The organism is Sphingopyxis sp. (assembly GCF_016463645.1).
Classification (GTDB): Bacteria; Pseudomonadota; Alphaproteobacteria; order Sphingomonadales; family Sphingomonadaceae; genus Sphingopyxis.
This window is the reverse complement of the sequence record NZ_JAEMQX010000013.1, coordinates 1-52,981: the sequence shown is the minus strand read 5'-3', so window position 1 is coordinate 52,981 and position 52,981 is coordinate 1. Positions and strand designations below refer to the sequence as shown.

34 protein-coding genes and 2 tRNA genes are annotated in these 52,981 nt (G+C 65.7%); 18 read left to right on the top strand and 18 right to left on the bottom strand.

Features of this window, described 5'->3' with window-relative positions; all coding sequences use genetic code 11:
- Positions 1-86 precede the first annotated feature (86 nt).
- The gene (locus JHC57_RS05380) at positions 87-1,610 is read right to left on the bottom strand and encodes a sulfatase-like hydrolase/transferase (RefSeq protein ID WP_294028975.1); all 1,524 of its coding nucleotides are present in this window, start codon (positions 1,608-1,610) and stop codon (positions 87-89) included.
- 143 nt (positions 1,611-1,753) lie between these two features.
- Here JHC57_RS05380 and JHC57_RS05375 point away from each other — a divergent pair, with 143 nt between their 5' ends.
- Positions 1,754-2,479 carry a FadR/GntR family transcriptional regulator gene (locus JHC57_RS05375; protein ID WP_294028977.1) on the top strand — a complete coding sequence of 242 codons (726 nt, stop codon included), beginning with the start codon at positions 1,754-1,756 and terminating at the stop codon, positions 2,477-2,479.
- Position 2,480: 1 nt separating this feature from the next.
- Here JHC57_RS05375 and JHC57_RS05370 read toward each other — a convergent pair whose 3' ends face one another.
- Both JHC57_RS05370 and JHC57_RS05365 read right to left on the bottom strand, forming a co-directional pair.
- Positions 2,481-3,416: a family 43 glycosylhydrolase gene (locus JHC57_RS05370; RefSeq protein ID WP_294028976.1), complete on the bottom strand. Its 936-nt coding sequence runs from the start codon at positions 3,414-3,416 to the stop codon at positions 2,481-2,483.
- Positions 3,416-4,567: a cellulase family glycosylhydrolase gene (locus JHC57_RS05365; protein WP_294028974.1), complete on the bottom strand. Its 1,152-nt coding sequence runs from the start codon at positions 4,565-4,567 to the stop codon at positions 3,416-3,418. The genes JHC57_RS05370 and JHC57_RS05365 overlap by 1 nt, the downstream gene beginning before the upstream one ends.
- A gap of 175 nt (positions 4,568-4,742) precedes the next feature.
- On the opposite strand from JHC57_RS05365, the gene JHC57_RS05360 reads away from it, so the two are divergent.
- From JHC57_RS05360 to JHC57_RS05350, 3 genes are read left to right on the top strand one after another with little or no spacing between them, the layout of a single operon-like run.
- Positions 4,743-6,047 carry an MFS transporter gene (locus JHC57_RS05360; protein WP_294028973.1) on the top strand — a complete coding sequence of 435 codons (1,305 nt, stop codon included), beginning with the start codon at positions 4,743-4,745 and terminating at the stop codon, positions 6,045-6,047.
- 32 nt (positions 6,048-6,079) lie between these two features.
- Entirely contained in the window at positions 6,080-8,083 is a 2,004-nt protein-coding gene (locus JHC57_RS05355) for a glycoside hydrolase family 2 protein (protein ID WP_294028972.1), read from the top strand.
- Between the two features lie 15 nt (positions 8,084-8,098).
- On the top strand, positions 8,099-9,577 hold the full coding sequence (locus JHC57_RS05350) for a sulfatase-like hydrolase/transferase (protein WP_294028971.1): 1,479 nt from the start codon (positions 8,099-8,101) through the stop codon (positions 9,575-9,577).
- 44 nt (positions 9,578-9,621) lie between these two features.
- Here JHC57_RS05350 and JHC57_RS05345 read toward each other — a convergent pair whose 3' ends face one another.
- Positions 9,622-12,447: a TonB-dependent receptor gene (locus tag JHC57_RS05345; protein ID WP_294028970.1), complete on the bottom strand. Its 2,826-nt coding sequence runs from the start codon at positions 12,445-12,447 to the stop codon at positions 9,622-9,624.
- Between the two features lie 238 nt (positions 12,448-12,685).
- On the opposite strand from JHC57_RS05345, the gene JHC57_RS05340 reads away from it, so the two are divergent.
- Positions 12,686-14,398 carry an arylsulfatase gene (locus tag JHC57_RS05340; RefSeq protein WP_294028969.1) on the top strand — a complete coding sequence of 571 codons (1,713 nt, stop codon included), beginning with the start codon at positions 12,686-12,688 and terminating at the stop codon, positions 14,396-14,398.
- Positions 14,399-14,480: 82 nt separating this feature from the next.
- On the opposite strand, the gene JHC57_RS05335 is transcribed toward JHC57_RS05340, so the two are convergent.
- The 6 genes from JHC57_RS05335 to JHC57_RS05310 all read right to left on the bottom strand — a co-directional run bounded on the left by JHC57_RS05335 (position 14,481) and on the right by JHC57_RS05310 (position 20,573).
- Positions 14,481-14,555, bottom strand: a tRNA-Glu gene (locus JHC57_RS05335).
- Positions 14,556-14,604: 49 nt separating this feature from the next.
- Positions 14,605-14,680 (bottom strand) — tRNA-Glu (locus tag JHC57_RS05330).
- A 92-nt stretch (positions 14,681-14,772) separates the two neighbouring features.
- Positions 14,773-16,539, bottom strand: coding sequence for a single-stranded-DNA-specific exonuclease RecJ (recJ, locus tag JHC57_RS05325; protein ID WP_294028968.1), 1,767 nt, complete (start codon positions 16,537-16,539; stop codon positions 14,773-14,775).
- Positions 16,536-18,056 carry a PH domain-containing protein gene (locus tag JHC57_RS05320; protein ID WP_294028967.1) on the bottom strand — a complete coding sequence of 507 codons (1,521 nt, stop codon included), beginning with the start codon at positions 18,054-18,056 and terminating at the stop codon, positions 16,536-16,538. The genes recJ and JHC57_RS05320 overlap by 4 nt, the downstream gene beginning before the upstream one ends.
- Positions 18,053-18,583, bottom strand: a complete 531-nt coding sequence (locus tag JHC57_RS05315) for a PH domain-containing protein (protein WP_294028966.1) — start codon at positions 18,581-18,583, stop codon at positions 18,053-18,055. The genes JHC57_RS05320 and JHC57_RS05315 overlap by 4 nt, the downstream gene beginning before the upstream one ends.
- Before the next feature lie 25 nt (positions 18,584-18,608).
- Complete coding sequence (locus tag JHC57_RS05310) at positions 18,609-20,573, bottom strand: alkyl sulfatase dimerization domain-containing protein (protein ID WP_294028965.1); 1,965 nt, start codon at positions 20,571-20,573, stop codon at positions 18,609-18,611.
- Between the two features lie 62 nt (positions 20,574-20,635).
- Between JHC57_RS05310 and JHC57_RS05305 the strand changes: the two genes are divergently transcribed.
- On the top strand, positions 20,636-21,121 hold the full coding sequence (locus tag JHC57_RS05305; RefSeq protein WP_294028964.1) for an NAD(P)H-dependent oxidoreductase: 486 nt from the start codon (positions 20,636-20,638) through the stop codon (positions 21,119-21,121).
- 35 nt (positions 21,122-21,156) lie between these two features.
- On the opposite strand, the gene JHC57_RS05300 is transcribed toward JHC57_RS05305, so the two are convergent.
- Complete coding sequence (locus tag JHC57_RS05300) at positions 21,157-21,966, bottom strand: hypothetical protein (RefSeq protein WP_294028963.1); 810 nt, start codon at positions 21,964-21,966, stop codon at positions 21,157-21,159.
- Positions 21,967-22,030: 64 nt separating this feature from the next.
- Entirely contained in the window at positions 22,031-23,308 is a 1,278-nt protein-coding gene (gene purD / locus JHC57_RS05295; protein WP_294028962.1) for a phosphoribosylamine--glycine ligase, read from the bottom strand.
- Here purD and xseA point away from each other — a divergent pair.
- The 4 genes from xseA to JHC57_RS05275 all read left to right on the top strand — a co-directional run bounded on the left by xseA (position 23,307) and on the right by JHC57_RS05275 (position 29,304).
- Positions 23,307-24,731, top strand: a complete 1,425-nt coding sequence (xseA, locus tag JHC57_RS05290) for an exodeoxyribonuclease VII large subunit (RefSeq protein ID WP_294028961.1) — start codon at positions 23,307-23,309, stop codon at positions 24,729-24,731. The genes purD and xseA overlap by 2 nt on opposite strands.
- Positions 24,732-24,819: 88 nt before the next feature.
- A complete protein-coding gene (locus JHC57_RS05285) occupies positions 24,820-25,032 on the top strand; it encodes a DUF2093 domain-containing protein (protein ID WP_294028960.1) in 213 nt (70 codons plus the stop codon).
- Complete coding sequence (locus JHC57_RS05280) at positions 25,029-25,952, top strand: M23 family metallopeptidase (protein WP_294028959.1); 924 nt, start codon at positions 25,029-25,031, stop codon at positions 25,950-25,952. Before JHC57_RS05285 ends, JHC57_RS05280 begins: the two co-directional genes overlap by 4 nt.
- A 268-nt stretch (positions 25,953-26,220) precedes the next feature.
- Complete coding sequence (locus tag JHC57_RS05275; RefSeq protein ID WP_294028958.1) at positions 26,221-29,304, top strand: TonB-dependent receptor; 3,084 nt, start codon at positions 26,221-26,223, stop codon at positions 29,302-29,304.
- Positions 29,305-29,412: 108 nt separating this feature from the next.
- Here JHC57_RS05275 and JHC57_RS05270 read toward each other — a convergent pair whose 3' ends face one another.
- Entirely contained in the window at positions 29,413-30,420 is a 1,008-nt protein-coding gene (locus JHC57_RS05270) for a hypothetical protein (RefSeq protein WP_294028957.1), read from the bottom strand.
- 61 nt (positions 30,421-30,481) lie between these two features.
- On the opposite strand from JHC57_RS05270, the gene JHC57_RS05265 reads away from it, so the two are divergent.
- The 4 genes from JHC57_RS05265 (at position 30,482) to JHC57_RS05250 (ending at position 32,832) form a co-directional block, all read left to right on the top strand.
- The gene (locus JHC57_RS05265) at positions 30,482-31,666 is read left to right on the top strand and encodes an aspartyl/asparaginyl beta-hydroxylase domain-containing protein (RefSeq protein WP_294028956.1); all 1,185 of its coding nucleotides are present in this window, start codon (positions 30,482-30,484) and stop codon (positions 31,664-31,666) included.
- Between the two features lie 65 nt (positions 31,667-31,731).
- Positions 31,732-32,103, top strand: coding sequence for a hypothetical protein (locus tag JHC57_RS05260; protein WP_294028955.1), 372 nt, complete (start codon positions 31,732-31,734; stop codon positions 32,101-32,103).
- A gap of 34 nt (positions 32,104-32,137) precedes the next feature.
- Entirely contained in the window at positions 32,138-32,497 is a 360-nt protein-coding gene (locus JHC57_RS05255; RefSeq protein WP_294028954.1) for a hypothetical protein, read from the top strand.
- 17 nt (positions 32,498-32,514) lie between these two features.
- Positions 32,515-32,832 carry a hypothetical protein gene (locus JHC57_RS05250; RefSeq protein ID WP_294028953.1) on the top strand — a complete coding sequence of 106 codons (318 nt, stop codon included), beginning with the start codon at positions 32,515-32,517 and terminating at the stop codon, positions 32,830-32,832.
- Positions 32,833-32,882: 50 nt separating this feature from the next.
- Here the strand turns inward: JHC57_RS05250 and clpB are convergent, their stop codons facing one another.
- On the bottom strand, positions 32,883-35,462 hold the full coding sequence (gene clpB, locus JHC57_RS05245; RefSeq protein WP_294028952.1) for an ATP-dependent chaperone ClpB: 2,580 nt from the start codon (positions 35,460-35,462) through the stop codon (positions 32,883-32,885).
- 132 nt (positions 35,463-35,594) lie between these two features.
- Here clpB and JHC57_RS05240 point away from each other — a divergent pair, with 132 nt between their 5' ends.
- The 4 genes from JHC57_RS05240 (at position 35,595) to JHC57_RS05225 (ending at position 42,439) form a co-directional block, all read left to right on the top strand.
- The gene (locus tag JHC57_RS05240) at positions 35,595-37,748 is read left to right on the top strand and encodes an acylase (RefSeq protein ID WP_294028951.1); all 2,154 of its coding nucleotides are present in this window, start codon (positions 35,595-35,597) and stop codon (positions 37,746-37,748) included.
- A gap of 96 nt (positions 37,749-37,844) precedes the next feature.
- Positions 37,845-40,724 (top strand): pitrilysin family protein, encoded by a 2,880-nt coding sequence (locus JHC57_RS05235; RefSeq protein ID WP_294028950.1) that lies wholly within the window; start codon positions 37,845-37,847, stop codon positions 40,722-40,724.
- A gap of 26 nt (positions 40,725-40,750) precedes the next feature.
- Positions 40,751-41,053: a hypothetical protein gene (locus JHC57_RS05230; RefSeq protein WP_294028949.1), complete on the top strand. Its 303-nt coding sequence runs from the start codon at positions 40,751-40,753 to the stop codon at positions 41,051-41,053.
- 141 nt (positions 41,054-41,194) lie between these two features.
- On the top strand, positions 41,195-42,439 hold the full coding sequence (locus JHC57_RS05225; protein ID WP_294028948.1) for a multidrug effflux MFS transporter: 1,245 nt from the start codon (positions 41,195-41,197) through the stop codon (positions 42,437-42,439).
- Between the two features lie 235 nt (positions 42,440-42,674).
- Here the strand turns inward: JHC57_RS05225 and JHC57_RS05220 are convergent, their stop codons facing one another.
- The 4 genes from JHC57_RS05220 to JHC57_RS05205 form a co-directional block, all read right to left on the bottom strand.
- Positions 42,675-44,213: an amino acid permease gene (locus tag JHC57_RS05220; RefSeq protein WP_294028947.1), complete on the bottom strand. Its 1,539-nt coding sequence runs from the start codon at positions 44,211-44,213 to the stop codon at positions 42,675-42,677.
- 125 nt (positions 44,214-44,338) lie between these two features.
- Positions 44,339-46,468, bottom strand: a complete 2,130-nt coding sequence (gene pbpC, locus JHC57_RS05215; protein WP_294028946.1) for a penicillin-binding protein 1C — start codon at positions 46,466-46,468, stop codon at positions 44,339-44,341.
- 171 nt (positions 46,469-46,639) lie between these two features.
- A complete protein-coding gene (locus tag JHC57_RS05210) occupies positions 46,640-52,483 on the bottom strand; it encodes an MG2 domain-containing protein (RefSeq protein ID WP_294028945.1) in 5,844 nt (1,947 codons plus the stop codon).
- Between the two features lie 136 nt (positions 52,484-52,619).
- Positions 52,620-52,981 (bottom strand): histidine triad nucleotide-binding protein (locus tag JHC57_RS05205; RefSeq protein WP_294028944.1); only part of this gene is annotated, 362 nt, incomplete at its 5' end.

Genomic DNA, 52,981 nt, shown 5'->3' with positions numbered 1-52,981 from the left:
GGGCGGGGGCAGGGGGGGCGCGGCGCGATACGGCGTTCATGGTCGGGGATTCATCTCGTTCAGGGTGGCTCGGATTGGCTGCACGCTCATTTTGGCAGCTGGGCAAGCCATTTCCTGAGCTTGGCGAGCAACCGTCCGCGCACTTCGGGCTCGCTTGCCGCCAGATCCCGCTTTTCTAGCGGATCGCGCGCAAGGTCATAAAGCTCCACATCGGCGCCGCCGTCGTTCGCGAGCAGTTTCCAGTCGCCCTCGCGCACCGCGAAGCGCGGCGATACGTCGATGGGCTGGCTCGGCTTGCCCAGCATGGGTCGGCCTTCCTTGCCATAAGCCCAGAACAGGTCGGGTCGCCCGGTGACGGGCTGCCCCTTCAGCGCCGGCGACAGATCGATCCCTGCGCTGCCCGCAGGAATTTTCGCGCCGATGATGCTGGCCAAGGTCGGCAACAGGTCGACACCCTGTGCCACCGTCCGCTCGTCGCGCGTCCCCGCTGTCATATGGCCGCGCCAGTGCATGATCAGCGGCTGGCGGATGCCGCCTTCGTAGAGGCTGAGCTTGCGCCCTCGCAGTCCTTCGGTGCTCCCGGGCGCGGTTTCCCCGCGTTCGTGATAGCGCGCGAGCGACGAGGGGCCGTTGTCTGATGTGAAGATGACCAGCGTGTTGTCCATTTCGCCCATCTGGTCGAGGCGGTCGATCAGGCGGCCGAGCGTCTTGTCCATCTTGACCAGCGAGGCGAGCATCCGGTCGTCGTCGGACGATGCACCCTTGCCCATGACGTCCGAGAGGCTTTCGTCGTCGGGTGCCCAGGGATCATGGATGTCGTTGAGCCAGAGGTTCACGAACCACGGCTTGTCCGAATTCTGCGCGACGAAATCGACCGTCATGTCGGCGTAAAGTCCGGTAAGGTTGGTCTTGAGTTCCCAGAAGCGTGGGCCTTGGCCAAGCTTGTCCGACTGCTGCGCAAGGAAGCGCTCCTCGTCCGAGACGAGCACGCGCGGGCCGAGCCCCTCGAAGGTCGTGAAACTCTTGTCGAAGCCATAAGCGGTCGGCCACGGCGCATCGCCGACGTCGCGCCCGCCGCCCAGATGCCATTTCCCGATATGCGCGGTCTTGTAACCATTTTGCTGAAGCAGGCGCGCGATCGTAGGCAGCTTGGGATCGAGCCAGTCGACCTGCCCGATTTCGGCATTGCGCGCGCGCGCTGCGGTGATGCCGACGAAGCCGACGTCCGCCGGGAAGCGCCCGGTGAGGAAACCGGCGCGCGAAGAGGAACAGATCGGCGCCGCGTCATAGAATTTGGTGAGCAGCACGCCTTCCTTCGCCAGCCGGTCGAGGTTCGGTGTCTGCACCTTCCGGTTCCCCATCACCGACAGGTCGCCGAAGCCCATGTCGTCGACGAGGATGAAGAGGATGTTGGGCCGGCGTTCGGCCTGCCGGGCGGCCTCGGGCGCGCGGGACGATGTCTGCGCCAGGACCGCCGTCGAGGGCACGGTCGCGATCGCCGCCAAACCCATCGCCGCCGTCGCGAAAAAACGCCAGCTGGCGGGAGCGCCGAGCGGGCCGCGCCGCTTCAAGGCGGCTGACATCGGGGCGGTGGATGGCCGATCGAACATATTCTCTCCCAGCCTCCGGACTCTTGCCGCGGCAGATTATGTATATTTATCGTATTAATTAGGCTTGTCTAGTTTTCTGTTGGGCTTACCATTGGCGTGAGGGCCGGTTTGCGGCCGCGCATAAGGAGGCGATCGCCGTGTCGTTGGAACAATCGGGACTGGATCATGACGATGCACCGGCTTCGCTCGGGCGCAACCTGACCTATGGCCTGCTCGACAGTCTCGGGCGCGCGATCGTCACCGGCCAGTTCGACGAAGAAGCCTTCCCGACCGAGGCCGAACTGACCAAGCGCCATGGCGTCAGCCGGTCGGTGACGCGCGAGGCGGTGAAGATGCTGACCGCCAAGGGATTGCTCAGCGCGCGGCCGCGGCAGGGAACGGTGGTGCAGCCGACGTCGTCGTGGAACCTGTTCGATACCGACGTGCTGCGCTGGCTGCTCGAGCGGCAATTTTCGATCGAGCTGCTCAAGCAGTTCAACCAGCTCCGCGTTGCGATCGAACCCGAGGCGGCGGCGCTCGCGGCGCAGTTCGGGCGGCCGGAGGAACTGAAACGCATCGGCGACGGGCTCGACCGCATGGCGGCGGCCGAGCGCGGCGAGGACGATACGCTGGAGGCCGACATCGCCTTTCATGTCGCCGTGCTGCGCGCGTCCAACAATCCGTTCTATGCGCAGTTTCGTGATGTCGTCAGCACCGCGCTCAGAACCTCGATCCGCTTCACGAACCGGATCAAGGGGCGCAGCGCGAGCGTCGCCGACCATGCCGCGGTTCGCGACGCGATCGCGGCGCACGACCCCGATGCGGCGCGGAGTGCGATGCGCCACCTGATCGGCGATGTGCTGACGCTGATCGACGACGCGGAGAAATAGCCTAGCGCATCTCCAGCGGGACGATTGTGCCGTCGGCGCGATAGGCGATCGGCTGCACGGTGAATTTGCGGCTGCCCTTGTACGGGCCGGGGCCGGTCTGTCCTTCCCAGCGGTGATAGGCGATATACCAGCGGCCATCGGCGGGATCGTGAAGGAAGGCATGGTGGCCGGGGCCCTTGAAGCGCGCGTCGCTCTCGACGACCTTGCCGCGCCAGGTCCATGGGCCGGTCGGCGAGGGCGCGGTCGCATAATGCACCTGATAGCTGTCGTGGCGATAGCTGCCCGACGAATAGGACAGATAATAAGTCCCGCCGCGTTCGTGCATGAACGCGCCTTCGGTGAAATGGGGCGGCGTTTCGACCGGTATTTCGCGGTCGATCGTCACCATGTCGGGTTTGAGCACCCAGGTACGCAGCTTCGCGCCCGCACTGCCGCCAGCATAGAGGTAAGGTGTCTTGCTCGCGGGGTCGACGAAGACCGCGGGGTCGATCGCCTCGAACCCGTTGCCGCCGGTGATCAGCGGTTTGCCGCTGTCGGTGCACGGTCCTTCGAGACCGACGCAGGTCGCGACCCCGATCCGGCTCGGCGTCGGATTTTGCGGGCCGACCGAGAAATAGAGATAATGACGACCGTTCGCCGCGACCATGTCGGGGGCCCACAGCGCATGGCGCGGCGCGCCGTCGTCGCCGATCCAGCCGATCCGGTCGAGCCGGATCAGTTCGGCGCCCTTTTGCCAGTGGCGCCGGTCGGACGAGGTCCAGACGTGCAGTTGCCCCGTCCCGCCCGAATTGGTCGGATAGATATAATAGCGCCCGTTCGCCGCCTCGATATCGGGATCGGCGCCGTCGAACGAAAGCGGGGCCGGCGCCTCCGCCGCCACCGCCGCCACGCTGACGAGCAGCATGGAGAGGAGGGCAGGGCGCGCCGGCCGCCGCATCACTTGGCGTTCGCCATCGGGACCACGCCCTTGGGCGCGGCGGCAAGGCGCTTGATCAGGTCGACCTCGGCCTGGCGATAGGGCTTGCCGTCGGCGCGGAAGACCTCGTGGAACCAGATCGTCGGTTCGTCATAGGTGTAGGGCTTTTTCCAGCTGTCCCACGGCAGGCGCGTCTGCGTCTTGCCGTCGGCGAAACCCCAATTGTACATGCCGATGTTATATTTCTTGCCGAGCGGCAGCGAGCCGTCGAAGGTCGATCCGTTGCCGCGCGCCATATATTCCGTGCACAGCACCGGGCGACCATAGCTCAGCATCTGCTTCGCGCGCTTTTCGAACGTTTCGGGCCAGCTGTAATCGTGAAAACTGTTGATGTCCGACTGGGTCAGCTGCGTCCGCTCGACCGCATCGACCTTGTCCAGATTGTCCCAATCCTGCCCGATCCAGACACCGGAGGTCAGCGGCTGGCTGGGGTTCGCGCTGCGCGCCCATTCGAAGACCTGCGGCAGCAGCAGCGCGACATATTTATTCTTGTCGGGAATGTGCTCGTAATTGCCGCCGCCCTTGTTGTTCGGTTCGTTCCACACGTCCCACGCGATGATGCGCGGATCATTGGCGAAGGTGCCGACGATGTCCTTCACATAGCCTTCGAGCTTGCCGTACTGGCTCGCGTCCTTCAGCCGCGCCTCGCCCGGCGCCTGCACCCAGCGCGAATTGTGGACGCCGGGGATCGGCGGGCTTTGCAGGCCATAGACCGGATTCGGATCCCATACGCTGTCGAACAGCACGAACATGATCTTGATCTTGTGCTTGTCGGCGATGGCGAGAAATTCGTTCATCCGCTTTTTCGTGCCCTCGGGGTCGTTTTCCCACAGCAGATTGTGCAGGAAGACGCGCATCGTGTTCATGCCGATGCCTGCCGCCCAGCCGAGCTCCTTGTCGATCGTCGCGGGGTCGAAGGTGGGTTCATGCCACATTTCGAGCTCGTTCACTGCCGAGCCGGGATTATAGTTGGCACCGATCAGCCACGGCTGTTTGTCGTACCATTTGTTCGCCTGTTCCTTCGTCCACTGCTCGCGCGCCATGGCGGGCTGGGCGGCGGTGGCAGCGATGGTGAAAGCGGCGGCGGTGAGCAGGAAGCTCCGGCGGATCATCTCTCTTCTCCCTCTTCTGGTGTCTCTGGCGGGAGTTCGGTCCGCCCCCGCGTCACAACCGATGCACCTTGATAGATTCGATTCGCCTCGATAGGAAGCATATATATCGTATAATTAATTTGAAGGCGGCCAACCGCCTCGACGGCCCGCAATTCGGCGACGGGGAGAGGCGGATATGAACAACATCGGCGCGGCGACGGTGCGGCGCATAACCTGGCGGCTGATGCCGCTTCTCTGCCTGCTCTATCTGGTCGCCTATATCGACCGGCAGAATGTCGCTTATGCCAAACTCCAGATGGTCGGCGACCTCGGCCTCAGCGAAGCCGCCTATGGATTGGGGTCGGCGCTGTTCTTCCTCGGCTATTGCCTCTTCGAGATTCCCAGCAACCTGATCCTCGATCGCGTCGGCCCGCGGCTGTGGTTCGCGCGGATCATCGGGGCGTGGGGTCTTGTGACGCTCGCCCTCGGCTTTGCGTGGACGCCGACCAGCTTCTACATCCTCCGCTTCCTGCTCGGGGTGGCCGAGGCGGGCTTCTTCCCCGGCGTTCTCTATCTGCTCACCCTGTGGTTCCCGCAGGCGGAGCGCGCGCGGGCGATCGGGCTGTTCCTGATCGCCAGCGCGTTCGCAAATGCGGTGGGCGCGGCGCTCGGCGGGCTGCTGCTCGAACTCGACGGCACCGCCGGCCTGCGCGGATGGCAGTGGGTGTTCATCGTCACCGCGATCCCGGCGCTGCTGCTCGTCCCCGTCGTGCTCGCGCGCCTGCCGCGGGGGCCGGCCGAGGCGCGCTGGTTGAGCGACGATCAAAAGGCGTGGCTCGCGGCAACCCTCGCCGAAGAGGGCGGCACGCGCGAACATGCCAATCCGTTGCGCGCGCTTGGCGATCTTCGCGTGTTGCTGCTCTGCGTCGCCTTTCTCGGCTTTCCGCTCTCGGCTTATGGGCTCAGCTACTGGCTCCCGACGATCGTTCGCGGTTTCGGCGTGAGCGATGCGACGAACGGCCTGCTCAATATCATCCCCTGGCTCGCGGTAGCAGCCGCCTTGTGGTGGCTCCCGCGTCTCGCGGCGCGCAGCGCCGGGTCGCGGCGCTTCATGGTGGGGCCCGCGCTGGTCGGCGCCTTCAGCCTGATGCTGGCCGCGGCGCTGCCGTCGCCCGCGCTGCAGTTCACCGCGCTATGCATCGCCGCCGCAGCGATCTTTGCCGGCCAGCCCTTTTTCTGGGTACTCCCGGGGCGCTTCCTGACCGGCGCAGCGGCGGCGGCGGGCTTTGCGGCGATCAATTCGGTCGGCAATCTCGGCGGATTCGTCGCGCAGGCGATCGTACCGAAAATCCATGATGCGACGGGCAGCGATCTGGCGCCGATGATCTTCCTCGCCGCGATGCTCGCTTTTTCGGCGACCGCGATCTTTCTGATCGAACGCCATATTCCGCGCGCAGGTCGCGACAGATTTCCGGTTGCCACATCCAGCGACTCTTTATAAAACACATTGATCATATAAATTGGGAGGGTCCGATGAAGTCTGTTTCGAAGCTGCTCGTGGTTGCCGCGCTTTTGGCGGGGAGCGCCAGCGTTGCGGCCTATGCGCAGACCGCCGCGCCGCCGCCCAAGAAGCCCGCCAATTCGACCGCCAACACCGCAGGCTATACCACGCCGGGCAGCACCGAGGGCGGGCCTGCCTATGTCGGCCCGATCATGACCGAGTGGGGCCGCAAGGTGACTCCTGAGAACGCGTGGCGCAGCTATCCGCGCCCACAGATGGAACGCGACACGTGGATGAACCTCAACGGGCATTGGGATTACGCGATTCGCCCCGCGAACGAGCCGCAGCCCGCGGCGATGGACGGCAAGATCCTCGTCCCCTTCGCGGTCGAATCGAAGCTGTCGGGCGTCGCGCGCAAGCTGATGCCCGACGACCGGCTCTGGTACAAGCGCAGCTTCACCCTGCCCGCGAAATGGCCGGGCCAGCGCACTTTGCTTCACTTCGGCGCGGTCGATTTCGAATCGACCGTGCTCGTCAACGGCGTGGTCGTCGGCAGCCACAAGGGCGGCTCCGACCCGTTCAGCTTCGACGTCACCCGCTATCTGCGTGCGGGGGCGAACGAACTCGTCGTGCAGGTCACCGACCCGACCTCGACCGGCGACCAGCCGCGGGGCAAGCAGACGCTCGAACCGCGCGGGATCTGGTACACCGCGGTCAGCGGCATCTGGCAGACGGTGTGGCTCGAGCCCGTCGCCGACCTCCACATTGCCGACCTGCGCGCGGTGCCCGATATCGACAAGGGCGAGCTGACCGTCGATGTCGCGCTCAGCAATACCGCGACGCCGAGCGATGCCGTGCGCATCACTGCGCGCGACAAGGGCAAACTGGTCGCGAGCACGATCATCCGCGGCAACCGGCAGGGCGTGCTCAAGATTCCGAACGCGCGGCTCTGGTCGCCCGACGATCCCTATCTTTACGACCTCACCGCCGAACTGGTGAAGGTGACGCCGCCAACGGGTGCGGGCAATGATCGCACCGGGTTGCCGCCGATGACCGGGCGCGAGGCGCAGGCCTATGCCGCCGCGACGGTCACCGGGGCGCCCAGCGACAGCGTCAAAAGCTATTTCGGCATGCGCAAGATCTCGACCGGCATCGATCCCAAGACCGGCAAGATGGCGCTGCTGCTCAACAACAAGCCGCTCTTCCACAACGGCACGCTCGACCAGGGTTGGTGGCCCGAAAGCCTGCTGACCCCGCCTTCGGAGGAAGCCGCGCGCAGCGATATCGTTTTCCTGAAAAAGGCCGGCTTCAACATGCTTCGCAAGCATATCAAGGTCGAGCCCGCGCAATATTATCACGACGCCGACCGCCTCGGCATCCTGATCTGGCAGGATATGCCCTCGGGCGCGTTCGGCGATCAGGCGGTGCGGCGACCCAGCGACCGCGAGGCGACCTTCACCTCGGGCGGCATGGCGCAATATCAGGCCGAGCTGGCGCGGATGATCGGCGCGCTCCGCGCCTTCCCGTCGATCGTGATGTGGGTGACGAACAACGAGGGCTGGGGCCAGTATGATGTGAAGACCGTCGGTGCCATCGCCAAGAATATGGACCCGAGCCGGCTGGTGAACAATGCGAGCGGCTGGTTCGACGTGCCCGGCAGCGGGTCGGACGTCTATGACATCCACACCTATGACGAGGTGCCGCTGGTCCCCGAACCGCAGGCCGATCGGCCGATCGTGACCGGCGAGTTCGGCGGCGTGGGTCTGCCGATCCCCGGGCACCTCTGGTTCACCGATCGCGACGCGCGCATCTATCAGTTCGCGACCGACAAGGAAGATTATCGCCGCCGTTACAAGATCAAGTTCGACGAGATCATCCGCCAGGCGAAGGAAGTGGGGCTCGCGGCATCGGTCTATACCGAAACGAGCGACGTCGAGGGCGAACTCAACGGCCTCCTCACCTATGACCGCGCGGCATCGAAGCTGCCGGTCGAGGATTTCGCGAAGATCGCCAAGCCGCTGTTCGAGGATAAATAGGCAAGGGGAAGACCGATGGCACGACGCACCGCGATGGCCCGCTGGGCCGCGACCACCATGTTCGCGGCGCTCATGGGCGTTGCGGCGCCCGTGACGACGGCGGCTGCTCCCGCGGCCGACAGGCCCGCTCCGACCACGGCGGCGGGCAAGCCCAATATCCTGTTCGTGCTTGTCGACGACATGGGTTTCGGTGACTTGTCGGTGATGGGGAACCGAAAGGTCCAGACCCCGAACCTCGACCGTCTCGCGCGTGAAGGCGTGCTGATGACGCAATTCTACGACGCGGCGCCGATCTGTTCGGCGTCGCGCGCGGGGTTGCTCACCGGGCGTTTTCCGGCCGAGGTCGGCTTCATCAACTATGTCAGCGACCGCGCTTATAACAAGGCGATCGGGCAGGCCGACTGGCTCGACCCCAAGCTGCCCAACATTGCGCGGCTGCTGAAGGGTGCGGGATATGAAACCGCGCATATCGGCAAATGGCATCTGGGCGGCGGGCGCGACATCGGCGATGCGCCCTGGCCGACCGCCTATGGCTTCGACCACAGCTTCACGACCTTCGAGGGGCTCGGCCCGCGCGTTCTCGTTTCCGACGAGGAGCGTTTCCTCGCGCAGCAGTCGGACGAGCTTGGCGAGGGCCCGCGCTTCTGGGAGCTCAAGACCAACCTTACCGGCCTCTATGCGAATATGGCGGTCGATTTCGTTGCGCAGCATGCGGACAAGCCGTGGTTCGTGAACCTCTGGCTCAACGACATGCACGACCCTTGGGCACCCGACGACGAAAGCCTGTCCGACGTCATGGGCAAGGGCACATCTTCCGACGACGACCGGATGCTCGCTTCGCTGGTCAAGATGGACAAGACGCTTGGCCGCCTGTTCGAGCGGCTCGACCAGATGGGCGAGATGGACAATACGCTCGTCATCGTCACCAGCGACAACGGTCCATCATCGGCGCAGCGCTATTACAAGGAAGGCAACGTCGCGCCGGGCAGCACCGAAAATCTGCGCGGCCGCAAATGGAGCCTCTACGAAGGCGGCATTCGCCAGCCCTTGATCCTCTACTGGCGCGGCCATGCCAAGGCGGGGCATCGCGACGAGCGGACGGTGGCGCAGGGCGTCGATCTGCTCCCGACGCTTGCGCGTATCGCCGGCGCGCGAACCCCGGCGGGCATCGACGGTGTCGACCTGTCGCCGGTGATCGAGGGACACGCGATCGCGCAGCGGCCCGACCTTTATTGGGCCTATGGCAAGGAAGGCGCAGAAAAGGAGCCGCCGCAACCCGCGCTGGAGCGCGATCAGGCGCCGCCCTTCGCGATCCGCGAAGGCGACTGGAAACTTCTCGCGGAAGCGGGCGGTGAAAAGCCCCAGCTCTTCGATCTCGCGAAGGATCCCGTCGAGGCCAGGGACCTCGCGGCGAGCGAGCCTGCGGTCCGCGACCGGCTGCTCGGCAAGCTCAAGGCCTGGATGGCGGCGCTTCCCGAGTATCGAACCCGCTGAAATATCCCCGCCGCGCGAAGGCGGCGGGGACACCCCCTTTTTCGTCAGAATTTGAAGCGGACGCCGGCCGACCAAGTCGTCTCGTCATACGCCATCTCGTTGTTGATATTCGTATATCCCGGATAATTGTAATAGGTTGACGTGTTGCTGCCGAGGATGTTGGTGCCGCCGACATCGACGCGGATCCTGTCGGTGATGTCGTAGCCGATGTTGAAGTCGAGCCGGCCCGCTGCGCGCGCATAGGTGACGAGCGCCGGCACCTCCAGCGAAGCGATCGTCTCTTCGGTCATGGGCCGCAGCGTGGGCTCGCCGCTCGCGTCGAGCGACAGATATTTCGAGCGATAGGTGTATACGAGCCGTGCGCTGACCCCGCTCTTTTCGTACAAAAGACCGACGGTGTAGTTATATTTCGACACGCCCTGCAGCGGATAACCCGCGAGCGTATCGTCGCCCCCGACCTTGGAATCGGCGAGCGTGAAGGCGCCCTGCACCCCGAGCCCCGACAGCGCACCGGGCAGGAAGTCGAAGAAATATTGGGTGCTGAGCTCGATGCCCTTCAGCGTCGCCTGACCGACGTTGCGCGGGCGCGATACCGAATAGTCGACGCCGTCGATGTTCTCGACCGCGCCGCTGGTGATGACGCGGTCGGTAATGTCGCGGTAATAGCCGGCGATCGCGATATAACCGCTCGGAAAATAATATTCGAAGGTCGCGTCGAAGCTTTCGGACTTCTGGGCCTTGAGGTCGGGATTGCCGGCATTGCCCGTGCTCTGGACGAGCGGGTTGTTCGACTGGTTGAGCGTAATCGCCGGATTGAGCGACGCGAAATTGGGGCGACGCAGCGACTTGGCGTAGCCGAAGCGGATCTGGATATCGTCTCCGACCCGGAAACGCGCGGTTGCGTTGGGCAGCCAGTCGTGATCGACGGTTTTCGCCGTCAGCCGGTCGAAGGTGCCGCCGCCCGCCGGCACATTGGTGCCGATCGTGCGGCTGGTGCGGATGTAGCGCGCGCCGACGACGCCATCCAATGTGATGCTGTTCGACAGCTCGGCTTCATATTTGCCCTGCACATAGGCGGCGAGCGTGTCTTCCTTCGCGTCGAATGCGCGCCCGGGATCATAGTCGGGCCGCCCCGCGGGCAGTCCGAAATAGGCGCGCGCGGCGTCGAGCCCATCTTCGGAGAGGAGGAAATCGGGGTTGGGAATATAGAAACGGGAGCCATTGTTGAGGTCGGGCGCACGCGACCCGAGCGCGAGGAAATCGTCGGGCAGGCCGGTGTCCGAAACCAGCACCGCCGCCGCATCGTTTCCGGTGCCGATGTTGCCGCCCGGCGTCGCCTTGTTCAGGTTGACCGATTGCTCCTCGGCCGAACGGTGCGCGTAGCGGACGCCGACGGCGATATTCGACAGGAAGCTGTCGAGATCATAATCGACGTCGCCCTTCGCCTGGAACAGCTTGCCGCGGTTCTCGGTGAAATTCTGGATCAGCGCGTTGCGGATATAAAGGCCATCGCGGCTGAGCAGCGCATCGCCCGGAACCGTATATTCGGCGTGGCCATCGTTATCCATCGTCACGGTCAGGCTGGGCAGTCGCTGACCGATGTCCGAGGTGATGTTCTGCAACTCATATTTCGACGTCTGATAGGCGACGTCGAGCACCGCATTCAGCCGACCCTCGTCATATTTCAGCCCGCCGGCGAACTGCTTGTTGCGCTGGTTGAGGTCGCGCGCCTGCGTCGTCTGGTTCGACACCAGATTGGCAAAGGTCATGCTTTCGGGCTGGCACAGCTCGACCGGATTGGCCAGTTGCGCCGGGGTCAGCGTCCACGACTTTACACCCTCGGCGTCGGTCTGGATGACCGGATTGTTGCCGTTCGAACGGACGTAGGTGTTGATGCAGCTGGTGCCGGGGGTGACGTCGGTGATCGTCGTGCCGGTGGTAAAGGGCTGGATGTTCGCGCCGTTGCGGCTGCCCCGGTCGCGGAAGTAGGTGTAGAAGCCCTCGGCATAAACCTCGAGCGACGGCGAAGCCTGCCATTGCAGCGCGCCGTTGAACTGATGCCGTTCGATGAAGCCCTGTTGCGGGAAATTCTGCAGGATGCCGGGGATCACATAACCCGGCGTGTTGAACGGCGCGGTGTTGGTGCTACGGCGCTGGAACAGCACGGTCGTCGCGCGGTAATAGTCGGATTTCGAATAGGTGCCGTTGATCAGCGCGCCGATCTCGCCGATGCCCGTATCCCAGCGATCGGTCGCGAGCAGGCTGAACTGCGGATTGATCTTGTCGACGCGGTCGCCGTAATTGGCGCGGGCGGCAGCAACGACGGTCGGATCCTTGAAATTGAACGGGCGGTTGAGCTGCAGGTCGATCACCCCGGCAAGGCCGCCCTCGGTCAGCTCGGCGGTCTGCGACTTGAAGACGTTGACGCGCGAGAGCGCCTCGGCGGGCATGTCCTGCAGGTCGAAGTTGCGACCGATCGTCGAAAACACCTCGCGGCCGTTGACCGTGGTGAGCACGTCGGGAAGACCGCGCACGCGCACGTCACCGAGTTCGTTGTTGCGGTTCACCGACACTTGGACGCCGGGTACGCGCTGCAAGGCGGCGGCGGTCGTCGGGTCGGGAAGCTTGCCGATGTCCTGCGCGACGATCGCATCGACCACCTGCACCGACTCGCGCTTGATGTCGGCGGCGCGTTCGAGCGAACGGCGGATGCCGGTGACGACGATCGCATCGTCGGCCCCCTGTGGCGCGTCGGCGATCGTCCCGGTTGCGGGAGCTTCCCCGGCGTCGGTGGATTGTCCCCATGCCGGCGCGCTCGCGATGAGTGCGAGCACCGATACCGCGGTCGCAAAGCCTGTTTGCTTCTTCATCCTGTCCTCTCCCAACGTCCCCATTCAGGCATTTTTTGCCTTTGCGGCGCCGGTGAGAAGGAGAGGGGCTGCGAGGAGATCGGGGTGTGCCGGGCACGGCCGCAAACCCTGACTTCAAGCAGCTGTTCGTACCTTCCCGTCAACGCCTCGATCGCGACGTTGACCAACCGGATAAAGAAAGTCAATATATATATGATATATAGGTTATAACGCGATTTCGAACGAGGGAGAGAATCCGGTGAATATCAAACGCGTCGTCCGCCTGCTGACCCATTCAAGCTGTGTTCTCGCCACCCTCGCGGCAGGCATCCTGCCCTCCGCAGCGGCCGCAGCCGAAGCGCCGGCCCGCCCGCAACCCGTTCGTCCCAACGTCGTCGTCATACTGCTCGACGATGTCGGCTTTTCGGATATGGGCGCCTTCGGCGGCGAGATTCCGACCCCGAATATCGATGCGCTTGCCCGCGACGGGCTGGCTTTCACCCAATTCTACAATAATGCCCGGTGCAGCCCGTCGCGCGCGTCGCTGCTGACCGGCACCTATCCGCATCAGGCGGGGCTGGGGCACCTCGAATCGGTTCAGGTGCCGGGTTCGAAAGGCCTGCACAGCAAACTTTCGGATCGGGTCGTCACGCTTGCCGAGGTGATGAAATCGGCGGGCTATTTCACCGCGATGGCGGGCAAATGGCATCTCGGTATCTCGCGCGGCGTCGGCCCTTGGCAGCGCGGTTTCGACCGGTCGCTGACCTCGCCCTCGGGCGAACTCTATTATCCCGATCAGCCCCAGCCGCTGGCGCAGTCGGTCTATATCGACGGCGAGCGGGTCCCGGCGAACTCGCCGCGTGTCGGCAAGGGCAACTGGTATTCGTCGGACATGTTCGTCGACTGGCAGACGAAGTTCGTGGGCGAGGCGCGCGAACAGCGCAAACCCTTCTTCCTCTACATGCCCTTCGTCGGCGCGCATTTTCCGCTGATGGCGCCACCCGGGGATGTGGCGAAGTTCAAGGGCCGGTACATGCGCGGCTGGGAGGTCATCCGGCGCGAGCGGTTCGAGCGGCAGAAGAAGCTCGGCATCATCGCCGCCGACGCCGAGCTGCCTGCCGCGTTGCCGGGCAGTTACGACTGGAACAAATTGTCGGCCGGGGACAAGGATCGTTTCGACACGATGATGGCGGTCTATGCAGCGGTTATCCATCGCGTCGATCGCGCGATCGGCACGCTCGTCGATCGGCTGCGGCAATCGGGCGAGCTCGACAATACGCTGATCCTGCTGATGAGCGATAATGGCGGCACTGCTGAAAGCGGGCCCGATGGCCGGCTCAAGGGCGAGGGGCTTCCGGGCAGCGCGCAGTCGGTGGTCTGGACGGGAATGAACTGGGCGACGCTGCAGAACGCGCCCTTCCAATATTACAAGCACCACACTTATGAGGGGGGAATCGCGACGCCGCTGATCGCGCATTGGCCCCGCGGCATCGCCGCGAAGGCGCGCGGAACGCTCGTGCGCGAGCCCGGGCATCTGATCGACGTCATGCCGACGCTCGTCGAACTCGCCGGCGCCGCCTATCCCCGGAACTTCAACGGGCACGCCATCCTGCCGATGGAGGGCCGCTCGATGGTTCCCGCCTTTCATGGCGAGGCGCTGACGCGCGTCAAGCCGATCTTCTGGGAGCATGAAGGCAACCGTGCCGTCCGGGACGGCAAATGGAAGCTTGTCGCCGGTTTTCAGAAGCCGTGGCAGCTCTTCGACATGGCGACCGATCGCACCGAAATGCACGACCTTGCCGCCGGCCAGCCCGACCGCGTGCGCAAGATGGCACGGCAGTGGGACGAGTGGGCCGCGGCGAGCTATGTGGACATGTGGAGCGACTCCTATGACCCGCACCTCAAAGGGCGTGCGCGCCAGATATGGGGCGGCGCCGAGACACCGCAATTGCCGCATGCGAGCGTCGATTAGGTGTCGATGGGCCTGCTGCCCGGGGGCCGCGCCTGTCGATGGCCTCCGGGGACAGGCTGTGGGGGGTGTGAGCCCCCGGATCTGGTGACCCCTACGGGAATCGAACCCGTGTTTCAGCCGTGAGAGGGCCGCGTCCTGACCGCTAGACGAAGGGGCCTTGAGGGTCGGAAATTTCGTGGAATGGAGCCGACCGCTCCTGTTGCCGATGGTGACCCCTACGGGACTCGAACCCGTGTTTTCGCCGTGAAAGGGCGACGTCCTAGACCGCTAGACGAAGGGGCCGTCTGATCGGTGAGCGGGCGCCTTATACGCGCGTTCCGGCGCGGTCAAGCACAGGGACGTACGCCTGCGCAAAAATATTGCGCCGAGCCCCGTCAATCGGCCCAGGCGGCGTCCTCCAGATGCAGCTCCGCCGCCGGTCGGCTACCCCAATCGTCGCGTTTTGCGCGTCCGGCGAGCCATAATTTGCGTCCGCGTGCATGGAGCAAGGCCTGTCCCAGCTCGGTCTCGGCGCTGCGGAAGGCGACGGCCTTGAAGCGCGCGCCGTCGTCACCCGACACGATCAGGCGGACATGGTCGGTACCGACGATCCCCGATTCGACGATTCGTACCGGCCCTGTCGCGACGCGCGGTGCGGGCCAGCCGGCGCCATAGGGCCCGGCGCTCTCGATCGCATCGCACCAGAGCGGATTGATCCCGCGCGGTGCGAGCACCGCGTCGATCAGCAGCGACTTGTCGCCGCTCGCGCGTTCGACGTCGGCCGCGAGACGATCGTTCAGGAAGGCGCCCAAGGCATCGACCTTGTCCTTCGCGACGGTCAGCCCCGCCGCCATCGCGTGGCCGCCGCCCGCGACGAGCAGCCCCGTCTCCTTCGCGGCGAGGATCGCGGCCCCAAGGTCGACGCCGCTGATCGAACGGCCGGACCCCTTGCCGACACCATCCTCGTCAACCGCGATCACGATCGCCGGGCGGTGCAGTCGTTCCTTCAGACGCCCGGCGACGATGCCGATCACGCCCGGATGCCAGCCCTCGCCCGCGACGATCGCGACGGGGGCGTTGCCGCATGCCAGGCTCGCCTCGATCGCCTGTTCGAGCACGGCCGCCTCGATCGCGCGGCGCTCCTCGTTCAGCCGGTTGAGCTCCTGCGCGATTTCGGCCGCTTCCTGCGGATCGCTCGTGGTGAGCAGCCGCACGCCGAGGTCCGACTTGCCGACGCGTCCGCCGGCGTTGATCCGCGGACCGAGCGCAAAGCCCATGTCGCTCGCGCTCGGCGGCCTGGTCAGCCGCGCGGCGTCCATCAGCGCCGCAAGCCCGACATTGCCGCGGCGCGCCATGACCTTCAGCCCCTGCGTCACCAGCGCGCGGTTGAAGCCGGTGAGCCGCGCGACGTCGGCGACCGTGCCCAAGGCGACAAGATCGAGCAGTTCGATCAGCGCGGGCTCGTCGCGGCCTGCGAAGAAACCCCGCGCGCGCAGCGTCCGGAGCAGCGCGGCGCCGAGCAGGAAGGCGACGCCGACCGCGGCGAGATTGCCGTGGATCGCGGCATCGGGCTCTTCGTCGAGCCGGTTCGGGTTCACGAGCGCAAGCGCCTCGGGCAGCGTCGTCGCGCATTGGTGATGGTCGACGACGATCACCTCGACCCCCGCCGCCTTCGCTTCCGAAATCGCGTCGAACGCCTGCGCGCCGCAATCGACCGTGACGACAAGCCTCGATCCCGCCTCGCCGATCTTGACCAGCGCGGCGCCCGAGGGGCCATAGCCTTCCATCAGCCGGTCGGGAATATAGGCGCCGACCGGGAGCCCCAATCCGCGAAGCAGCCGCACGAGCAGCGCGGCCGAAGTCGCGCCGTCGACGTCATAGTCGCCGAAGATCGTCACCGCTTCCCGGCGCTCGACCGCGTCGGCGAGCCGCGCGGCGGCGGCGTCCATGTCGCGGAACAGCGACGGGTCGGGCATGAAACCGCGCAAGGTCGGCGTGCGCTGCCGGTCGAGTTCGTCGCGCGTCACGCCGCGCGCGAGCAGCAACTGCGTGACGAGATCGTCGGGCGCGAGATTCTCGGCCCCCGTGTCGGCGCTCATCCGCCGCCAGTGCCATGGCTGGCCGACGATCGAGCGCGTGATACCGAGTGCGGCTTCGCTCATCGCCGCGCCCTTGCGGCGAGGATGCGGGTGCGCAGGTCGTCTGCGGCACCGAAGGGGATGGCGGGTATCTCGTGGCTTGCGAGCGAACTGCCGCCGGGTACGCCGAAGACGAGCGTCGCGAGGCCGAGCGGACGCTGGAGGAAGTCGGTCTTGAGGTCGACGCTCTGCACCGATGCGTGCGGCAGCAGCGTCGTCTTGGGCTTCCACCAGCCGCGCCGGATCGCGACCTGTTCGCCAAGGTCCGCCCATTGATGGAAGCGCGCCGCCCAGAAGGCGATGAGTGCGATCAGCGGCGCCGCGCCGATTCCGAGCCAGCCGACCGCGTTGCCGAGCCACAGCGCGACCCCGCCGCCGATCGTCGCGCATATCGCGCCGATCACCGGGCCCAGCGCGACGATCCGGTGGCTGTGTTGCCAGACCTGGCCGGGATCGGGCCGCGCGATCGCGACCTCGGCCAGCACCGGGTCGATTTCGCCCAGCTTGCCGAAGGGTACGACCTGATGATCGCGTTCCTTTTCGCCGTCGCTCGCGAGACTTTGCAGGCGAAGCTCGTGCCAGCCGAAGCGCCGGCGGAACCAGCCGGTGACGAGGATCGCTGCCTGAACGCGCCTGACGGGCACCGCGACGTCGGTGCGCGTCGTGAGGCCGCGGGTGCGGCGGAGCGCGCGGGGCTCGCGCGTCAGGCGGAAATCCCAATTGGCGAAGACCATCGTCGCGATCCCGCTCGCAAAGCCGATCAGCAGCAGCGACAGCGCGGCGCCGATCCCGGCGATCCAGCGATGCGCATAGACCCAGTCGCCCAGCCCATATCGTTCGGCGAGGTCGATCCAGTCCATCGGGTTGAACATGTTGAAGTCGAACGGCAGCAGATTGTCGAAAAACTGCATGGCCGCGCCGACGACGGCGAGCGCGGCGAGCGAGAAATTGAACAGGCCGGCGACGAGCAGCCGGCGCGGCCCCATCGCGAAGAGCAGCCGGTCCTCGGCGGCGGGTGCGGCCGGGGCCGCGTCGGCCGTGGCGGCGGGCGAGGCCACCGCCTCGCCGCTGCGATGCGCGCGGATCGTCGTACGCAGCGCCTGCGCCGCGCCGAGCGCGATCGCATCGAGGTTCGCATCATTCTCCTTGCCGCCCGCACCGGTCTCGAATCCGACCTTGGCGATGCCGAGCGCGCGCGAGACCAGCCCCTGTTCGATGCTGACGTCCTGAATGCGGTCGAACGGGATGGTGCGGTGCTGGCGCGAAAAGACACCGCTTTCGATCACGATTTCATCTTCGCCGACAAGGAAACGGAAGCGCAGCCACTGGAACCAGGCAGCGAGCAGCGAGATGAGGAGGAAGGCGCCGACTGCTGGAACGATCCAGATCCAGTTGCCGGTGAAGCCCAGCGCAGCGACAGCGGGCAGGAACTGCAGCGACCGCGGCCCCAGATCGGCGATGGCGAGCGCCAGCGTCGCGGGGTGCAGCCGCTGCCAGTCGGGCTCGGCGCCGGTTGCGGGAATCGTGGCGTCGTGGCTCATGCGAAGTCGGTCTGGATATGGCGGCGGATCGTCTCGCGCATGGCGGCGGCGAGGTCGTTGTGCAGCCCGGGCAGCGTCACGGTGCTGTTGTGGGTGCCCGAGGTATGGACGATCAGGTGCGACAGGCCGAACCAGCGCTCGATCGGCCCCTGTCCGACGTCGATATGCTGGACGCGCACGAAAGGCACAATCGTATCGGTGCGGAACAGCCAGCCGCGCGCGACGCGCAATTGCCCCTCGCCGATCCGGTAGCCCCAGCGCGACACGCGCCGCGACGGAAAGGTGACGATCACGATGATCGCGATCAGCCAGGCGGCCACCGTGATCAGCCCGTACGGTCCGTCGATATGCCGGATCAGCAGCGCGTCGAACACGCTCGCCCCGATAGCGAGCGGGATCAGGTTGAGCGCGGTCGCGATGCGAAGCACCTGCGTATAGGCGGGGTCGACCGGGTTAAGTCCCTCGATGGCATTGATGGCGTCGGGATCGAAGGGGTCGGTCGGATGCGCGATGGGGGTATCGGTCATATCCCTCTGTTAGTCGTTCGGGCCATCAAGGCACAACCACATTGAAGCGCGGGTCGGCTGGCGGGTGCATCGCGAACCATGACAGGAACGCCATGCGGTCGCCGTCGATCCGGATTGCGCCCGACTGGATCAGCGCGGGAAATTGCGCGCGGCCCATCATCGCCTCGTCGAGAATCCTGCGGTCGATCGTCACGGTCGCGGTCGGTGCGGGGTCGGTGATACCGTAGCGCGGGAATTCGACCCCGCCGCCGACGACGACCGCGACGCTTTCCCTGCTGTCGGGCAGGACGAACTGGAAGCTACCCCTGATCGCGCTTCCTTTCGCCGCGTCGAACCGCGTCGCGAGTGCGTCGAAAAAGACGGCTGTCGGGATCGCGCTCACGAAGCTGCGGCTCTGGCCGTTGCTCGTCGCCGCCTCGACCGCATTGCCGCGCAGGCTCGCCGCGCCGGCGAGATAATAGTTCCGCCATGCGCCCGACTCAGCCTGGTAGCCAAGTTGGTCGTAGGCCGATGCGAGCGCCGCGCGTGCCTCCTTGTTGTCGGGCTGCGCGAAGACGAGCTTGTTCAGAAGTTCGGCCGCCCAGCGATAGTCGCCCGCCTCCAGTGCCGCGCGTCCCGCCGCGAGCAATTTGTCGGCCCCACCCGCGAGCGCGACATATTTGGGCGCCGACTGTTCGGGCGGCAGCGGGTTGAAGTTGGCGGGATTGCCGTCCCACCAGCCGAAATAGCGCTGATAGGTCGCCTTCATGTCGTGGTTGAGCGTGCCATAATAGCCGCGCGTCGAAAAATCGCCTGCCTGAACCGGCGCCTCGGCGGTCTGGTCGGCGAGTTCGTGCAAGGTGGCGCCCCGGTTCGCGAGGAACAACGTGCGGTCGTGGACATAGCGATAGGCGTCGCGCTGGTTGGCGAGCAGAGACGTCACCTCGCCCGCACCCCATGTGGGCCAGTGGTGCGAGGCCATCGCGACCTCGGCCTTGCCGCCCCATTTCAGCAGCATCGCGTCGATCACCTTCGACCAGCGCAGCGCATCGCGCACCTGCGCGCCGCGCAGCGTCAGCACGTTGTGCAGCGTGTGCGTCACGACCTCGGTAGTGTGCAGCGCCTTGTAGGCGGGGATGTAGAAGACGAATTCCGACGGCGCCTCGGTGCCGCCCGCGTCGAGGAATTCGAACACAAGCCCGTCGATCGTCAATTCCCCGCCCTTGTCGCTCAACGTCTCGGTCGGTTCCATGTAGCCGATCGTCCCCGACGACAGCTTCGGTCCGAGTCCGGTATCGACCTGACCCCGCTCGCCCGGCGGCAGGATCGCGCCGAACATGTAGAGCGCACGGCGCCCCATCGCCCCGCCCGCGAGAACATTCTCCGACGTCGCTTCCTCCGAAAAGCCGTGCGGCGCGATGACGCGTATCTTTTCGGCCTTCGCCTGTTCGGGCGTCACGATGCCGCCTACACCGCCGAAATGGTCGCTGTGGCTGTGCGAAAAGATGACTGCCTTAATCGGCCGTTTGCCCGATTTCGCCTCGACCGTGTCGGCGAACAGCTTCCAGCTCGCCGCCGCGGCCTCTTCGGACAAGAGCGGATCGACGACGATCCAGCCGGTCTTGCCGCGGATGATCGTCATCACCGAAATATCGTAACCGCGCACTTGCCAGATCTTTCCCGGCGCGACTTCGAACAATCCGTGTACCGCGTCGAGCCGTGCCTGCCGCCACAGCGACGGGTTCACCGTATCGGGTGCCTCTGCCCTGTTCAGAAACTCATACGGACGCCGGTCCCACACCGTCTTGCCGTCTGCCGTCTGGATCACCCCGCCCGGAATCTCGGCGAGCTTGCCGCGCATCACATTGGCCTCGTCGCGCGCATCGCTCAGCGGCAAGCGTTTGGCGATTTCGGCCTGTGCGGTGCGCGTCGCGTCGCTTGCGGCGTCCTGCGCGGTCGCGGCAAAGGGCAGGCTGCCGGCGAGCAGCAGGGCGGTCAGTCGGCGCATCATCTGTCTCCCCCATGTTTCGGGGCAGCTTGCGCCGCGTGCCGGTGCTTGGCAAGCATCGCCGTATGACCGACGCACCGCACCTGCTTATCGTCTGGCACAGCCGCACCGGCGGCAGCGAGGCGCTCGCGCGTGCCGCTGCCGAGGGGGCGGGGACTGCGGAACTCGTCGCGGCGGACGCTGTAACTCCCCGGATGCTGGAAGCGGCCGGCGGCTATCTGTTTGTCGGGCCCGAAAATCTCGCCGCGCTCTCGGGCGCGATGAAGGAGATGTTCGATCGCTGCTATTATCCGTGTCTCGGCCGGCTCGAGGGACGCCCCTATGCGACGATCATCTGCGCGGGATCGGACGGCGAAAACGCCCAGCGTCAGCTCGACCGCATCGCGACCGGCTGGCGACTGAAACGCGTCGCCGATCCCGTGATCGTCAACACGGACGCGCAAACCCCCGAGGCGATCCTCGCGCCGAAGACGATTCCCGCAGCCCGCCTCGCCGAGGCCCGCGATCTGGGTGCTGCGCTGGCGGAAGGGCTCGCTTCGGGGATATTCTGAACCAGCGCCAAAAAGGGCCGAGGTCGCGACAGCGTCTAGAGTTCGCCGCCAAGGGCCCCGTATTTCGCCTCGAATCCGGCCTTGTCGCCGCGCGCGAGATAGCCTGCCTGGTCGACGATATTGTCGCGCGCGATGCGGCCCTGGAAGACGCCAAGCTGGGGGTCGATCCGCGAGATGTCGGCGTCGGTCCAGTCGGCGATCTGCCGGAAATCCGTGACGCCGAGGCCGTTCAGCAGCACGACGAGCTTGGGGCCGACGCCCTTCAGCAGTTGCAGATTGTCGGCCTTGGCTGCCGCGGGCTTGGGCGCAGGTTTCGCCGCGGACGGCGGCGGTACGGCCGGTTCTTCGGGGATGACCGCCGTTTCGGCCGGTGCCGGCTTCGCGGGCGCCTTTTTCGCGACGGGTTTGGCCGCTGCCTTGGTTGGCGTCTTTGCCGCCGGCTTGGCAGCGGTTTTCGCCGTCGGCTCCTTGGGTGCGGCTTTCCTTGTGGCAGGCTTTGCTGCGGTTCTGGACTTCGCTGCCGGCTTGGGCGCCGAGGTTGCGGCTTCGGGAGCCGGCTCGGCGGCGGGCGCGGGTTCCGGAGCCCTGGCGGCCGGTTCGGGTGCGGGCGGCGGCGGTGCGGGAGCGGCCGGCTGCGGCCTGGGTTCGATCGGTTTGAAGCGCGCCGGCTCGGCGGCGATGATTTCGGGCTTTGCCGGTTCGAGCGGCTTCGTGGGTTTCGCCGGTTCGACGGTCGGGGGCGCGATCTCTTCGGGCTTCGAGCGACCGAACAGCCACCAGAGCAGCACGACGGCCACGACGAGCCCGACAACCGCGATAATCCAGTTTTCCTGAAGCCAGGTCATGATCTTCTCCGCTTGAGATTTTCCGCCAGCCTATGCGGGCTTGTGTGCCGGGTCTACCTTAACGTCACTCCCCTTCACGCAAGACCTCGCGCCAGCCGATGTCGCGGCGGCAGAAGCCGGTCGGGAAATCGAGCTTGTCGACTGCGGCATAGGCGCGTGTCTGTGCTTCGGTCACGCTCTTGCCCGTCGCGGTGACGTTGAGCACGCGCCCGCCCGCGGCGACGATCGCGCGTTCCTCGCGCGCGGTGCCGGCGTGGAAGACGCGCACCCCGCCCGCCTCGGCATCGGCGATACGGTGGATCACGCCGCCCTTTTGGGGCGTGCCCGGATAGCCCTTTGCCGCCATAACGACGGTGAGCGCATAGTCGTGCGAAAAGGCGGGGGCTTCGGCTGCGGCGATCGTTCCGGTGGCGGCGGCGTGGAGCAGCGCGGCTAAATCGCCCTTGAAGCGCATCATCAGTACCTGGCATTCGGGGTCCCCGAAGCGGCAATTATATTCGATCAGTTTCGGGCCTTCGTTTGTCAGCATCAGTCCGGCGAACAGCACGCCGACATAGGGCGTTCCTTCGGCCGCCAGCGTCGCGACCGTCGGCCGGATGATGCGGTCCATCACCGCGATTTCGAGATCGGTGGTGAGGACGGGAGCGGGGCTGTAGGCGCCCATGCCCCCGGTGTTCGGGCCCGTGTCGCCGTCGCCGACGCGCTTGTGATCCTGCGCGCTGCCGAAGGCGATGACCTCCTTGCCGTCCGCGAGCGCGAAGAAACTCGCTTCCTCGCCGGTCATGAATTCCTCGATCACCACTTCGGCGCCCGCACCGCCAAAGGCGCCATCGAACATGTCCGCGATCGTGGCTTCGGCGTCTTCGCGCGTTTCAGCGATGATCACGCCCTTGCCCGCGGCGAGGCCGTCGGCCTTGATCACGACGGGGATCGAAAAGCCCTCAAGCACGGCGAGCGCTTCGTCGGCGCTGGTGCAGCGGACGTAAGCGGCCGTCGGTATCGACGCGCGCGCGCAGAGATCCTTGGTGAAGCCCTTCGATCCTTCGAGCCGCGCCGCCGCGGCACCCGGACCAAAGGCGGGGATGCCGATCTCGCGGAGACGGTCGGCAAGGCCGGCGACGAGCGGCGCTTCGGGACCGACGACGACGAAATCGATCGCATGCGCCTTCACGAAGGCGATCAGGCCGTCCAGATCGTCGGCGGCGATTGCGACGCATTCGGCGTGCGCCTCGATCCCCGGGTTGCCCGGTGCGGCATAGAGCTTGGCGCAGCTTGGCGATTGTGCCAACTGCCAGCTGAGCGCATGTTCGCGGCCCCCCGATCCGACCAGCAGGATATTCATGTCAGTCCCTTTTCCCGATACGGCGTCCGACGATGGCACCGAAGCGCGGCTGTTAGCCGAGGCGGCGCCCGGCGACAATGCGCCTGCCTTGTCGGTCAGCCAATTGTCTGCGGCGATCAAGCGCACGGTCGAGGATGGCTTCGCACGCGTACGCGTGCGCGGTGAATTGTCGGGCGCGAAACGCGCGGCGTCGGGGCATTTCTATGCGGCGCTGAAGGACGATAATGCGCTGATCGACATGGTGATGTGGAAGGGGCAGGCTGGACGCCTCGCGTTCCGGCCCGAGGACGGGATCGAGGTGATCGCGACCGGCAAGCTCACCACCTATCCGGGGCGGTCGAAGTATCAACTCGTCGTCGATACGCTCGAGGTGGCGGGCGAAGGCGCACTGATGCTCCTGTTCGAAAAGCTCAAGGCGCGGCTCGGCGCCGAGGGGCTGTTCGACCGCGAGCGGAAATATGACCGGCTGCCCTATCTGCCGCGCACGATCGGCGTCGTGACCTCGCCCACCGGGGCGGTGATCCGCGACATTCTCCACCGCCTCGCCGACCGCTGCCCGACGCATGTCATCATCTGGCCGGTGCTGGTGCAGGGCGACGGCGCGGCGGCGCAGGTCGCTGGTGCGATCCGCGGTTTCGATGCGATTGAACCCGGCGGACCCGTGCCACGCCCCGATCTCGTCATCGTCGCGCGCGGCGGCGGGTCGATCGAGGATCTGTGGGCGTTCAACGAGGAGGTCGTCGTGCGCGCGATCGCCGATTGCCGCATCCCGACGATCAGCGCGGTGGGGCACGAGACCGACGTGACACTTGCCGACTATGCCGCCGACGTGCGCGCGCCGACCCCGACCGCGGCGGCCGAGATGGCGGTGCCGGTGCGCGCCGAACTGCAGGCGCAGCTCGCGACGTGGAACGGCCGGATCATCGGGGCGGCGAACCGGCATCAGGCGCTGGCGGGCGAACGGCTGACCGCATTGGCGCGCCACCTGCCGAAACGCGATGCACTCTATGCGCCGCAACGCCAGCGGCTCGACGATGCGGGCGACCGGCTCGACCGCAGCCAGCGTCACCGGCTGGCGGTGATTTCGGAGCGGCTGGCTACGCGCGGCGCGGCGCTGCGTCCCGCCCTGCTCGCGCGGCGCTGGGATCGCGACCGGGCGTTGCTCGAAGGGCTGGGGCGGTTGCTGACCTCGCTCGACCCGCGCGCCTTGCTGTCGCGCGGCTATGCGATGGTGCGCGACAGCGACGGAGCAATCGTCACGACCGCTGCCAAGGCGCGCGCCGTCGGATCGCTGCAATTGCAGTTCGCCGACGGCGAGGTGCCGGTCGCGGTCGGTGGGGGCGACGGTTCTCCTGTGGCGCCGAAACCGATACGCAAGCCTCCCTCGGCGGAGCCGAAACGGGGGCAGGGCGAGCTTTTCTGAGCTTGCTCCCGGGGCCCGGGGGGCTGGTCGCGCGGCGCGATGCTGCTATAGTGGAGCCAACGACTTACCGCCGAACGGACCCAGACTCATGTTGATAGCCAGCCGCAACCGCCTCGCCCGCCTCCAGTACGGACCGAACGGTTTTCGTGTCCTTGCACCCGGAGACCATGTGTTGTGCGCGGTCACCGGCGTACCGATCGGGCTCGACGAGCTGCGCTATTGGTCGGTCGCGCGGCAAGAGCCCTATGCCACCGCAGAGATATCGGTGAAAGCCGAACTGGACGCCGCGCGTAAGGCATGAGGTTCGCGAGGCTCTGGCTGCTGCTTGCGGCGGGGCTGGCGATTGTGGGCGTCGTTGCCGGTTGCGTGCCGTCGGCCGATATCGCGGCCGGACCCGACCCGGAGCCGGCCGTTCAGCCGCCGCCACCGCCACCCGATCCACCGCGCGCACCGGAGCACCCTGACTTCACGCTGTCGGGGCGCGCCGAACAGGGTGCGGTCATTGTCGGGCAGGCCCCGAGCGACACGCGCATGCTGACCTTCGACGGCAAGGCGGTCCCGGTTGCCCCCGACGGCCGCTTCCTGATCGCCTTTGATCGCGATGCCGGAGCAAGTGCCACGCTTGCCGCGACGCTCGTCGACGGGCGGACGGTCGAGCGCTCGATCGCCGTCACCGCCGGGAACTGGCGGCTCGAGCATGTCAACGCGCCCTATCGTGGCGGCGCATCGAGCGACGCCGACTTCGAGCGGCGGCGCCCGGCCGAGTTGGCGCAGATTGCCGCCGCGCGGAACATGCAGGTCGATTCCAATGGCTGGCGGCAGAAATTCCGCTGGCCGGTGACGGGACGGCTGTCCGGTTTCTTCGGGTCGCAGCGCATCTATCAGGGCAAGCCGGGCAGCTATCACAGCGGCACCGATGTTGCCGTGACCGCCGGAACGCCCTTTGTCGCGCCCGCCGACGGCGTGGTCGTTCTGGCTGCAAGCGCGCCCTTCACGCTCGAGGGCAATCTGCTGATCGTCGATCACGGCATGGGTCTGAGCAGCGCCTTTCTTCATTGCCAGCGGCTCGACGTGAAGCCGGGCGATCGTGTCGTGCAGGGGCAGCCGCTCGGCACGGTGGGCCGTACCGGGCGGGCGACGGGTCCTCATCTGCACTGGGGACTGAAATGGCGCGACGCGCGTCTCGACCCTGGAAAGCTCGCGGGGCCGATCGGCGGCTAGATCATCCCGTCACGATGATATTTCGTAACCAGTGAAACAAAATGTCGCGGATGACGCGACGCAGCATATTGTATTTCGTCCTTTTCCGCGTTTGTTGCAAATACGTCACAATGCCCGCCGAAACCGCCGATTGTCCCGGGAATTCGCTTTACTCGACAGGATCGAAGTTTCATCCCGCACGCTATCGGGGCATCTGTGCGCGTCGGCTTTGCGTCGTCGCGTCTGGGGGTCCGGGTAATTCAATCCACCAGTAGCAAGGGACTGCACTGTGAAGAAAACCCAATATTCCAAGCTGAAGCTAGGCGCTGCGCCGCTCGTGATGAGCGTCGCCCTGGTTTCGGCTCCTGCCTATGCGCAGGACGCAGCAGAGGAAGGCGCCGCTCAGTCGGAAATCGTCGTCACCGGCTCGCTGATCCGCAACCCGAACCTCGAACAGTCGACCCCGGTCAACGTCACGACCTCGGACACGATCGAGCTCAAGCAGTCGAACGTCGCCGAAGAAGTCCTGCGCGAAATGCCCGGCGTCGTTCCCAGCATGGGTTCGGCCGTCAACAACGGCAACAGCGGCGGTTCGTACGTCGATCTTCGTGGCCTTGGCTCGACCCGCAACATCGTCCTCCTGAACGGCAACCGTGTCGCTCCGTCGGACGTCAACGGCCGCGTCGACCTCAACAACATCCCGCTGGCCCTGATCGAGCGCGTCGACGCGCTGACCGGCGCCGCCGTGACCACCTATGGCGCCGACGCCATCACCGGCGTGGTGAACTTCGTGACCAAGCGCGATTTCGCGGGTCTGGAAGTCACCGCTTCGAACCAGATCACCGAACAGGGCGACGGTAACGTCTTCCGCGTCGATGCCACCGTCGGCGCGAACTTCGACGACGGTCGCGGTAACGCGGTTCTGAGCATCGGCTACCAGTCGGCCGACCCCATCTATCAGGGTGATCGCGACTTCTCGTTCTTCCAGGTCGACAGCTATACCGGCGGCAATGGCGGCTCGGGCACGGCGGTTCCGTCGCGTTTCTCGGGCACCCGTCCGCTGAACCCCGATGGTTCGATAAACACCGACCCCGACGTCGCGAACGGCCCGGTCCGTCAGATCAATGCCGCCGGCCAGGCCGTTGCGCCTTTCGCATCGTTCAACTTCAACCCCGACAATATTTTCCAGACGCCGTTCGAGCGCTTTAACATTTACGCGCAGGCGAACTACGAAGTGTCGGACTCGGTTGAAGTCTACACGCGCGGCATGTTCTCGAAGAACAAGGTGTCGACGATCATCGCACCGTCGGGTTCTTTCGGGGGCGCGGTGACGATCAACCTCAACAACCCGTTCCTGCCGGAATCGCTGCGCAACCAGTTCTGCGCCTTCAACACGGCTGATCCGGATTCGGGCCTTTACACGCCGCGCTTCACGCCTGCGGAATGCGCTGCAGCCGCTGCGGCTACCGGTCCGGACGACGAGGGCTATCAGACGGTCACGACCGCACTGTCGCGCCGTACCCCCGAAGTCGGTCCGCGTATCAGCGAATATCAGACGACCTTCTTCGACTATCGCGTCGGCGCGCGTGGCGGCATCACCGACACGATCGACTGGAACATCGAAGGCGCCTATGGCGAATCCGAGAACATCCAGAGCATCAACGGCTACACGCTGCAGTCGCGTTTCCGCGAAGCATCGCTGTCCGACGATGGCGTGACCTGCCAGAGCGGCAATGCGGATTGCGTTCCCGTCAACCTCTTCGGTCCCGAAGGCTCGATCACGCCGGAAATGGCCGATTATCTTTCGGAATCGAGCACGTCGACCAACCGCACGACGCTGTCGCAGGTTCGCGCGATCATCTCGGGCGACCTGGGCTTCGCCTCGCCCGGCGCAGTGCAGCCGATCGGCTTCGCTCTCGGTGGTGAATATCGTGGCTACACCGCGCAGCAATCGTCGGATCTTCTCGCCAAGACCCCGGGCGAGCTCGGTGGTGCCGGCGGCGCCGCTCCCGACATCGACGGTGGCTATGACGTTTATGAAGCCTATGCGGAAATCGTCGCGCCGCTGATCGAAGACAAGCCGTTCTTCGAAAGCCTGACCCTCGAAGCCGGTATCCGTTATTCGGATTACAGCATCAAGGGCGCCGGTGGTTACGACACCTGGACCTGGAAGGCCGGCGGTAGCTGGGAACCGGGTGCGGGCGTCAAGATCCGCGGTAACTACAGCCGCGCGGTTCGCGCTCCGAACATCGGCGAACTGTTCACGCCGCTGTCGGTCGGCCTGACCAACCTCGGCATCGACCCCTGCGCGGGCAGCGCTCCGGAAGTCAACGCCAACCTGGAAGCCGTCTGTATTGCGCAAGGCGCCACGCCGGGTCAGATCGGTTCGATCACCAACCCGACGGCCGCTCAGGCCAACATCAACGCGGGTGGCAGCCTGGCGCTGCAGCCGGAAAAGGCGAACACCTGGACCATCGGTGCAGTGTTCCAGCCGGACTTCCTGCCGCGCTTCAACCTGTCGGTCGACTATTACAACATCAAGATCGACAATGTGATCGGCGCACCGTTGCCGGGTGACATCATCTCGGCTTGCTTCGACAATCTGACCGCCGCCAGCGCGACCGATCCGAATTGTACGATCATTCGTCGTAACCCGGCTACCGGCGGCCTCGACGGTGATCCGGCAACCACGCCGGGCCTCTTCGGCCAGACGAACAACAATGGTCGCCTGTTCACCGACGGCATCGACTTGCTGATGAACTGGAACACCGATCTCGGTTTTGCCAGCCTCGACTGGTCGTTCGTGGGTAACTGGACCCATTCGTCGAAGTTCAAGTCGGACGTGAACCTGGCGTCGTCGCTCAACCGCGAATGCGTCGGCTACTACAGCGTGAACTGCTCGTTCACGGGCTCGATCCAGCCCGAGTTCCAGTTCTCGCAGCGCTTCACGCTCGGCTTCGACAAGGTCGACCTGTCGCTGCTGTGGCGCTGGCAGGACTCGGTGTCGTTCGAGCCGGCGCAGCTGGAAGCGGACCGTGCGGCCGCCATCGCAGCCAACGTCGACGGAGACGGCGTGCCGCTGCCGATCGCGGATCAGGGTTGCCCCGACTTCGATGGCGCCGACCCCGAAGGTTGCATGGTCAATCCGGAGTTCCGCAAGATCAAGGCGGCACATTATTTCGACTTGACCGGCCGCTTCAGCGTCAGCGACAATCTGACCGTGACGCTGACGGTACAGAACCTGCTCGACAAGAAGCCGCCGATCGTTGGCAACTCGATCGGTTCGACGACCTACAACAGCGGCAACACCTTCCCGTCGTCGTATGACGCGCTGGGCCGCCGTTACGCGGTGTCGGCGAAGCTGAAGTTCTAGTCGACTTCACGCTTCGGCAAGAATCGGGGGGCGGACAGCAATGTCCGCCCCTTTTTTCATGCGCGGAAGAAAATGTAGCGTAACTCGATCTTCAGGGTGAGGTTGGCGTCAGCGCGTCAGAAGCGGCCCGGACAGGGTGAGCGGAATGCCAGCCTGACCCGCAACGGCTTCGGCCCAGCCGACGACTTGCGCAATTTCCTCGCCATAGGCGGCTTCCGCGATGGCGAGGTCGCGCTGTCGCTCGCCCATGGTAAAGGGTGCACCCGACTTGCTGTTGCGGCCGAGCGCCGGATGGCCGGCAATCGTTGCGCGGTCGCCGGTTAGCCTCAGATGATCCATCGCGGCCGTCACTGCGGCAACGGGATCAAGCGTCAACATCTCGCTGTCGAGTGAAGCGATCCGTCCTGGCGCCCATGCGAGCAGCGCGGCGAAAACCTGTTGCTGTGCGAGCCAGCCGATCGCCGCGACCTGCAGGTCCGATTGGCGGAAATAATCGCGCGCTTCGAACCCGAGCTGGACGAAACCGTCGGCGAGATAACCTTCGAGCAGTTCGCGGCACCACAGCCGGCACCACATACCCTTGCGTGCGACAGATAGCAGGAACTGGCGCAGCGGCGCGTAGAGCAGGATCGCGCGCGCTTGGGGCCGCAGTGTCAGGGCGCCGCGTGCAAGCGGATTGAAGATGTTTGACGGTTTGACGATAACTGCCTCACCCGGCCCGAAGCCGCGGCCGAGCATCGCCAGCGCATCGTCCATCACGCGGGCATGATCGCGCGAGTTCGCCCCCCGCCGCCGCCAGCCGACCATGTCGTTGAGGAGTACTGGCTCGGAAAGACTGGTCGATGAACCCGGCCGGTCGAGTGCCTGCACCAGCATGGTCGATGCACAATAGGCAGAATGAAACAGGAAATGCAGCGGCGCCGGCGCGGCGGAGAGCGCTTCCCGGCAATCGGCCCGCCCCAGCACGAAGGGCGACTTCTCTTCGCCCAGATGCAGATCGGTCAGAAAGGGTACATCGCTCCGCACAGCACGCGTGACGCGCCGGAAATGAAACGCATCGTGGCCGGGATCATAGCGATGCGCCAGCCATCGGGCATCGTCGATTATAGCGGTCACAGAAGGCGCGGCGGTCATCAAACGACCTTGCCGATTGCCCCCGTCGATGGCAAGCATGGCCATGACCAGCACACCCGCACCCGCCGCGGCCGTAGAGGCCAATCGGCTCGGAGTTTCAGCCTTGCAAGCGGGCGACCCCGCTGCCGCGGTACAACATTTCCTGACCGCGATTTCGGGCGATCCGCACTCGGGAGCGCTTCAGCGCAACCTCGCGTCCGCTTGGCGCGCGCTTGGCGATGAGGAGGGCGAACTGGCGGCGCTCGATGCGGCGCTGGCGATCGATCGCCGCGACCTGATGGCGTGGATTCGCAAGGGCGAGCGGCATGAGGCGCAAGGCGACAAAGGTGCCGCACTCGCGGCGTGGAGCGCTGCCATTGCGCTCGGCGCGCAGCTGAGCCCGGTCCCTCCGTCGCTCGAAGCATTGCTGGCGCATGGACAGGAATTTGTCACGGGCGCGACCGGGACAATGTATGCCGCTGCATCGGATGCATTCGGCGCGATGCGCGGCGAACTGTCGGAAACCGAAGCGCGGCGCGGCGAGGCCTTTATCGCCAGCGCGCTCGGGCGGCGGCGCATCTATCGGAATGAATGTGCAGGGGTCTACTACCCGTTCCTTCCCGCCGACGAATTTTTCGATCGTGCTCATTTCGCGTGGCTGGGCGCGATCGAGGCGCAGACCGATGCGATCCGGAGCGAATTGCAGTCGCTGCTCGACGATCCGGGCGAGGCGCTGCGGCCCTATGTCCGGATGGAAGCGGGCTCGCCGGCGTCGATCTGGTCGGATCTCGACAACCGGCTCGACTGGGGCGCGTGCTTCCTGTGGGAGTATGGCGAGCCCAACCAGCCGGTGCTCGATCGTTGCCCGGTCACGGCGGCAGCGCTCGCCGCCATCCCGGGAGCGCGCATTCCCGGCCGCGCGCCGAGCGCGTTTTTCTCGATGCTGAAGCCGCGAACGCGCATTCCGCCGCACACCGGGGTCACCAACACGCGGGCGATCGTTCACCTGCCCCTGATTGTCCCGCCCCGCTGCGGCTTTCGCGTCGGGGGCGAAACGCGGGCGTGGGAGGAAGGCAAGGCTTTCGCCTTTGACGACACGATCGAGCATGAGGCATGGAACGACAGCGATGAATTGCGCGCGGTGCTGATCTTTGACGTGTGGAACCCGCATCTGACTAGCGGCGAATGCGAGCTGCTGCGGCGCTATTTCGCGTCAGCTGACGGGTCGGGCTATGCGGTGCCGCGTTGAAGGAGCCGCCCATCCTGTGCCGAAATTCAGCTTTGCGAAAACCCGCGCGACCAATATGATGGTTGATGGAGGCTGCGGGCGGGCCCGCGGTTAGGAGGATTGCCATGAAGACCAGCTTTTCCGCTTTTGTCGCGGCAGCTCTGATCGCAGCACCCGCGACTTTTGCTGCCGAAGCCGCGCCCGCCGATCGCGCACCCCCGGAAAAAGCGCCATCGGCGATGACGCCGACCGAGATCAAAGCCTATAATGAAGGGCTGCCACAGACCCATCCCTATTATATCAAGTGCCGCAAATCGCTCGAGATCGGCTCGCTGGTGAAGAAGAACCGTGTCTGCCACACGAACGAGCAGTGGAAGGTTGCGCTCGAGAAGGGCAGCACCAGCGCGCGCGAGACCGCTGAGGCGATGCAGAGCAAGGCCGGCAGCAGCTCCAACTGATCGCTACGCAGGCGCCCCTTTAGGCGAACATCTGATGCCCAAGACCGCGATTCTTGTAATTCTCGTCGGCCTGTCGACGGCTTCGACCGCCGGTGCGGGCGAGCCCGAAACAGCGCTCGCACGCGTGCCGTCGGAAATGACGGGTGAGGAAATCGACGCCTATAATATGGGGCGCGCCGCGGACTCTCCCGACTATATCCGCTGCCGTCGCATCGATCAGATTGGCTCTTTGGTCAGGAAGCTGCGCGTCTGCAATACCAATGCCGAGTGGCGACGCATTACCGACAAGGGCAATCAGGGCGCACGCGATACGCTGGAAACTGTTTCGCGCAGCTTCAACAACGGGCAGGAGCCGCGAGACCAGTCGGAGCCCATGATCGGACGGCCGCGTTAGGGGAGACGGTCATGCATATGATGGCGCTGTTCGTTCTCGCCGCCGTTGCGGCGCCCGCTCCTGTCACGATCGAGCGCGCGCCGCTTGACCGTCCGGCCTCGACGATGACCAATGCCGAGATCAAGGCGTATAACGAAGGATTGGCGTCGACCGATCCGAACTATATCAAGTGCCGCAAGATCGATGAGATCGGCTCACTCGTGAAAAAGGCGCGCGTCTGCCATAGCAACGACGAGTGGAAAAAACTTTGGGTGCAGGGCAATCAGGATTCGCGCGACACGGTGGACCATTTTTCCAGCAAGGGGAGCGGCTGTCCACCGACCCGAATCTGCTAGGGGGCTGAGCGGGACAGAAAAAGGGCGGCATTTCCGCCGCCCTTTTTTGTTCATGCCGAAGTCAGTTTCAGCGCCCCGTCGCCTTCGTCGACCCTGATGGTCGATCCGTCCTTGACCTCGCCCTTCAGGATCAGATCGGCGAGCGGATCCTGCAGATATTTCTGCACCGCGCGCTTCAATGGCCGGGCGCCGTAGACGGGATCATAGCCGACCCGTCCGAGCCATGCGCGCGCGGCGTCCGTCAGGTCGAGCGTCACCTTGCGGTCGGCGAGAAGCTTCTGCACCCGCGCGACCTGGATATCGACGATGCCGCCCATATGCTGCTGCGCCAGGCGGTTGAAGAGTACGATTTCGTCGAGCCGGTTCAGGAACTCGGGCCGGAAATGCGCGCGCACGACTTCCATCACTGCGGGTTCGGCCTGTTCGACCGGCGCATCGTCGGGAAGCGCGGCGATCGCCTGGCTGCCGAGGTTCGACGTCAGGATGATCAGCGTGTTGGTAAAGTCGACCGTGCGCCCCTGTCCGTCGGTCAGGCGCCCGTCGTCGAGCACCTGCAAGAGGATGTTGAACACGTCCGCATGCGCTTTCTCGACCTCGTCGAACAGCACGACCTGATAGGGGCGGCGGCGGACCGCTTCGGTGAGGGTGCCGCCCTCCTCATAGCCGACATAGCCCGGAGGCGCGCCGACGAGCCGCGCGACGCTGTGCTTCTCCATGAACTCGGACATGTCGATGCGGACCATCGCATTGTCGTCGTCGAACAGGAAGCGCGCGAGTGCCTTGGTGAGCTCGGTCTTGCCGACGCCGGTCGGGCCGAGGAAAAGGAACGAGCCGAGCGGGCGGTTCGGGTCCTGTAGCCCGGCGCGCGCCCGGCGGACAGCGGTCGAGACTGCGCGGACGGCTTCATCCTGCCCGATGACGCGCTGGCCCAGCGTCGCTTCCATGCCGAGCAGCTTCTCGCGCTCGCCTTCCATCATGCGGTCGACGGGAATGCCGGTCCATTTGCTCACGACCGCGGCGATATCGTCGGCGGTGACCTCCTCGCGCAGCATCGCGTTGCCTGCGGCGGCCTGTGCCTCCTCAAGCCTTTTCTCGAGGCCGGGGATGGTGCCGTAGCTGAGCTCGCCCGCCTTCGCGAGATCGCCGGCGCGCTGCGCCTGATCGAGCGCCGAACGCGCGGCGTCGAGCTCTTCCTTGATCTTCGCCTCGGCGTGGATCTTGTCCTTTTCAGCCTGCCATTTCTGAGTGAGTTCGGCCGACTGCTGTTCGAGATTGGCGAGTTCGGACTGGAGCGTCGCGAGCCGGTCCTTCGACGCGGCGTCGCTTTCCTTGCCGAGCGCGGCCTCCTCGATCTTCATCTGGATGATGCGGCGGTCGAGGCTCTCGATCTCCTCGGGCTTCGATTCGACCTCCATGCGGATGCGGCTCGCCGCCTCGTCCATCAGGTCGATCGCCTTGTCGGGCAGGAAGCGGTCGGAAATATAGCGGTTCGACAGCGCCGCGGCGGCGACGATCGCGCCGTCGGTGATGCGCACGCCGTGGTGCAGTTCGTATTTCTCCTTGATACCGCGCAGGATCGAGATCGAATCCTCGACCGTCGGTTCGCCGACGAACACCGGCTGGAAGCGCCGCTGGAGCGCTGGGTCCTTTTCGACATGCTTGCGATATTCGTCGAGCGTCGTCGCGCCGATGCAGTGGAGTTCGCCGCGTGCCAGTGCGGGTTTCAGGAGGTTCGAGGCGTCCATCGCACCCTCGCCCTTGCCCGCGCCGACGAGCGTGTGCATCTCGTCGATGAACAGGATGATCTCGCCCTCGGCCGCCTTCACGTCGTCGAGCACGCCCTTGAGGCGTTCCTCGAACTCGCCGCGATATTTGGCGCCCGCGATCAGCGCGCCCATGTCGAGCGCGAGCAGGCGGCGGTCCTTCAAACTGTCGGGTACATCGCCGTTGACGATGCGCAGCGCGAGGCCTTCGGCGATCGCGGTCTTGCCGACGCCGGGCTCGCCGATCAGCACCGGGTTGTTCTTGGTCCGGCGCGCGAGGATCTGCACGGTGCGGCGAATTTCCTCGTCGCGGCCGATGACCGGGTCTAGCTTGCCCTCGCGCGCGACTTCGGTGAGATCGCGGGCGAACTTCTGAAGCGCGTCGTAGCGATCCTCGGCCGAAGCGGTATCGGCGGTGCGGCCGCCGGTCAGCTTGGCGATCGCGGCGTTCAGCGCCTCGGGCTTTACGCCCGCGTCGGCGAAGGCCTTGCCCACCGGCGTGCTCGGCGCCAGCACCATTGCGAGCAGGATGTTCTGGACGGCGACGAATTCGCTCCCCGCTTTCGCGGCGACCTGTTCGGCCTGATCGAGCAGGCGCACGGCGTCATTGTCGAGGCCCGGGGTCGCTTGCGCTCCCGATCCCGACACGGCGGGCACCTTGGCGAGCAGCGCGTCGATGCCCTGCACGGCGCGCGCAGTGTCGCCGCCGCTGTTGGCGATCAGCCCCGCAGCCATACCCTGATTGTCTTCGAGCAGCGCCTTCGCGATATGCTCGGGCGAAATCCGCTGATGGTTCATGCGGATCGCGATCGTCTGCGCCGCCTGCAGGAAGCCCTTGGCGCGGTCGGTAAATTTTTCGAGGTTCATTCAGAAAGCCCCTTTCTCGCCGCGCAAGATAGTGTTGCTATTGTGCAACACAAGGGCAAGTCTTTCCCCATCCGGATATTTGCGCCATGACGCATCGCAACCAGGCCGAGCGGCCGCGGAGGACCAGCGACGATGCGCAAATTTCTGATCGGTTTGGTAGTTGTCCTGGCATTGATTGCCACCGGGCTGGCGGTGTGGGAGCCGCTGACCGCCGAGGCACCGGCCGCGCCTGCTTTCAAGCCGGCCGACGTTCGCATCGCACGCGACAGGTTCGGCGTACCGCACATCTTTGGAAGGACCGATGCCGACGTCGCCTATGGCGTTGCCTATGCCCATGCCGAGGATGATTTCGCGACGCTGCAGGAAGTGCTCGCGATGACGCGCGGACGCGCCGGCGCCATGCTGGGCGAGGATGGCGCGAAGATCGACTACGCCGAAGCGCTGCTCGGCGTTCGCGCGACGACGAAGCGTGACTGGCCACGGTTGCCCGACGATGTGAAAAGGCTCTTCACCGCCTATGCGGCGGGTCTCAACCATTATGCCGACAAGCATCCGGATGAGGTGCGCCTGTCGGCGCTGTTTCCGGTGACCGGTGAGGATGTCGTCGCGGGTTTCGTGTTGCGCTCGCCCTTTTTTTTCGGGCTCGATTCGGTGCTCGGGTCGCTCGTCGAGGACAAGGCGCCTGCCCGCGAGGGCGGGCCCGCGCTCGACGCGGCGGGCAAGCTCGTTCCGCGCGAGCTGACCCCGGTAGGGACGGACCCCGCGGACAATGGATCGAACGCGATGGCGGTAGCGCCCGCGCGGTCCACCGATGGCGCGACACGGCTCGTGTCGAACTCGCACCAGCCGTGGACCGGCGGCGTCGCATGGTACGAGCTGATCGTGCACAGCGGGGAGGGGTGGGACTTTGCGGGCGCGAACTTCCCGGGCTCGCCTTATCCCTTCCTTGGGCACAACAAATATCTCGGCTGGACCAATACGGTGAACCGTCCCGATCTCATCGATGTCTACAAGCTGACGCTCGACGACCGCGGAAAGAATTACCGCTTCGACGGCGAGTGGCGGCCGCTCGAGGAACAACGCATCTGGCTCAAGGTCAAGGTCGGGCCGTTCGTGCTGCCCGTTCCGCGCACTGTTTATCGCTCGGTCCACGGGCCGGTGGTGAAGAATGCGAACGGCGCGTTCGCGATCCGCTATGCCGGGATCGATCAGGCGAATATGGTTACCCAATATTACCGGCTGAACAAGGCAAGGAATTTTGCCGAATGGCGCGCGGCGATGGCGGGGCAGGGCGTGCCCGCGACCAATTTCGTCTATGCCGATGCCAAGGGTAATATCGGCCTCTTCTACAATGCGATGTTCCCCGACCGACCGGCGGGTTTCAACTGGCGCGGCGTGCTCCCCGGCGACACGTCGGCGGATCTTTGGACGAAGACGCTGCCGTTCGATCGCGTGCCGGCGCTCGTCAACCCGCGCTCCGGCTATATCATGAACGCGAACAACACGCCGTGGATCGCGGCGGGTCCGGGTGACGAACTCGACGCCGCCGCCTTCTCGCCCCTGCTCGGGATCGAGGACGACATGACCAACCGCGCGGCGCGGCTGATCGAACTGTTCGAGGCATCGGGGCAGATCGATGAGGCGCGGCTCAAGGCGATCAAATATGACACCGCCTATGCGAAGACCGGCTATGCGAAGGCGTGGATGAATCGGCTGCTCGCGCTCGACACGAAGGGGGATCCGGCGCTGGCGCGGGCGCAGAAATTGCTGCGCGAATGGGACTGGAACCTCGACGGCCGGGGGAAGGGCGACGCGTTGGCGCTGATGGTTCTGCGCCCGGCGAACGGCAGCCATTACCAGCGCCGCGCCGAGCCCGATCCCCGCACCGTGCTCAAAGAAACGGTCGCGCATCTGCAGGAGCATTTTGACGGGCTCGATCCCAGGCTCGGCACCGTGTTGCGGCTGCGCCACGGCGAAGGGTCGAACCGGGTCGACCTGCCGCTCGATGGCGGCAACGATACCGTGCGCGCTTCGACATTGTGGGACGCCGAACCTGACGGGCGGTTGAAGGTGCGTCATGGCGACAGCTTCATCATGTTCGTGACCTGGGACAAGGACGGCCGTGTGCGGTCCGAATCGATCCAGCCTTTCGGGGCGGCGACGACCCGGCCCGACAGTCCGCATTACAATGATCAGGCACCGCTTTTCGTGGCGCACAAGCTGAAACCGGTGCTGTTCGATCCGGCGGCGCTGAAGGCGAGCGGGGCACGTTTCTATCGGCCTTGAAAGCCCGGAAGCACTGTCCTAAACCGTTGATACAGTGCCGTCCGGCACCGGTCGCAAGCGGGCCGATCAGGTCCGCCTCCGAACAAGAGGATCCCCATGCCCCGTTTCCATCGCTTCGCCCTTGCATTGGCGGCTACCACTTCGCTCGTTTCGGCGGGCCCGGTACTCGCCAAGACCAAAGCCGCGAAAGCCGCGCCCGTTGCCGAACTGGTGAAGGCGGTCGACATTCCCTACCAGAGTTTCACGCTCGACAACGGCCTGCGCGTGATCGTGCACGAAGATCGCAAGGCGCCCGTCGTTGCGGTATCGGTGTGGTACCGCGTCGGGTCGAAGCATGAGCCAAAGGGCAAGACGGGTTTTGCGCATCTTTTCGAACATCTGATGTTCAACGGGTCGGAAAACGCGCCCGGTGATTTCTTCGAACCGCTGCAGCAGGTCGGCGCGACCGACAGCAACGGAACGACCTTCCTCGACCGCACCAACTATTTCGAAACGGTGCCAACCGGCGCGCTCGACCTGGCGCTGTTCCTCGAAAGCGACCGCATGGGGCATCTGCTCGGTGCGGTGACCCAGGAAAAGCTCGATAATCAGCGCGGCGTCGTCCAGAATGAAAAGCGGCAGGGCGACAATAATCCCTATGGCCTGCTCCGTTACGAGATTTTCGAGAATCTCTTTCCGACGGGACACCCCTATCACCACAGCACGATCGGCTCGATGGACGACCTCAATTCGGCGAGCCTTGCCGACGTAAAGAAGTGGTTCACCGACAATTACGGCCCGAACAATGCCGTACTCGTGCTCGCGGGCGACATTGACGTCGCCACGGCGAAGACCAAGGTGCAGAGCTGGTTCGGCGACATCAAGCGAGGTCCCGAAATCAAGGCACCGGCGTCGGCTGTCCCCACGCTGCCCGCGCCGCTCGCCAAGGAGGTCAAGGACCTGATCCCGACGACGCGCATCTATCGCATGTGGACGATCCCTGGCCTCAACGATGCCGAGGCGGTGCCGCTGCAGATGGCGATGACGGTGCTCGGCGGCCTGTCGTCGTCGCGGCTCGACAATGCGCTGGTGCGCCGGGACCCCGTCGCCGTCAGCGTATCGGCAGGCGCGTCGCCGTTCGAGGATTCGGGTATCCTGCTCGTCCAGGCCGACGTCAAGGATGGCGTCGATCCGGCGCACGTTGCGAAGCGGCTTGACGAGGAAATCGCGGCGTTCCTTGCGAGCGGCCCGACCGCCGACGAACTGCAGCGTGCAGCCGCAAGCTATCTCGGCGGAACGATCGCGGGGCTCGAATCCGTGGGCGGCTTCGGCGGCAAGGCGGTGACGCTTGCCGAGGGCGCGCTGTATTCGAACGACCCCGCCTATTACAAGGTCGAGCTCGATCGCATGGCGAAGGCGACGCCCGAGCAGGTGAAGGCGATCGCACAGAAATGGCTGTCGCGCCCGGCCTTTTCGCTGACCTATACGCCGGGCGAACGCACCGAGGGCGGCGAGAATCGCGGTGGCGCGGTGACGGCCGGCAAGATCGCGGCGCCGGTTCAGCCAGACCATTACTGGAATCCCGCGCTTGGAAATGTGGGCCCCGACGTGGGCGGCGCCTCGTCTTTTGCCGATCGCTCGAAATTCCCCGCGGTTGCCGACTTGAAGGCACTCGACTTCCCGGTGATCGAACGCACCACGCTCAAAAATGGCGTCGAACTCGTCTTCGCACGCCGCACGACGGTGCCGACGGTCAATGTCGCGGTGAGCTTCGACGCGGGCTATGCCGCCGACCCGCACAGCGCACTGGGAACCCAGTCGCTGATGCTAAGCCTGATGGACGAAGGGACACAGAATCTCGATTCGATCGCCTTTGCCGAAGCGAAGGAGCGGCTCGGCGCACAGATCGATGCGACCGCCAATGCCGACGAGACGGTATTCAGCCTGTTCGCGCTCAAACCCAATCTCGGCGCGTCGCTCGGCCTGCTTGCCGACTATATCCGCAACCCCGCCTTCGACGGCAAGGAGTTGGAACGCGTCCGCGCGCAGCAGCTCAATCGCCTGAAAGCCGAACTCAACAATCCCAACGCGATCGCGTCGCGGGTTCTGATGCCGGTGCTTTACGGCGCCGACCATCCCTACGGCATTCCGCCGTCGGGTCTCGGCAACGCGAAGGCGGTGGCTGCGGCGACGCGCGACCAACTCGCGGCGTTTCATGCGACATGGATTCGCCCCGACAATGCGCGCATCTTCGTCGTCGGGGACACCACGCTCGCTGAAGTGAAGAAGCAGCTCGACGCGACGCTGGGTCAATGGAAGGCGCCGGCGACGCCGAAGCCGGCGAAGCATTTCGAGGTTGCGATCCCGACGCCGAAACCGCGCATCCTGCTGTTCGACCGGCCGAAATCGCCGCAGTCGGTGATCCTCGCGGGCAAGGTGCTGGGCGCGAAGGGTGGCGATAACCTCGAAGCGCTGCGCACCGCGAACGACATCTTCGGCGGCAATTTCCTGTCGCGCTTCAACATGAACCTGCGCGAGACGAAGGGCTGGTCCTACGGCGTCCGCACACGCATATCGAGCGACATGGACCGCATCGCCTGGGTCGCATCGGCGCCGGTGCAAGCCGATCGCACGGGCGATTCGATCAAAGAGCTGCAGAGCGACCTCAAGGCCTTCCTCGGTCCGAAGGGTGTAACGGCGGAAGAGCGCGAATGGAGTACCAACGGTAGCGTGCGCGAATTGCCGGGCAGCTTCGAAACCTCCGGCGACGTGCTCGGCGGCATTCGCAATATCGTGAAATTCGGCCGCGCCGATGATTATTACGAAAAACTGCCCGCGACCTATGAGGCGATGACACCGGCCGAGATCGACGCAGCGGCGCGCAGTGCGCTTGGCACCGACGACCTCGTCTATGTGGTGGTCGGCGACGCCGCGACCGTAAAACCGCAGCTTGACGTATTGGGTTTGCCGGTAGAAACGGTGTCTCTCGATAACTAACAACAGTTTCAGTAAGGAGAGTTCCTATGTCCCAAGTCGATGGCAGCTATGATTGCGTCACCAAGTCGCCGATGGGCGACCAGAAGTCGGTTTTCACTGTCAAGAGCGACGGTGGCAGCTTCTCCGGTCAGAATGCCGGCGCGATGGGTTCGCTCGATGTCGAAAATGGCAAGGTCGACGGCAACAAGCTGACCTGGACCATGAACATGAAGGTGCCGATGCCGATGACGCTCGAATGCGAAGCGACGATCGACGGCGATGCGCTGACTGGAACGATCAAGGCCGGCGCGTTCGGTTCGATGGCTATGACGGGCACCCGTCAGGGTTAAACCGCCGCCTACGAAAATGCGAAGGGCCGTCCCCGCCTGATTCGGCCGGGGGCGGCCTTTTGCCTTGCATAGCAATGCCTTTGGGCTTGGTCGGCTATTGGGGGTATCCAAAACGGCGGCGGGGGCGCATAGGCTGCTGCCATGCACAAGCCGGCCCAATCCCCCCAACGGAGCCTGCCGGGCGACCGTGAAATGGTGGTCATGATGGCGATGGTCATGGCGCTCAACGCGCTCGCCATCGATTCGATGCTGCCTGCTCTGCCCGCGATCGGCGAGGCGCTGGGCGTTACCGTCGCCAACGATCGCCAGCATGTCATCTCGATCTACCTGCTCGGTATCGGCTTTGGTTCGCTGCTCTATGGGCCGCTGTCGGACCGGTTCGGGCGCAAGGGAGTGCTCGTCCCGGCGCTGTTCGCCTATCTGGCGCTCGCGATCGGGTGTGGGCTCGCGACGAGCTTTGCCATGCTGCTGGTATTGCGCTTCATCCACGGACTGGTCAGTGCCGCGCTCGGCGTCATCGTCGTCGCGGTGATCCGTGACCTCTTCGCGGGCGATGCGATGGCGAAAAGGTTGTCGCTGATCTTCCTCGTCTTCATGATCGTACCGATCATCGCGCCGACGATCGGTGCGGGGATCGCCGCAGTGGCGGGCTGGCGCGCGATCTTCATCGTGCTCGCGGTGATGTCGATCGTGATGCTGTTCTGGCTCCGCCGCCTTCCCGAGACGCTTGCCCCCGCCGATGTGCGGCCGCTCGACCTCAGGACGATGGTCGCGGGCTGGGCGACCGTGACGCGGCACCGCCGCGCCGCGGGGTACATGATCGCGTCGGGGATGATGCAAGGCGCGCTTTACGGCTATCTCAACAGCAGCGAGCAGATCATCGCGGAAGTGTTCGGGGCGCAGGCGATGTTCCCGCTGATCTTCGCCTGCGTTGCGGTCGGCATCGCGATCGCCAATTTCTCGAACGCCGCGATCGTCGAGCGGTTCGGGGCGCGGCGCGTGTCGCAGTCGGCGGTCTTCGCCTTCATGGCAACGTCGATCCTGCAGATCGTCGCGGCGCTGAGCGGGGCCGAGACCTTGTGGATGTTCACCGCGCTTATGATGGTCAACGTTGGTCTCGTCGGCTTTATCGGCAGCAATTTCGGGTCGATCGCGATGGAGGATTTCGGTCATATGGCCGGCGTTGCCTCCTCCTATCAGAGCTTTGCCAAGACGCTGCTCGCGGCGACGGTGGGCGCGACGATCGGGCAGCAATATGATGGCACGACGCTGCCGCTGGCCTATGCCTTCCTGATCAGCGCGGTGGTCGGGCTGACCCTGGTCTTCTGGGCGGAGCGCGGCAAGCTGTTCACCCGGCCGGGAACCGCACCGAAGTCACCCTACTGAAGGCCGCATCAAGTTTCGTTGCCGCTGGCCGGCCGTTTCGGAATGGCTTGCGGACATTCGTCATCACGGACTTTATCCGGAATACACCGCGGCGCCGAAGTCATGGGCCCCGGGATCAAGTCCGGGGGGACGATGGCGCGGGCGTCAGCAACCGGTTGCCAGCGTCCCCGAATCCATTCGATAGCGGGCAAAAGAAAGGGGGCCGAAGCCCCCTTTCCTGTTGGTGTTCGGACCGTCAGTTGAACGACGGCGCAGGCGGGACCGGCGGCGGCGGTGCGTCGGTGTCGTCCTCGTGCACTTCGACATGGCCGAGACCGACATGGCTGCGCGAGCGGCTGTAGACGAAGTAGACGACCAGCCCGATCGCGGCCCAGATCAGGAAGAGGTTGATGCTCTTCTGGTCGAGGTTGAAGAAGAGATAGAGGCAGCCGAGGATCGCGATCGGCGCCGTGATGTAGATCAGCGGCGTCTTGAACGGACGGTGGCGGCCGGGATCGGTGCGGCGGATCACCATCACCGCGATCGACACTGCGGCAAAGGCGAAGAGCGTGCCCGAGTTCGAGATGTTCGCCAGCTGCCCCACGGGGAAGAAGGCGGCGAACAGCGCGACCGCGATGCCGGTGATGATCGTGATCACGTGCGGCGTGTTGAATTTCGGGTGGATCTTTGAAAAGGCCTGCGGGAGCAGGCCATCGCGGCTCATCACGAAGAAGATGCGGGTCTGACCGAACATCATCATCAGGATAACCGACGGCAGCGCGAGGCCGGCGGCGAGGCCGATGAGGTTGCCGATCTGCGGCCAGCCGATTTCACGCAGCGTCCATGCCAGCGCTTCCTTCGAGCAGACCACGGCCTGATCGCCGATCGCGCCGCATGCGGCGGCAAGTTCACGGCTGCCGGGTTCGAGCGCGTGGCCCGCAGCGGCGTCGATCCCGACCGGCTGCGCGCCGACGGTGCCGATGACGCCGGCGGCGACGAGCAGGTAGAAGATGGTGCAGATGGCAAGGCTGCCAATCAGGCCGATCGGCATGTTGCGCTGCGGATTCTTGGTTTCCTCGGCCGCGGTCGAGACCGCGTCGAAGCCGACATAGGCGAAGAAGATCGACGCGGCGGCGGCACCGATGCCGCCGATGCCCAGCGGCGCGAAGGGCTCGAAATTCTCCATGTTCATCACCGGAACAGCGAGAATGATGAAGAGCGTAAGCGCGGTGACCTTGATAACGACGAGGATCGCGTTGATCGTCGCCGATTCGCGCGTACCGATCACGAGTAGCATGGTGACGACGCCCGCGATGAACATCGCCGGCAGGTTGATCACACCGCCGTCGAACGGTCCGAGTACCCACGCCGAGGGGATGTCTATGCTGAAGGCATGTTCGATAAGCCCGACCACATAGCCCGACCAGCCGACCGAGACGGCGCCTGCCGCGACCGCATATTCGAGGATCAGCGCCCAGCCGACCATCCATGCGATCAATTCGCCCATCACCGCATAGCTATAGGTGTAGGCCGAGCCCGAGACGGGAACCATCGATGCCATTTCGGCGTAGCAGAGCGCGGCGAAGGCGCAGACGAAGCCGGCGATGATGAAGCTGACCATCATGCCGGGGCCCGCCTTTTGCGCGGCTTCGGCGGTCAAAACGAAAATACCCGTCCCGATCACAGCGCCAATCCCCAGCATCGTCAGCTGGAAGGCGCCGAGCGTGCGCGTAAGCGACTTTTTTTCCGCTGTCGCCAAAATGGCATCCAACGGCTTTACGCGGTCAAATAGCATAGTCATCCCCTTGGGAGCGGCTGAACTGCCGCCCGTCTCATGGCGGGGCAGACTAGACGCTCCACGCGTCAGCGCAACTTAATTTCATGGGGCCAACGCGGCATTCGATGGGGACCAGTGCCGCTTTACCGTACCGTAAAGCGCACTCGGTCAATCATTCGGCCGCCTGGATCAACTAGCGTCAACATATGGACGCCCGGGCGCGGCAGAATTTGCTGCCCGGCATCGGCGTCGCCGAGCGGTTTTTTGTCGAGGATCAGCCGGTATCCGGCGACCGAACCGCTGACGGTGATCGCGAGCCGCTGGCGCTCCAAGGGGATGTCGGGATCGAGCGCATAGACACTGCCGCTGACCGGGCTGGTGATGCGCGGGCGGCGCGCGGCTTGCGGCGCGGCGGCCATTTCGGTTTGGGCGGTTCCGCGGAGGAAATATTCGCGGCGCGGCGGTTCGCGGGTGCCGGGGAGGCTGATCTGGCGCGTTTCAACGTCCTCGGGCATCGTCGGCCGCTTACCGGGATTGCCGGCGTGGAGCGCGAGCATCACGTCGCGCCAGACGGGGGCGGCGCCCGAGGTGCCCGAGACGGCGCGCATCGAATCGCCTTCGAGATTGCCGACCCAGACGGCGACGGTGAAGCGGTCGGTGAAGCCGATGCACCAATTGTCGCGCATGCCCTTCGACGTGCCCGTCTTGGCGGCGGCCCAGAAGGGAAGGCGGAGCGCGCTGTCGGCGCCGAAGGCGTCGGTGCGGGCCGAAGCGTCGGCGAGGATGTCGCCGACTATGAAGGCTGCGGCGGGGTTGACGATCTGGCGGGGAACTTCACGATCATCGCGCATATCGGTGAAATGGACGGGTGACCATTTTCCCATATTCGCCAATGTTCTGAATGCGTTGGCCTGTTCGACCAGCGAAACCTCGGCCGAGCCGAGGGCGAGGGAAAATCCGTAATATTCGCCGTCCTCGACAAGGCCGTGATAGCCCAGGGCCCAGAGGCGGTCGCGGAACTGCTGGACGTCGTCGATCACCAGCGCGCGCACGGCGGGGACGTTGAGCGACGCGGCGAGCGCGTGGCGGACGCTGACCGGCCCCTTGAAGCTGTGGTCGTAATTTTTGGGGACGTAGAGCCCCGAGGCGGTGTCGAGCTGGACCGGGCTGTCGTCGAGGATCGAGGCGGCGGTGAGCCAGCCATGTTCGATGACCTGCGCATAGAGGTGCGGTTTCAGGGTCGATCCCGCCTGGCGCGGCGCGTTGGCGCCGTCGACCTGCGAGGCGGTCGATTTGAGCCCGACGCCGCCGACATAGGCGAGCACGTCGCCGGTGGCATTGTCGAGCACGACGACGGCGCCGTCGCGGACGCGGTCGGCGCCGAGGCCCGCGAGCTGGCGGCGCAGCGCGACGATCGCGGCGGTCTGGATGCGGCGGTCGATGGTGGTGGTGACGCGCTTGCCGGGCTTGTCGAGCAGCCGCACGGCGAGATGCGGCGCGAGCGCGGGGTCGAAGCGCGCGGCATGCTCGCCCGAAACGAGCGTCGCGGCGGCGGCGCGGATCGCCGAACAATCCTTCTCCTTTGCGATGCGGCACGCACGGCGGCCGAGTGCTTCGGCACCCGTGGCGGGGTTGGGCAGGAGGCCCGCGAAGAGCGCGGCATCGGTGCGGTTCAGCTCGGCGGGCTTCTTGCCGAACAGGCTTTGCGCGCCCGCGCCGATCCCCTGCGCTTCACCGCGCAGCGGGACGAGGTTGAAATAGGCCTCGAGCATCTGTTCGTGCGACCAGTCTGCCGCGAGCGCCTGTCCGGCGCGCATCTGGCGGAGCTTGGTGCGCCAGTCGCGTTTGCCGGGCTGCGCGAGGCCAGGGTCGAGGAAGGCCGCGAGTTGCATCGGCAGCGTCGAGGCGCCGCGCGATCGGTCGCCTGTCCAGCGTGCTCGCGCGGCGCTGGCGATCGCAAGCCAGTCGACCCCGCCGTGCGACCAGAAGCGGCGGTCCTCGCTTTGCACGACGGCGGCGCGGACGGCCGGGCTGATGTCTTTCAGCGGTACCCATGCGAGGCGGCGGCGCTCGAAATTGACGCGTTCGCTGTCGAGCAATTGCCCCTCGCGGTCGTAGAGCCACGCCTCGCTTGGGCGCCAGTCGGCGTGCACGTCGTCGAAGGCGGGCATCGCGGGCGGTCGCGTCGCGAGATGCGCGGCGGTGACGAGGACAAGCGCCGCGAGCGCGGCCCATGCGAGGATATCGAACCAGCGCCGTTTGCGGGGTGTCATCGATCGAACGGCCTGAAAGATCCTCCCCGTGCCACAGGCATGGGGAGGGGGACCATCCGAAGGATGGTGGAGGGGCTGCAACAGTGCGCCATTGGCCCCTCCGTCAGCGCTTCGCGCTGCCACCTCCCCGTCGCTGCGCGACAGGGAGGATATTGTTGGTGCGCCGTCCGATCACGACCCGACGTTCGCGATCGTCATCGGCGCGTTCGGCCACTGGCCGCGGATCGCGGGCGAATACATCGCCTCGACGCGCGTCGGGGGAAGGGTGAAGCGTCCCGAGCCGTTGAGGCGCACGACATATTCGACCGCATGGGTGCCCGCGGGCATCCAGCCGAAATAGCCGCGCCAGCTATCCTTGCCGCGTTCGACATAGCTCGGCTGCGCGCCCGATCCGCCTGCCTGTTCGGCCAGCATTTCGGACTGGCCGCCAAGGTTGCCGACGATCGTCGCGCCCGGCGCGATCGGATCGTTGATGACGACCCACGTCCGGCCGGCGGCCGCGACGACCTCGATCCGCACCTTGATCACGTCGCCGCGCGTCAGACGGTCCTTGTTCGCTGCCTTGACGATGCTGACCGAGCGCTTGATCCGGTAGCCCGCGTTGAGCGGTTCCTTGAGCGGCACCGCGGCCTTGACGCTGACGGTGGCCCACGGCGTGCCGGTGCCCTGATGGTTCAGGCTCATCGTCGCGGCATTGAGCGCGACGCGGAGCGGCGAGATCGGCTCGGCGGGAAGCGGCCAGCTCTGCGAAGCGGTGGCACCCGCAAGGCTGATATTGGTGACCCCGGTGATCGCGCTCGCCGGATAGAGGTCGGCGAAGCGGCGGACGGTGACCGCGCCCCACGCGTTGGCGGGGGTGGTGTCCCAATGGCCCTTGCGCTGGCGCTGCGCGACGCCGACCATCAGCTTGCCCGCGTCGTCTTCCCAGCCCTTGCGGCCGAGCACGGCTTCCAAGGCCTTGATCGCCATTTCGTCGCCGCTGGTCATCATCCACCAGGGCGCGCGTGCGTCGTCGACGAGGTCGAGGCGCGTGCCTTCATAGACGAGACGTTTGCGGAGTTCCACTTCGGCCGCGGTGCGCAGCGCGGGGGCGTTCCGCACACCCGGCGTCTTTTCGAGCGCGACGAGCCAGTCGGCGAGCGTGCCGGTCGCCATGTCGATCGGCGACACGTCGATCGCTGCGACAAGGCTGGCGCTCGAGGCGTTGTTGCGGGCGAGCGCGGCGAGCGCCGCGATGCGGACGGGGCGGATATCCCACGGGCCGTAGCCCTTGCGGGTGAGGCGCCCTTCGACGACCGCCTGCAACGCCTTGACCATCTTCGCTTTCGACGCCTCGGGGATCGCGAAGCCGTTCGCGGCGGTCACGTTCATCACATAGGCGGTAAGTTCGATCGAGCCCGTCATGCGCTCGTTCGGCCAGTAGCGGAGCAGACCGTCGTCATCGAGATAGGTCGGCATCGCGCCCGCGAGCGCCTGCCACCGTCCGACATCGCCGAGCGCCACGGCGCGCGATGTCTGCTGTTCGAAGCAGGTATAGGGATAGGCGCTCATATAGTCGCGGACGCCGGTGAGTGGCGGCGCGAGCGTGCCTGCGAGTGCGATATCGACATAGCCGCCGGGAAGCGCGCCCGTGGGGATCGCGATCGGCAGCGTCGTCGCGGGGCCGACGCGGAACAGGCTGGCCGCCCAGGTTTCGACCGGCACCGCGGGTTCGACGACCTGTTCGAAGACAAGGCGGTCGCGGGCCTTGCCGCCCTTTTGCGCCGCATCGACGGTCCATTGGATCGGGCCGACCTGTTCGGGCGCGGTCATCGACCAGCTTATCGGCACCGCGCCGCCCGCGGGGATGGTGACGGTGAGCGGCGGCGCGGTCGCGACGGCGGGCGACAGCGTCGGGGTCGCGGTGACCTCCATCGGCTGGTCGGTGCCGTTGCGCAGCGTGAAGCGCGCATCGTAGGTGTCGCCGGTGCGGACGAGTTCGGGCATGCCCGCGAAGACGCCGAGGTCCTGCACGGTACGGACGGTGGTTTCGCCGGTACCGAAATATTGCGAGCCGTCGGTGGCGATCGCGACAAGGCGAAAGCCCGAGAGATTGTCGCTGAGCGGCACGTCGACCGTGGCGCGGCCCCTGGCGTCGAGCGGGACATTGCCTTTCCACAAGAGGACGGGACGGAAATCCTCGCGCGTCAGGCCCGAGAGATCGCCGCCGCCACCGCCGCCGGGTTCGAGCGCCTTGCGGCCATAATGACGCTTGCCGACCACCTGCATCTGCGCGGTCGAGGTGAGCACGTCGAGCGTGCGTTCGCCCATCATCGCGTTCAGCACGTCCCAGCTTTCGTTGGGCGCGAGCTGGAGCAGGGCTTCGTCGACCGCGGCGAAGGCGACGTCGGCATTCTTCGGCGCCTTGCCGTCGGGGGTCTTGACCTCGATGCTTGCCTTCGCGGTTTCGCGGACCGAATATTTCTCCTTGTCGGCCTTTACCTTGACGCCGAGCTGATGGCCTTCCCAGCCGACCTTGATCCGCGCGATGCCCATGCGGTAGCTCGGCTTGGCGAGGTCGACCAAGGCGGTCGGCGGCGCGCCCTCGCTATTCTCGATCCTGAAGCCGACCGCGCGTTTCATCTTGCGGAACCAGCTTTCCTCGCCGGTGACGCGCCCGCGCACCGCCATCACCGAGACATAGACGTCGGGGGCGTAGGTGGCAGGCAGCTTGACCTTCACGACGGGGTTCGTGCCCTTGAGCGGCACGACGAAGCTCGACAGCACGCCCTCGCGTTCGACGGTGACGAGCGCGGTCGCTTCGCGGAAGGGCATGCGGACCTGGAAACTGGCGGTATCGCCCGCGGCATAGCGGGGCTTTTCGGCGATCACGTCCATGCGGTCGCCATTGTCGCCGCCGAACCACCAGTCATCGTCGCCCGCGAGCCAGACCGAGCGCACCGCGCGCGCTTCATTGCCATCGGCGTCCTGCGTCGTCGCGACGACGGTGACCTCGCCCGAGATGCCGGGCGCCATCGCGCAGCTCGCACGGCCGAGCCTGTCGGTGGTCGCCGAGCAGGTCGCGTCGAGCTTCGTCGTGCGCATCTGGTTGTCATAGGCGTAGAAGCCGCCGATCAAGCGGCGGCGCGCGGTGATGATCTCGCGATTGTAGAGCGCGACCGCAACGCGCTGGCCGGCGATCGGCTTGCCGTCGAGGTCGAGCGCGATGAAATTGAGGCGGAGATCATTGTCGCGCATCAGCCAGCCGTCGGTCTTGAGCCCGAGGCGGACGGCCGAGGGATAGAGGGTGATGCGGCGGCTCGACGTCAGCGTCTCGCCATTGGCGTCCTCATAATCCATTTCGGCCGCCATCAGCGTCGGTTCGGTGATCGGCTGGTCGACGGTGACATTGGTCGTCGCGGCGCCGTTGGCGTCGAGCTTCAGGGGAACCGAGCGCGCGAGCGGTAGTTCGGCCGACGGGGTGTCGCCGCTGTCGTCGAGCTGGACGACGCCTTCCTTCACCGGCTGACCGTCGAAATCCCAATCCCTGTAATCCTCGGGCGGCGACCAGCTCGAGCGGAAATTGGTGCGCAGTTCGACCGGGATGTTCGGCGCGGGGCCGCCCGAGAGATAACCGACGAACAGGTTGAGCGGCACCGCGGCGGGGCGCACGAGTGCGCTCTTCGGCCCGGTGATCGTCGCCTTCATCGTCGGCAGGCGATATTCGTCGACCTTGACCGACTGGCCCGACCAGATCGTCTTGTCCTCGCCATCCTTGTCCTTGGTGACGAAGACGAGTTCATAATCGCCCATCGGCGCCGAGGCGGGGACATTCCATACCGTCTCGCCGCTGCCGGTCGCGGCAATATTGAAGGGCATTTCGAATTCGGTGTCCGAGCCGCGGTGGACGAGGCGGAGCTTGCCCGCCAGCGCCTCGGGGACGCGGAAGCCCAAGCCGACCGGACGGCGGAGCAGATGCTTCATATGCACCGTTTCGCCTGCCTTCACGAGCGCGCGGTCGAAGATTGTGTGGAGGATGTCGCTCCGTTCGGACCAGCCATAGGGGAGGTCGAAGTCATAGGGGCGGATGCCGTTGCCCCAGTCGGTGAGAGTGAAGCTGAAATCGCCCTCCGAACGCGCGCTGACCATCAGGGCATGGCCTTCGCTGCTCGCCGGATCGGCATCGTCGCGGCAGCTTGAGTATGTTTCGGGCTGCGGCAATCCGCCCGCGAAGGCGAGGCGGCCGGCCTTGTCGGCGGTACCGCGCGCGAGCAGGCGCCCGGTGCAGGCGTCGGTGACGCGGATCTCGGCGCCGGAGACGGGCAGACCGCTATTCAGCGAGGTCACCCACGCGAGCGAGCCTTCGCGCCCCCATTTGAAATGCACCGCCATATTGGTGACGAGCGCGGCGGTCGCGACATAGCGCGTCGATTTGCGGCCGAGCAGCGCGGCGCCGAGCTCGGGACTCGCGATCTCGACGACGTGGAAGCCCTTTTCCGACAGGGGAATGCCGACGACCTCGAATTCCTTGCCGCCCGCGGGGGGCGCGAGTTGCATGTCGCGGCGTTCGCCGCCCGAAGGCGCGCCGTCGAACACCGACCTCGTGCCGGTGTAATTGACCGTGACGTCCTTGCCGGCGGCGTTCTTTTCCTCGCGATAGTCGGTGTCGTCGGCGTCGGCGACGCGCTTCAGCCAGCGCGCGATCGCGGCGTCGTCGTCGCCGACCCTGAGCGCGGTCGCGGGCATCTTGAGGTTCGACTGGACGAGGCTGTTTTCGACGCCGCGCACGGTGACGGGCAGCACGCCGCCTTCGCCGGCTTCGAGGATGCCGAATTCGGCGGCGAATTTGACGAGCGGCGGCGCGCGGTCGATGTGGAATTTCAGCGGGAAGTTCGACTGGTTCTGCAGCTTGCGGCCGCTCTGGTCGGTGACGTCGGCGGGCAGCACGAGCGTCGCGTCGACATTCTGCGGCAGCGGGCCGGCGAAGCGGACGGTGGTCAGCCACGCGTCGTTCCGGTCGTCGTCGTCGATCTTCGGCGTCAATTTTTTGCCGTCGGCGGTGTTGAGCGTCGCGGCGAGGATCGTTTCGCGCGCGACGGGCGAGGCGAAGCTCAGCGTCACATCCTTGATCGGGTTGCAGCCCGCCTGCGGATTGACGCGGCTGCACGACATTTTCGCGGTGAAGGCGGGGCGCACATCATGGTCGAAGCGCTGATCGCGCCCGGCGGTGCGGCCGGGGACGCCCGCTTGGCTGATGCGCGCGTCCCAGACGAGCGCCATCTCGCGGCCGGGGGGCAGCGGGCGGCGGCATTTGACGGGAACGATGCGATCGAGCGCGGCCTCGCGGTCGGCGCCCGCGGCGGGGAAGCGCTGCGGCAGGCCGGCGTCGTAGGTGAAGGACTGGCGCGACCAATTATTGTCGCCGAGGCCGGTCAGGATCTCGGTTGCGGTCGCACGCGGCAGGACGTCGACCGGGATTTTCTCGCCGATGCCGTCGACCGCGCAATAGGCGAAGCGGCCGACCGAGGCGCGATCGGCGGCGACATTGGTCGCGACGAGGAAGATCTGGTCCTCCTCGATATCGCCGTCCATCCCGCCCGCGAGCACCGCGCGCGCCGAGGGGCCGCCGGTGTCGAGCGCGAAGCGGCTGTTGCCCGCGACCGACACGCCGCGCGCGGTCCTGAGTCCGTCGCGAAGCTCGACATGGCAGGCGAGCCCGCCGGGGAGCGGCTTGTCGAATTCGAGCACCCAGGTGCGCGTGTCGACCCATCGGCCGGTCGAAGGAAGTTTGCAGTCGTTGGTCGCGGGAGCCGGCGCGCGGGGATCGCCGAGCGGGACCATGTCCTCGGAGAAGCGCAAGGTGAAGCGCGTGATTGTGCCGTCGCCGGTGCCCGAGCTGCCCGGGGTCGCGAGCGTGACCTGCGGCACCGTGTCGGCGGTGGCGGTCGCGGCCATCGCGAGGGTGAGGGGCAGGATCAGCGCCAGTTTTGCCTTGCCGGCCAATGCCGTAGCGCGCGCGCGCCATCCCTTGCCCATCGTCAACTCCCCGTTTCGGTCCGAACGCTATCCTGCTGGAAACAGGGGACAGAGTCCACCCGTCGCCGCATATGGCACACGGTTAATCGCAGTCGGCGAAATTGCTGTGACCGCCGTCATGGACAGCGGCGAAGGATCAGCGCGCGAGCATCGGCCCGAGCTTTTGCCCCGCGAAGATATGGACGTGGAGGTGCGGGATTTCCTGATGGCTGTCGAGGCCGACGTTGGCGAGCAGGCGGTAGCCGGGGGCGACGAGGCCCTGTTCGCGCGCGACATGGCCGACGGCGCGGACGAAGCCCGCGATCTCGGCGTCGCTGCCGCGCTCCGAAAAATCGTCCCAGCTCACATAGGCGCCCTTGGGGATCACGAGAATGTGCAAGGGCGCCTGCGGGTTGATGTCGTGGAAGGCGAGCGCGAACTCGTCCTCATAGACGGTCTTCGACGGCAGTTCGCCGCGCAGGATGCGCGCGAAGATGTTGCTGTCGTCATAGGGGAGGG

What these genes read in the sequence shown, in the direction of transcription:
- JHC57_RS05380 (WP_294028975.1), bottom strand. Translation starts at nt 1,610, where the DNA reads ATGTTCGATCGGCCATCCACCGCCCCGATGTCAGCCGCCTTGAAGCGG.
- JHC57_RS05370 (WP_294028976.1), bottom strand. Translation starts at nt 3,416, where the DNA reads ATGCGGCGGCCGGCGCGCCCTGCCCTCCTCTCCATGCTGCTCGTCAGC.
- JHC57_RS05365 (WP_294028974.1), bottom strand. Translation starts at nt 4,567, where the DNA reads ATGATCCGCCGGAGCTTCCTGCTCACCGCCGCCGCTTTCACCATCGCT.
- JHC57_RS05360 (WP_294028973.1), top strand. Translation starts at nt 4,743, where the DNA reads ATGAACAACATCGGCGCGGCGACGGTGCGGCGCATAACCTGGCGGCTG.
- JHC57_RS05355 (WP_294028972.1), top strand. Translation starts at nt 6,080, where the DNA reads ATGAAGTCTGTTTCGAAGCTGCTCGTGGTTGCCGCGCTTTTGGCGGGG.
- JHC57_RS05350 (WP_294028971.1), top strand. Translation starts at nt 8,099, where the DNA reads ATGGCACGACGCACCGCGATGGCCCGCTGGGCCGCGACCACCATGTTC.
- JHC57_RS05345 (WP_294028970.1), bottom strand. Translation starts at nt 12,447, where the DNA reads ATGAAGAAGCAAACAGGCTTTGCGACCGCGGTATCGGTGCTCGCACTC.
- recJ (WP_294028968.1), bottom strand. Translation starts at nt 16,539, where the DNA reads ATGAGCGAAGCCGCACTCGGTATCACGCGCTCGATCGTCGGCCAGCCA.
- JHC57_RS05320 (WP_294028967.1), bottom strand. Translation starts at nt 18,056, where the DNA reads ATGAGCCACGACGCCACGATTCCCGCAACCGGCGCCGAGCCCGACTGG.
- JHC57_RS05315 (WP_294028966.1), bottom strand. Translation starts at nt 18,583, where the DNA reads ATGACCGATACCCCCATCGCGCATCCGACCGACCCCTTCGATCCCGAC.
- JHC57_RS05310 (WP_294028965.1), bottom strand. Translation starts at nt 20,573, where the DNA reads ATGATGCGCCGACTGACCGCCCTGCTGCTCGCCGGCAGCCTGCCCTTT.
- JHC57_RS05305 (WP_294028964.1), top strand. Translation starts at nt 20,636, where the DNA reads ATGACCGACGCACCGCACCTGCTTATCGTCTGGCACAGCCGCACCGGC.
- JHC57_RS05300 (WP_294028963.1), bottom strand. Translation starts at nt 21,966, where the DNA reads ATGACCTGGCTTCAGGAAAACTGGATTATCGCGGTTGTCGGGCTCGTC.
- xseA (WP_294028961.1), top strand. Translation starts at nt 23,307, where the DNA reads ATGTCAGTCCCTTTTCCCGATACGGCGTCCGACGATGGCACCGAAGCG.
- purD (WP_294028962.1), bottom strand. Translation starts at nt 23,308, where the DNA reads ATGAATATCCTGCTGGTCGGATCGGGGGGCCGCGAACATGCGCTCAGC.
- JHC57_RS05285 (WP_294028960.1), top strand. Translation starts at nt 24,820, where the DNA reads ATGTTGATAGCCAGCCGCAACCGCCTCGCCCGCCTCCAGTACGGACCG.
- JHC57_RS05280 (WP_294028959.1), top strand. Translation starts at nt 25,029, where the DNA reads ATGAGGTTCGCGAGGCTCTGGCTGCTGCTTGCGGCGGGGCTGGCGATT.
- JHC57_RS05265 (WP_294028956.1), top strand. Translation starts at nt 30,482, where the DNA reads ATGACCAGCACACCCGCACCCGCCGCGGCCGTAGAGGCCAATCGGCTC.
- JHC57_RS05260 (WP_294028955.1), top strand. Translation starts at nt 31,732, where the DNA reads ATGGAGGCTGCGGGCGGGCCCGCGGTTAGGAGGATTGCCATGAAGACC.
- JHC57_RS05255 (WP_294028954.1), top strand. Translation starts at nt 32,138, where the DNA reads ATGCCCAAGACCGCGATTCTTGTAATTCTCGTCGGCCTGTCGACGGCT.
- JHC57_RS05250 (WP_294028953.1), top strand. Translation starts at nt 32,515, where the DNA reads ATGATGGCGCTGTTCGTTCTCGCCGCCGTTGCGGCGCCCGCTCCTGTC.
- clpB (WP_294028952.1), bottom strand. Translation starts at nt 35,462, where the DNA reads ATGAACCTCGAAAAATTTACCGACCGCGCCAAGGGCTTCCTGCAGGCG.
- JHC57_RS05240 (WP_294028951.1), top strand. Translation starts at nt 35,595, where the DNA reads ATGCGCAAATTTCTGATCGGTTTGGTAGTTGTCCTGGCATTGATTGCC.
- JHC57_RS05235 (WP_294028950.1), top strand. Translation starts at nt 37,845, where the DNA reads ATGCCCCGTTTCCATCGCTTCGCCCTTGCATTGGCGGCTACCACTTCG.
- JHC57_RS05230 (WP_294028949.1), top strand. Translation starts at nt 40,751, where the DNA reads ATGTCCCAAGTCGATGGCAGCTATGATTGCGTCACCAAGTCGCCGATG.
- JHC57_RS05225 (WP_294028948.1), top strand. Translation starts at nt 41,195, where the DNA reads ATGCACAAGCCGGCCCAATCCCCCCAACGGAGCCTGCCGGGCGACCGT.
- JHC57_RS05220 (WP_294028947.1), bottom strand. Translation starts at nt 44,213, where the DNA reads ATGCTATTTGACCGCGTAAAGCCGTTGGATGCCATTTTGGCGACAGCG.
- pbpC (WP_294028946.1), bottom strand. Translation starts at nt 46,468, where the DNA reads ATGACACCCCGCAAACGGCGCTGGTTCGATATCCTCGCATGGGCCGCG.
- JHC57_RS05210 (WP_294028945.1), bottom strand. Translation starts at nt 52,483, where the DNA reads ATGGGCAAGGGATGGCGCGCGCGCGCTACGGCATTGGCCGGCAAGGCA.